Genomic DNA, 56,570 nt, shown 5'->3' with positions numbered 1-56,570 from the left:
GCCGTCACCGGCCGGGCTGGCAGGATGAACCCATGAGCGGCTCCCGGAGCGGCAACGCCGCGGCAACACAGGCCGCTGACGTCACCCTCGTGATCGCGGTGAAACGGCTGTCGGCCGCCAAAACCCGGCTGGCACCCATCTTCTCCGCGGCCACCCGCGAGGCCGTCGTGCTGGCGATGCTCGTCGACACCATCAATGCCGCGTCGACCGTCGCCCCGGTCACCGTGGTCACCCCCGACGAGACGGCGGCGGAGGAAGCGCGGAAACTCGGCGCCGGGGTACTGATGGACCCGACACCGCCCGGTCATCGTGACCCACTCAACAACGCCATCGCCGCCGCTGAGGCCGAGCTCCGCTCTTCGGCACCGAATATCGTTGTCCTCCAAGGGGATCTACCCGCGCTGCAGCCTCAGGAGCTGGCCGAGGCGCTGTCTCTGGCTCGCGGTTATCAACGCAGTTTCGTCGGCGATCGGCACGGCACCGGAACCTCGGCGCTGTTCGCGTTCGGCACTCCCCTGGCTCCGCACTTCGGATCCGATTCGGCTGCGCGCCATCGTCACTCCGGCGCGATCGAACTGACCGGCGCCTGGCCCGGTTTACGCTGCGACATCGACACTCCCGATGATTTGCAGGCGGCACGCCGACTCGGCGTGGGCACCGCCACAGCACGCACCCTCGGCAGGCATGCCGTTAGGTAGCCGGGGACCCGCGCGATAGGGAATGATCGGACAGATGAGCGAAGCCACCGAAGCCGAGCCAGGTACCCGGTCGAACAACTCTCACCGGGACACCGCGGCAGCCGTATCGGGGCAGTCCGACGAGTCGGCGACACCCGAAGCCCCACCGGCGGCCACCTCACCTGCAGTGGACGACGCGCTGCCCGAGGACCGCTACCTCAACCGCGAGCTGAGCTGGCTGGACTTCAACGCCCGGGTCCTGGCCCTGGCGGCCGACACCTCGCTCCCACTGCTCGAGCGGGCGAAGTTCCTGGCAATCTTCGCGTCCAATCTCGACGAGTTCTACATGGTCCGGGTGGCCGGCCTCAAACGCCGCGACGAGATGGGACTTTCGGTGCGCTCGGCCGACGGCCTGTCCCCGCGCGAACAGTTGCGTCGCATCAACGAACGCACCCAGCAGATCGCCAACCGGCACGCCAAGGTGTTTCTCAGCTCGGTCCGCCCGGCGCTGGCCGAAGAGGGCATCGTCATCGTCAACTGGGCCCAGCTCGACGAGTACGAACGCGCAAAGCTCTCCACGTACTTCCACGAACAGGTGTTCCCGGTCCTCACCCCGTTGGCGGTGGACCCGGCCCACCCGTTCCCGTTCGTGAGCGGGCTCAGCCTGAACCTGGCCATCACCGTCAAGCACCCCGACGACGGCGGACAACACTTCGCCAGGATCAAGGTGCCTGACAACGTCGGTCGCTTCGTGGAATTGGCCGCACCGGCCGATGGATCGACAGTGGTGCGGTTCCTGCCGATGGAAGAGCTCATCGCGGCGTTCCTGCCGGTCCTGTTCCCCGGCCTGGAGATCGTCGAGCACCACGCGTTCCGGATCACCCGCAATGCCGACTTCGAGGTCGAAGAGGATCGCGACGAGGATCTGCTGCAGGCACTGGAACGCGAACTGGCTCGACGACGGTTCGGGTCGCCGGTCCGGTTGGAAGTCTCCGACGACATGACCGAGAGCATGCTCGAATTACTGTTGCGGGAACTCGATGTGGCCCCCGGCGACGTGATCGAGGTGCCCGGGCTGCTGGATCTCTCGGCGCTGTGGCAGATCTACGACGTGGACCGGCCCGCACTCAAGGACCGGCCGTTCGTGCCTGCCACCCCACCGGCTTTCGGCGAACGCGAGACACCGAAGAGCATTTTCTCGACGCTGCGCGACGGGGATGTACTGGTACATCACCCGTATGACTCGTTCTCCACCACGGTGCAGCGCTTCATCGAGCAGGCCGCCGCCGACCCCAACGTGCTGGCCATCAAGCAGACCCTCTACCGCACCTCCGGTGACTCACCGATCGTCAACGCCCTGATCGACGCGGCCGAGGCCGGCAAGCAGGTGGTGGCGCTCGTCGAGATCAAGGCCCGCTTCGACGAACAGGCCAACATCAAGTGGGCCAGAGCGCTTGAGCAGGCCGGCGTACACGTGGTCTACGGGTTGATCGGACTCAAGACCCATTGCAAGACCTGCCTTGTGGTGCGGCGCGAGGGGTCGACGATCCGGCGCTACTGCCACATCGGCACCGGCAACTACAACCCGAAAACCGCGCGACTGTACGAGGACGTCGGCTTGCTGAGCGCCGATCCCGACATCGGCGCCGATCTCACCGATCTGTTCAATTCGCTGACCGGCTATTCACGCAAGGACGCCTACCGCAATCTGCTGGTGGCTCCGCGTGGCGTGCGTAAGGGCATCATCGAACGCATCGACCGCGAAATCGCCGCTCATCACGAGGGAGCGACGACCGGAATCCGGTTGAAGGCCAACGCCCTGGTCGACGAGCAGGTGATCGATGCGCTGTACCGGGCGTCGCAGGCCGGGATTCCGGTCGAGATCGTCGTGCGGGGCATCTGCGCGCTACGCCCCGGCGTGGCCGGCTATTCCGACAACATCACGGTGCGTTCGATCCTGGGCCGCTTCCTGGAGCACTCGCGAATTATTCACTTCCGCGCCATCAACGAGTTCTGGATCGGCAGTGCCGACATGATGCATCGTAATCTCGACCGCCGTGTCGAAGTGATGGCTCAGGTCAAGGACCCCAGGCTGACCGCACAACTCAACGAGGTGTTCGAGTCCGCGATGGATCCGGCCACCCGGTGCTGGGAGTTACGACACGACGGCCACTGGACTGCGCTGCCCCAGGAAGGGCAGACAGTCCGCGACCACCAGGTGTCGCTGATGGAACGTCACCGGCACCCCTGATCCCCACACGGCCCGGGCCCATTGCCCGGACCGGTGAATGACCTGCAGGAGTTGAGGTGTCCGACGACAGCACGAAGGCGGCCAAACCGGGCACCAAGCTGGTGCCCGCGGCGGGCGCCGTGTTGTGGCGCGGCGGCCAGGACGCCGCAGGCGCGGCCGTCACCGAGGTAGCCGTGATCCATCGTCCGCGATACGACGATTGGTCCCTTCCCAAGGGCAAGGTCGAGCTCGGCGAGACCGAACCCGTCGCCGCGGTACGTGAGGTTCACGAGGAGACCGGGTACACCGCACAGCTCGGCCGCCGGCTCGGTTCGATCTCGTACGAGATTCCGCAGGGGACCAAACGGGTCTGGTACTGGGCGGCCCGTGCGACGGGTGGCGACTTCACCCCCAACGACGAGGTGGACAAACTCATCTGGCTGCCGGTGCATGCGGCCATGGATCAGGTTGTCTATCCCCATGATCGAAAAGTGTTGCGCCGCTTCGAAAAACACCCACCGGACACGAAGACTGTGATTGTGGTGCGGCATGGATCTGCCGGGCGGCGGTCTCGCTTCAAAGGCGACGACCGATGTCGACCGCTGGACAAGAAGGGCCGGGCGCAGGCCGAGGCAATGGTCGCCCACCTACTGGCATTCGGTGCCACAACGCTTTACGCGGCCGATCGGTTGCGCTGCCATCAGACCTTGGAACCTCTGGGGCAGGAACTCGGGGTGGACATCCACAATGAGCCGGCACTGACCGAAGAGGCCTACGCCGACGATCACAAGGCCGCTCGCCATCGATTGCTCGATATCGCCGCGCGCGCAGGTACACCGGTCATCTGCTCACAAGGCAAGGTGATCCCCGGGTTGATCTCCTGGTGGTGTGACCGGGACCGCGTACGACCCGCCACGACTGGGAATCGCAAGGGCAGTGCGTGGGTGTTGTCGATCGCGGACGGTCGACTACTGGCCGCCGACCATATGTGCAGTCCGTTGTCCAAGCCGCAGTAGACCCACACAGGAAAGGCACGTCGTGAGCTCATCTAAGGCTCACGACGTGCCTTTACCGTAATTACTTGCGGCCCTTCTTGGCCGGTGCCTTCTTGACTGCGGCCTTCTTGGCGGGCGCCTTGGTCGCGGCCTTCTTGGCAGGAGCCTTGGTCGCGGCCTTCTTGGCCGGGGCCTTCTTGACAGCCGCCTTCTTGGCGGGCGCCTTGGTCGCGGCCTTCTTGGCCGGGGCCTTCTTGACAGCCGCCTTCTTGGCCGGTGCCTTCTTGACTGCGGCCTTCTTGGCGGGCGCCTTGGTCGCGGCCTTCTTGGCAGGAGCCTTGGTCGCGGCCTTCTTCGCCGGGGCCTTCTTGGCGGCGGTCTTCTTGGCGGCAGTGCGCTTGGCAGGGCCTGCGGTGACGCCACGCTTGACGGCGGGGCCGTCAGCCGGGAGACGCTGCGCCCCAGCGACAACCGCCTTGAACTGTGCACCCGGCCGGAAAGCCGGCACCGAAGTGGGCTTGACCTTCACGGTCTCGCCGGTGCGCGGGTTACGGGCCACCCGGGCAGCGCGACGGCGCTGCTCGAAAACACCGAAGCCGGTGATCGTGACGCTGTCACCCTTGTGCACCGCGCGGACGATGGTGTCCACGACGTTCTCGACCGCGGCGGTAGCCTGCCGACGATCGGTGCCCAGTTTGGTTGTGAGTACGTCGATGAGCTCCGCTTTGTTCATCCAAAACCTCCGAAACCAGTGGTCCTCTTTGGACCGACTAGAGGACACGGTAAACCCTGTGACCACTGATTTCCAAGAGCCACGCGCAATTTCAGGCGTAGCTAGCGAACAATCCGGCAATCCGCTTGCCCCACTTGGACTCCGCCGGGATGGGTCCAGAACCGGTTTGGCAGGCGGCGAATTCGGGCGCTGAAGCGCCCTCTGGAGGCCTAGATCAGGCCGGCAGAGTACGCGGCTTCCAGCTCGGCCTGCGCTTCTCGTAATCCTCGATCGAAGACAGTTTCCGCAGCGTAAGGCCTATATCGTCGAGCCCTTCGAGCAGCCGCCAGGCCGTGTAGTCGTCAATTCTGAACGGCAACACAACCGTTCCGGCGACGATATTTCGATCTTGAAGATTCACAGTGATTTCCAGGCCGGGATTCTGCTCGATGAGCTTCCATAACAGCTCGACATCGTCTTGGGCGACCTCGGCGGCCAATAGCCCGGCCTTGCCGGCGTTGCCGCGGAAAATATCGGCGAATCGGGATGAGATAACCACCCGGAAGCCATAGTCCATGAGTGCCCAGACGGCGTGTTCGCGAGAAGATCCGGTGCCGAAATCGGGTCCGGCGACCAACACGGAGCCTTTGTCGAATGGCGGGAGATTCAGAATGAACGACGGATCCGTGCGCCAGGCGGCGAACAATCCGTCCTCGAAACCTGTTCGGGTAACCCGCTTCAAATAGACCGCGGGGATGATCTGGTCGGTGTCGACATTGGACCGCCGCAGCGGGACGCCGATTCCGGTGTGGGTACTGAAAGCGTCCATCACGCTTCTCCTTCTGGCTTTTTAGCGGGTCGCGGCGGGCAGATCGGCAGGCGAGGCGAGTTTTCCGCGCACGGCGGTGGCAGCCGCGACAGCCGGTGACACCAGGTGGGTACGGCCGCCCTTGCCCTGTCGGCCTTCGAAATTCCGGTTGGATGTGGAGGCGCAGCGCTGCCCCGGGGACAGTTGATCGGGGTTCATGCCCAGACACATCGAGCAGCCGGCCTGCCGCCATTCGGCGCCTGCGGCGGTGAATATCTGGTCGAGACCTTCCGATTCGGCCTGGGCGCGCACCCGCATCGAGCCCGGCACGACCAGCATCCGCACCCCGTCGGCCACCTTACGATCGCGCAGCACGTCGGCAACCACTCGGAGGTCCTCGATGCGACCATTGGTGCAGGACCCGACGAAGACGGTGTCCACGGCGATGTCACGCATGGCCATCCCGGGCCGCAGATCCATGTAGGCCAAAGCCTTCTCCGCCGACTGACGCTCGCCGTCGTCGCCCATCAACTCAGGATCCGGGACCGACGCGGACAGCGGGACCCCCTGCCCCGGGTTGGTGCCCCACGTCACGAACGGGCTCAACGCGGCGGCATCCAGGTAGACCTCGGTGTCGAATTCGGCACCCTCGTCAGTGCGCAACTGGCTCCACGCGGCAATGGCGGCGTCCCAGTCCGCTCCCTTGGGAGCGTTCGGACGGCCCTTGAGGAACTCATAGGTGGTCTCGTCGGGAGCCACCATCCCGGCCCGCGCCCCGGCCTCGATGCTCATGTTGCAGATCGTCATCCGGCCTTCCATGGACAGCGCCTCGATGGCACTGCCCCGGTATTCGATGACGTGGCCCTGGCCGCCGCCGGTACCGATCTTGGCGATGACGGCCAGGATGATGTCCTTGGCGCTCACCCCGGGCGGCAGCACGCCGTCGACATTGACCGCCATGGTCTTGAACGGCTTGAGCGGCAGTGTCTGCGTGGCCATCACATGCTCGACCTCGGATGTGCCGATACCCATTGCGATGGCACCGAATGCGCCATGGGTCGAGGTGTGGCTGTCTCCACACACCACCGTCATACCCGGCTGCGTCAGTCCGAGCTGCGGTCCGATGATGTGCACGATGCCCTGCTCGACGTCACCCATCGGGTGCAGCCGGATGCCGAATTCCTCGCAGTTGCGCCGCAATGTCTCGACCTGCGTACGCGAGACCGGGTCTGCGATCGGCTTGTCGATGTCGACCGTGGGCACGTTGTGGTCCTCGGTGGCGATCGTCAGGTCGGGCCGTCGCACCGGCCGGCCCGCCATGCGCAGACCGTCGAACGCCTGCGGGCTGGTGACCTCGTGCACGAGATGCAGGTCGATGTAGATCAGGTCGGGCTCGCGGGCCGCGCCCTCTCCCTCACCGCGCGCCACGACGTGGTCTTCCCAAACCTTTTCGGCCAGGGTGCGCGGCTTCACGGATGTCTGTGTCGATTGGTCCATCGCTACTTCTCGATTCGATTAACGGCAAATGCGGGCTTGCATCAAGAGTCCGCCAGGGCTGGGCGGTACTGTCGTCATCTCGCCTGTCATCTCACAATGCGAGACGCTAGTATCTCTCTGTGAGAAATGATAGCGGCATCGGCGTTCTCGACAAAGCGGTGGGTGTGCTGCACACCGTGGCCGAGTCACCTTGCGGGCTGGCCGAACTCTGCGAGCGGACCGGCCTCCCCCGAGCGACCGCGCACCGGCTGGCCGCGGGACTCGAAACCCACCGGCTGCTGGCCCGCGACGGCGACGGCCGCTGGCGTCTCGGCCCGGCCCTGACCGAATTGGCCTCCCACGTCAACGATCCGCTGCTGGCCGCGGGGGCCGCGGTACTGCCCCGCCTACGCGAGATCACCGGCGAGAGCGTCCAGCTGTACCGGCGCGAGGGCCAATCACGGGTCTGCGTGGTGGCGTTGGAGCCCCCGGCCGGACTTCGCGACACCGTGCCGGTGGGCACCCACCTCCCGATGACCGCGGGCTCTGGAGCCAAAGTGCTACTGGCCTACGCCGACCCGGCCACCCAGCAGGCCGTGCTTCCGGCAGCGAAGTTCACCGATCGCGCGCTGGCCGAGGTCCGCAAGCGCGGCTGGGCCCAGAGTGCCGCCGAACGCGAGCCAGGAGTGGCCAGTGTCTCGGCGCCGGTGCGTGACGGGCGCGGCGCCGTGATCGCGGCAGTGTCGGTGTCCGGACCGATCGACCGCATGGGCCGCCGGCCGGGGGCCCGTTGGGCAGCCGATCTCCTCGCCGCGGCCGACGCCCTGACCCGGCGACTGTGAGGCGAATCTGTGAGGCGAATCTCAGTAGCCCGGTTTGTCACGCCAGAGTGGCCGTCGAGCGTCAGCGCCACTCTGGCGTAACAGACCAGGCGGCCCACCGCCGCCGACGCCACCAAGTCTCACCGAGCGTCACACCAGAGTGACCTTCGACACCCAGAGCCACTCTGGCGTGACAAAGCTGGCGGGAGGCAGCGCAAGGCGGGAGGCAGCGCAAACCGGGCGGGCGAACCCACACAACGCAAAAGCGCCCAGTTCCTGGGAACTGGGCGCTTTTACTTCTGTACCCCCGATGGGATTCGAACCCACGCTACCGCCGTGAGAGGGCGGCGTCCTAGGCCGCTAGACGACGGGGGCTAGAACTTCCGGATGGTCAGCATAGCTCAGGCAGTGGTGCTCGCCTAATCCGGCTGAACCGCTCCGGATGGCTGGGGTACCAGGACTCGAACCTAGAATGGCGGTACCAGAAACCGCTGTGTTGCCAATTACACCATACCCCATTAATTGCCTATCACCGCAGGTGGCAGGCAATTTCGATCCGATCGGCTCAGCGGGGGCTTCCCCGTTTTGCTTTTCGGGCCGACGAGCAGACTACCAAAGATTTTCGGCGCTTTTTACCAAGCCCCGTCGCCCCGGCGCTCACAGCCGGGCCCGGGCGGACCGCAACCGCGTCAGGCTGCGATCGGCTCCCAGCAGTTCCATGGATTCGAACAGCGGCGGGCTGATCGTGGCGCCCGTGACGGCGACGCGGATCGGTCCGAACGCCTTCCGTGGCTTGAGCTCCAGACCGTCCAGAAGGGCCTCCTTGAGCGCCGCCTCGATGTTGGCGGTGTTCCATTCCCCGAGCCCCTCCAGGGCGCTCAGAGCGGCATCCAGGACCGGTGCGGCCTCCTCGCGCAGTTCCTTGGCAGCGGCCTTCTCGTCGATCTCGTAGGAGCCGTCGTCGAAGAACTTCAGCAGGCCCCACGCATCGCCGAGCACGACGATGCGGGTCTGGACCAGCGCGGCGGCTTCGGCGAATGCGGCGTCGTCCAAACCTGTGTCGTGACCATGGGCTTCGAGGTACGCGCGCAGCCGGGCCGTGAAGTCCTCGACCGTCAGCAGCCGGATGTGCTCGGCGTTGATCGCGTCGGCCTTCTTCTGGTCGAACCGCGCCGGGTTGGAGTTGACGTTGACGACGTCGAACGCGGCCACCATCTCCTCGAGGCTGAACACGTCGTGATCGTCGGCGATGCCCCAGCCCAGCAGCGCCAGGTAGTTCAGCAGCCCCTCCGGCAGGAAGCCGCGGTCGCGGTGCAGGAACAGGTTGGACTGCGGATCCCGCTTGGACAACTTCTTGTTGCCCTCGCCGAGAACACTTGGCAAATGAGCGAATTCAGGCACCCGCTCAGCCACGCCGATCCGCATCAGCGCCCGGTACAGCGCGATCTGACGCGGCGTCGAGGGCATGATGTCCTCGCCGCGCAGCACGTGGGTGATCTTCATCATCGCGTCGTCGACCGGGTTGACCAACGTGTACAACGGATCTCCGTTGGCGCGGGTGATCGCGAAATCGGGCACCGAACCCGCCGGGAAGCTCACCGGCCCGCGCACCAGATCGGTCCAGCCGAGGTCCTCGTCGGGCATGCGCAGGCGCAGCACGGGCTTGCGGCCCTCGTCGACGAATACCTTGCGCTGCTCGTCGGTCAGGTCCCGGTCGTAGTTGTCGTACCCGAGTTTGGGATTGCGCCCGGCCGCCACGTGCCGCGCCTCGACCTCTTCCGGCGTCGAATATGCCGCGTAGACCTCGCCGGCCTCGAGCAGGCGGTTGATCACGTCACGGTAGATCTCGCTGCGCTGCGACTGCCGGTACGGCTCGTACGGGCCGCCGACCTCCGGGCCCTCGTCCCAGTCCAGGCCGAGCCAGCGCAGCGCGTCGAGGATCGCGGCGTAGCTCTCGGCACTGTCACGCGCGGCGTCGGTGTCCTCGATGCGGAAGACGAACGTTCCACCGGTGTGCCGGGCGTAGGCCCAGTTGAACAGCGCGGTACGCACCAACCCGACGTGCGGGGTGCCGGTCGGTGACGGACAGAACCTCACCCGGACCGGACGAGAGGGAGATGTCATCACTTGCCTCTATTTCTGCTTACGCACAACGGGATTGGTAAGGGTGCCGATACCTTCGACGGTGACGCTCACGGTGTCCCCGTCTTCGATCGGACCGACCCCCTCCGGGGTTCCGGTCAGGATCAGATCACCGGGTAGCAGCGTCATCACGGCCGAGACCCACTCAACGATGGCGCCGATGTCGTGAATCATCAGCGAGGTTCGGCTGCGCTGCCGCACTACACCGTTCACTTCGGTGCGAATCTCCAGATCGGACGGATCGAGGTCGTTGACGATCCACGGGCCCACCGGACAGAAGGTGTCGTGACCCTTGGCGCGCATCCACTGACCGTCCTTGGCCTGCTGGTCGCGTGCCGAGATGTCGTTGGCAATGGTGTAGCCGAGGATGTTCTCGGCGGCGCGCGCGGCGGGGACATCCTTGCACGGCCGCCCGATCACGATCGCCAGCTCGCCCTCGTGGTGAACGGGGTTGGCATCGGCCGGCAACTGGATCGGCACATTCGGGCCGATGATCGCGGTGTTGGGCTTGAGGAAGATCACCGGATCCTCGGGAGCCGCACCGCCCATCTCCTCGGCGTGGGCCTCGTAGTTCTTGCCCATGCAGATGACCTTGCTGGCCAGGATGGGCGCCAGCAGGCGGACGTCGGCCAGCGGCCAGCTCCGCCCGGTGAAGTTGGGGTTGCCGAACGGATGCTCGGCGATCTCTTTGCAGACGGCATCTGCACCGTCGCCTTCGACACTGACGAAAGCGACGCCGTCGGGACTGGCGATTCGACCTAAGCGCATTTTGACCAGGGTAGTGCGCAGTGTCTTACGACCAGCGCTGACGCCTCCGGTCGGTTTCCGTCAGCGCCCGTCGAACAGCGCGGCGAGGAAAGGCGTGGAGTCCGGAACGGAGGCCAGCACGGTGCCCGAGTGATCCTCGTCGGGATAGACCTTGAGGGTGACGTCCTGGCCGTTGGCGCGTAGCTGATCGGCAAGCTGCTGCGACATGTTCGGCGGAACATCGCGGTCCAGGAGCCCGACGCCGAGGAAGATCGGCCGGTCGTAGCCGCTGGTCGGTGTCCCCATGTAGGCGTCGAGAGCTTCCGGGAGGCCGGGCCGGGTCGCCAACGGCGCGCTGAAGTACGCCGTCGGTGTCATGCCGGCCAGCTGCTGATCGAGGTCCGGCTTGCACAGCGTCTCGGCCTTGTTGACCGCGTCCAGTCCGGCGGGGGTGAGCACGCTGTCGATGTCGAGATCGGGCCGCGCCTCGCGCAGTCCGGCGAGGATGTAGCCGGTGTAGCTGTTGGCCGCGGGTCCCAGATTCGGCGGCAGCAACATATCGGGGCCGGACTGTTCGACAATGCTCTGGACGTTGAACGGTGTCCCGGTCGCCACCACGCCGCGGTAGTCCAGACCGGTCCCCCGGCTGAATTCGGTGGCCCAGCGCGCACTGTTGACCGCAGCGCCGCCGCCCTGCGACTGACCGACGATGGCCCACTTCGGCGACAACGGCAGGTCCATGTGATGCATCGCGATCACCGAGTCGACGACGCTGTGGGCGGTGGCCACGCTGTTGAGATAGCTCATCAGCCCGGGGGTGCCCAGGCCGGCGTAGTCAGAGCCGACGATGGCGTAGCCCTGGTCGAGCCAGTGCGTCAGGTATTCGGCATCCCGTGCGCTGCGGGGCTGCGCCGACGGCGCGCAATCGTCACCGAGTCCCACCGTGCCGTGAGCCCACGCGATGGTCGGCCAGCCGCCGTCGGGTGCCTGGCCGTGCGGGATGAAGACCACAGCGGTACTAAGTGCGGCCGCATCATGCTGATCGACAGTCGAATACAAGATGCGGTAGGCACTCGCCGCCCCTGGCACCGACAGCGCCGGGTCGAGCGGAACCGTCTCGATCAGGGTGCCTGCCACCGGAATCGGTGCCTCATAGTGCCGGGCATCCAGGCCCGACCAGTTCGGTGCGACCGCCGCCACCGCCGTCGGCGCTGTCAGGAATCCACACGTCAGCAGGGCGGTGACCGCAAACCACATCTTCACGGTCACAGCCTAGGACAGGCTCGACGTTTCTCATATATTGGGATATCAGTTCAATATTTTGGGACATCCGTGGAACGATGCAGACATGCCGGTTTCGTCGATCAGCACGTTTCGCCGTTGGTCGATGTTGGTGATCGCGTTGACTGCGACCACATGTGCCAACGTGTTCATCAACGGCGCGGCATTTCTCATCCCCACCCTGCACGCCGAGCGCGGCCTGGATCTGGCGCAGGCGGGCCTGCTGTCGTCGATGCCGAGCTTCGGTCTGGTGGTCACGCTGATCGCCTGGGGCTACATCGTCGACCGGGTCGGTGAACGGATCGTGCTGACGGTGGGCTCGGCCCTGACCGCCGCCGCGGCGTTCGGAGCGTCCGCCGCGCATTCCCTGGTGGCCGTCGGTGTGTTCCTGCTACTGGGCGGAATGGCCGCAGCCAGCAGCAATTCGGCGAGCGGGCGGGTCGTGGTCGGCTGGTTCCCGCCCGACCAGCGTGGGCTCGCCATGGGAATCCGCCAGACGGCAACGCCTCTGGGTGTCGGACTGGGCGCGTTGGTCATCCCACGCCTGGCCGAATCCCACGGTGTGGCAACCGCATTGCTGTTTCCGGCGATCGTGTGTGTGCTGTCGGCGGTGATCTGTGCTGTGGGAGTGCTGGATCCGCCACGGCCGCCCCGTCACGAAGCACCGGCCGAACACCTGGCCAACCCGTACCGCGGCTCAAACGTGTTGTGGCGCATCCACGCAGTGTCGGTCCTACTGGTCGTGCCCCAGGGCCTGGTCTGGACCTTCACCCTGGTGTGGCTGATGAGCGATCGGGGTTGGTCTGCGGCCTCGGCGGGCACGCTGGTGACCCTCGCCCAATTACTCGGCGCGGCAGGCCGAATCGCCGCGGGCCGCTGGTCCGACGTGATCGGACAGCGGCTGCGACCCATCCGCACCATCGCGTTGGCGGCGGCAGCCACGATGGGGCTGCTGGCGCTCACCGACTGGCTGGGCTCCCCGATCAGTGTCGCCCTGATCGTGATCGCCTCGGTGATCACGGTGTCCGACAACGGTTTGGCGTTCACCGCAATCGCGGAGATCGCCGGCCCGTTCTGGAGTGGGCGCGCGCTGGGTACCCAGAACACCAGCCAGCATCTGGCCACCGCCAGCTCTGCGCCGTTGTTCGGTGCGCTGATCGGTGTGGCCGGATATCCCGTGGCGTTCGCAGTGTGCGCATTGTTGCCGTTGTTGGCGGTGCCGTTGGTTCCGGCCGATGAGCGCTCGCGCGAAGAGCATTAGGCCCGGGATCCGGTGCGCAAAGAACCGTAAGGCAGGGGGTCTCGGCCGACATACGCTGCACTGATGAGATCGGGCATCCCCAGTCGAGTAGGTGCGGCGAGCCGGCCGGGCAGAACCGGTCGTGTCGTATCCGCACTCTTGGCGCTCGTGCTGGCCACAAACGCATGTCAGGTGCACGACCAGCCGTCGAGCCCGCCGTCTCCAACCGCCCTGCCAGGGCGTCACGGCCCGCTGATCGCCTACACCGTGCCGAGAGCCACCCCATGGTTCGACTCGGGAGACGTGGGTTTCGTGCTGGCAGAAGGCTCGAATCCCATTGCCAACTGGAAAAAACAAGTTGGTGCGTCCAGGTTCGTGAGCTTGAGCAGGCCGGGCTTCACCACCGATACGAAGTACGCATTCACGCGGTACGCCGACGAACAGTTCGGGCGCTATCCCTACGACGGCGGCGATATGCACGCCGAGCTGGTGTGGATAGATGTGGCAAGCGGTCAAACTCACGAGGTGGCCATTCCAGCCCAGTCCCGCACCGACTCTCAACGGCCGAGTCGACCCGGCGCCCCGTATCCCTTGCAGGGCAGCACAATCGTCTGGCAGGCCCCGCGGGCAGCGGACGCTCCCGACGGTCAGGTAACCCTGATGCAGCTGGACCTCAGCCGGCCGAGCCCGATGCCCAGTGTGTTGCGCACTGTCCAATTACCGCCACGAACGCCCGAGCAACAGGCGGTACCGGCCGAAACCCAGGACTTCACCGGAAACGTGATCGGAACCGGCCATGGACGGGTGGCCATCGTCAAGAAGTACGGCTCAGACAGATTCACCCAGGCCGATCGCCTGTTCGTCGTCGATGCCGACGGCACCGTCCGCGATGTCGTGCACCAACCGACCAGGCAATGGGTGTCGGCGGTCTTCAGCCCCGACGGCACCCGATTCGCCTACGAAACCGGTGCCATCGACAAGACCGGCTCCTGCGACCGGCACCAGGTCACGGTGTTCGACTCGGCCACCGGCCACCAAGTTGCCGGGTTTCCACAGGGTCCCTTCGATGCGACCCCCAGGCCCTTCTTTTATGGCAATCAGAGCGGCGCGGTGTGGTGGACATCCGACGGGAGGTTGCGGGCCACCGCGGGTGCCGAGCAGTGCCCGACGAATCGGTCCGAGCCCACACCGGACGGCGGCGTGTGGGAGCTGGACGGCGGGCATTGGACACAAGTCGCGCCGTCGGGAACCTACCGCGACTACCCCCTGCCCAACGGGGACGCGGCGATCATCGCGAAGGTGCCCCGACCGTCCGATCAGCAGCAGCCCAACCAACCATCCACCGTCACAAGCTTGTTCATGCGCGAAGGCGATCAGCGCGTCCACATCGCCGATGTCGACGCCACCAGCGTCGCCGTGGCACCGGCCCAGCCCTGACAGCGCACGACCGAGCTCATTGACCCGGCGCGCTCATGTCCCCTGTCCCCGGGATTCCGTCGGCAAGTCCGTACCGCAGATGCACGATGCCGTTCGGGCTGGCGACCGGCGGTTGCAGCAGTGTGACGTTGGTGGGCACCGCGCCACCGTCGAATACTTTCTTCCCCGCCCCCAGCATGATCGGGTGCACCCACAGGTCGAGGCGATCAAAGAGCTTCTCGCGCAAGAGCGTCTGGACCAGGTTCAGGCTGCCGACGACCTTCACCTGCTCGTGCCGGTCCCGGATCTCGCGCACGGCGGCACCCAGATCCGGGCCGAGCTGAGAGGAGCCGGCCCACGACAGGTCAGGCTCGCCCCGGGAGGCGACGTACTTGGGGATGCTGTTGAACAGCGTGCCGAAGTCGTCCGTCTGGTGCGGCCAGTAAGCGGCGAAGATGTCGTACGTCCGGCGCCCGAGCAGGAGGGCATCGGTGCCCTCGTATGCAGCGCCGACCTGGGCGCCCGAAACGTCGTCGATCAGTGGCGCCTGCCAGCCGCCGAATGAGAACCCCTCGGGGTCCTCGTCAGGGCCGCCGGGCGCCTGCGCGACGAGGTCCAGGGTCGCGAATAGTTCGATGTCGATGAGTCCCATGCCCATATAGACCGACCGGCGCCGAAAGACTCATCGCCTCGATGATCGACTCTGCAGCCAGGACACCAAAGTGCGAGTGACGCGCACCCTCAGCGCAGAGTTGGTGCCGTCGACCGACGGGGACGCAGCATCAACGCCGCGGCCAGAAAACACAACGCACCGATGAAGGTGCCGAAATTGGCGAGCCGCTCGTCGACCGTCACGCCGGTCTTGCGGACGAATGCGGCGAGCGCGGAGACCCCGAATGCCACACAGCCCATCATGTTTACCCACGCGGCCTGCCAGCCAACGGATTTCGGCGACCACGCACCGACCGCCAGCACTGCCAGCACGCCGCTGAGCAGGAAGGCCAGTGAGCCGGTCGCATCGGGGGCCCAGACGAACCGGCGCTCGGCCAGTACCGCGTGGGCCCAGACCGACACGCCGGTGCTGAGGTTGAACAGGAGGGTCCCGGCGAATTGTGTGGCCGCCGACCACCAGTCGAGTCCGCGTCCGGCGAGCACTAGCTGGATGCCCGCGGCCGTGGTGAAAAACCACGAGCCGATGAAGCACAGCGTGTTCGTCACGCCGGCACCGGCCAGCGCCGGAAAGCCCGGCACGGTGGCGGCCGCGAAGAACGACGATCCGATGGCGAACAGCCAACACTGCCGCGTCAGGGTGGCGAAGCGGGCAGTCACCGCCGACTCAGCGCCGAACCACCGGCTACAGCAGCGACAGGATCCGCTCGCCGACCTCGCTGGTCGAGAGCTTCGCGTCGCCGCGGGTGGCCAGGTGCTCGCTGACGGCCTTGTCGACCCGCGCCGCCGCGTCGGTCTCGCCGAGGTGGGTCAGCAGCAGTGCCACGCTCATCACCGCGGCCGTCGGATCGGCGATCCCCTGCCCGGCGATGTCGGGTGCACTGCCGTGCACCGGCTCGAACATCGACGGGTTCGTGCCCGTCGCATCGATATTGCCCGAGGCGGCCAGGCCGATACCGCCGGAAACTGCGGCCGCCAGGTCGGTGATGATGTCGCCGAACAGGTTGTCGGTGACGATCACGTCGAACCGGCCGGGATCGGTGACCATGTGGATGGTGGCGGCATCGATGTGCTGGTAAGCCGTCTCGACGTCCGGGTATTCCGTACCGACCTCGTCGACGGTGCGCTTCCACAGCGAGCCGGCGAACGCCAGCACGTTGTTCTTGTGCACCAGAGTCAGGTGTTTGCGTCGCGCGCGGGCTTTCTCGAACGCATAACGCACCACGCGCTCCACGCCGAACCGGGTGTTGGTGGACACCTCGGTGGCAACCTCGTGCGGGGTGCCCACCCGGATCGCGCCGCCGGTGCCGGTGTAGGGACCTTCGGTGCCCTCGCGCACCACCACGAAGTCGATCTCCGGGTTGCCGGCCAAGGGACTGGAAACCCCGGCGAACAACTTCGACGGCCGCAGGTTCACGTGGTGGTCCAACGCAAACCGCATGTTGAGCAGCAACCCGCGTTCGAGCACACCACTGGGGACCGACGGATCGCCGATGGCGCCCAACAGGATTGCGTCATAGCCCTTGAGCTCCTCGACGAATCCCTCGGGCAGGGTCTCCCCCGTCGCGTGGTAACGCCGCGCGCCCAGGTCGTATTCAGTCCGGTCCACGCCGGGCAGCACCGCGTCGAGCACCTTCAGCGCCTCGGCGATGACCTCCGGACCGATGCCGTCACCGGCGATTACAGCGAGTTTCATGACAGGTCGACCACTTCCAGCGTCGTGGCGTCAACGGCAGCGGCAAGCGCCGAACGCACATCCTCTGGCACGTCGGTGTCCAGCCGCAGCATCACGATGGCACTGTCGCCATCGACGTCCTGGCTCAGCTGCGCGGCCAGGATGTTGACGTCCGCCCCACCCAGCAGGGTGCCGATCTTGCCGAGGGCGCCCGGCTGATCGTTGTAGTGGACGATGAGGTTGTAGCCCTCGGCGCGCAGGTCGAAGTTGCGGCCGTTGATCTGGACGATTTTCTCTACCAGCTGCGGCCCCGACAGGGTGCCCGCGACGTTCACCGCGCTGCCGTCGGCGTGCACGACGCGCACGTCGACCACGCTGCGGTGGTTGGGACTCTCGGTGGCGGTGCTGATCTCGGAGGCCACGCCACGGTCGGCGGCCAGCGTCGGAGCGTTGACGAACGTCACCTGCTCGTCGACCACCGCGGAGAACAGCCCGCGCAGCGCCGACAGCCGCAGGATCTCGACGTCTTCGGACGCCAGCTCGCCGCGTGCCTGGACGGTGAGCGACACCGGGGCCGCATCGGACAGGGCACCGGCCAGCAGACCGAGCTTGCGCACCAGGTCCAGCCAGGGCGCCACCTCTTCGCCGACGGCGCCGCCGACGTTGACGGCGTCCGGCACGAATTCGCCGGCCAGGGCGAGCTTCACGCTGGCGGCAACATCGGTACCGGCCCGGTCCTGCGCCTCTGCGGTCGAGGCACCCAGGTGCGGGGTCACGACGACCTGCGGCAGCTCGAACAGCGGGCTGTCGGTGCACGGTTCGGTCGAGAACACGTCCAGACCGGCGGCACGCACATGGCCGCTCGTGATGGCGTCGGCCAGGGCCTGCTCATCGATCAGACCACCGCGGGCGGCGTTGACGATGATGACGCCCGGCTTGGTCTTGGCCAGGTTCTCCTTGCCGAGCAGGCCGGCGGTCTCCTTGGTCTTCGGCAGGTGCACCGAGATGAAGTCGGCACGGCCGAGCAGCTCCTCCAGCGGCAGCAACTCGATACCGAGCTGGGCGGCGCGGGCCTGCGAGACGTAGGGGTCGTACGCCACGATGTGGGCGCCGAAGGCGGCCAGGCGCTGGGCGACCAGCTGACCGATGCGGCCCAGACCGACGACACCGACGGTCTTGTCGAAGATCTCGACACCCGAGAACGACGACCGCTTCCAGGTGTGGTCGCGCAGGGTCGCGTCGGCGGCGGGGATCTGCCGCGCCGTGGACAGCAGCAGGGCCAGGGCGTGCTCGGCCGCACTGTGGATGTTGGAGGTCGGCGCGTTGACGACGAGCACCCCGCGGGCGGTCGCGGCGTCGACGTCGACGTTGTCCAGGCCGACACCCGCGCGGGCGACGATCTTGAGTTTGGGGGCCGCGGCGATGACCTCGGCGTCCACCGTGGTGGCGGAACGCACCAGCAGCGCGTCGGCTTCCGGCACCGCAGCGAGCAGCTTCTCGCGGTCCGGACCGTCGACCCACCTGACCTCTACCTGGTCGCCGAGGGCGGCGACGGTCGATTCCGCGAGCTTGTCGGCAATCAAAACAACGGGGAGACTCACGCGGACAGCCTAGTGTGTGCGCCCTACCACAGCCGAACCGCGTGCGGTGTACTGATGGGCGTGGACGTCACAATCGTCGGCAGCGGCCCCAACGGCCTGTCCGCCGCGGTCATCTGTGCCCGGGCCGGACTGGCCGTACGCGTCATCGAAGCGCAACCCACCGCAGGCGGCGGGGCACGCACCCTGCCCGACCCGGAATATCCCGGAGTCAGCCACGACATCTGTTCAGCGGTGCACCCACTGGCGTTGGCGTCGCCGTTCTTCGCCGCCTACGACCTGACTGCCCGTGGGGTGCAACTGGCGGTCCCCGAGATCTCCTACGCCAGCCCGTTGCAGCACCGCCCGGCGGCGATCGGTTACCGCGACATCGAGCGCACGTGCTCCGAACTGGACCACGGAGATTCCTGGCGACGGCTGCTCGGTCCGCTGGCTGCCGAGTGCGATGACGTGGTCGGCCTGATCCTCGGCGACAAGAGGTCGCTACCACCGTCGCTGACCGCGGCGGCCCGTGTCGCGCCCCGATTACTCACCCAAGGCACCCCGCTGTGGCGCACCCTGGCAGGCGAAGACGCCCGCGCGCTATTCAGTGGTGTTGCAGCACACACGATTTCGACGATGCCGTCGCTGGTTTCCGGCGGGGCCGGTCTGATGCTGGCGACGCTGGGGCATGCGGTCGGATGGCCGATCCCGATCGGTGGATCCCAGGCCATCCCGGACGCGCTGATCGCCGATCTCACTGCGCACGGCGGCGAACTCGTCCTCGGACACGAGGTCACTGAACCGCCGTCGGGCGTGGTCATCTACGACACCGCACCGACCGCCCTGCTGTCGATCTACGGCAAGGCCCTGCCGCCTCGCTACGCGCGGGCGTTGAGCCGCTACCGCTACGGGCCCGGAGTGGCGAAGGTCGATTTCGTACTGAACGGCGAGATCCCTTGGCGTGACCCGCGTCTGGCCCAGGCGCCGACACTGCACCTGGGTGGCAGCCGGGCACAGATGGCACTGGCCGAGTCCGAGATCGCCGCGGGCCGTCACGCCGAGTGGCCGATGGTGCTGGGCGCGCTCCCCCACATCGCCGACGCATCCCGCATCGATGACGCCGGCCGCCGCCCGCTGTGGACCTATGTCCACGTACCCAACAATTCGACGCGGGACATGGCCACGGCGGTCACCGACATCTTCGAACGATTCGCCCCGGGCTTCCGCGATCTGGTGGTCGGGGTCCGCAGCGTGCCCGCGTCCCGGATGGACGAGCACAACGCCAACCTGGTCGGCGGCGATATCGGTGTGGGCGGCAACAACATGACCAGCGCACTGCTGGGCCCCACTCCACGGTTCGACCCCTGGACCACACCGATCCCCAAGGCCTACCTGTGCTCGTCGGCCACTCCGCCGGGTGGTGGCGTGCACGGGATGGCCGGGTTCTACGCCGCCCGCACCGTGCTCAAACGCGAGTTCGGTATGCGGGATCTGCCTAAGCTGGCACCATGACCACTCCTGCACCCAAGGTCGCCGTCATCTACTACTCCGCGACCGGACACGGCACGCACATGGCCCAGCGCGTCACCGCCACCGCCGAGGCCGCAGGCGCCGAGGTGCGGTTGCGGCCCGTCGCCGAGACCGCCGATCCGGAGTCTTTCGCCCACAATCCGGCCTGGACCGCGAATTACGGAGCCACCAAGGATCTTCCGACTGCCACCGGTGACGACATCGTCTGGGCGGACGCCGTGATCTTCGGCTCCCCCACCCGATTCGGTTCTGTCGCTTCGCAATTGCGCGCGTTCCTCGATTCGCTCGGCGGCCTGTGGTCACAGGGCAAGCTCGCCGACAAGGTCTACGCCGGGTTCACCTCGACCAACACCGCGCACGGCGGGCAGGAGACCACGCTGCTGACGCTCTACGTGACGCTGATGCACTGGGGCGGCATCATCGTGCCGCCGGGCTACACCGATCCACTCAAGTTCGCCGACGGCAACCCGTACGGCGCGAGCCTGCTGGCCAACCACGACAACATCAGCGAGTTCGACGACACCACCTACGACGCGCTGGATCACCTGGCCCGGCGAGTCGTCAGCGTGGCGGCGCGGCTGGGTTCGTAGCCGCCGACGGCCGGCCGATTTCGCCCAACAGGGCGGACACCCGGGGCCGGCGCTCTACAGTCGACTTGGTCAGACCTTTGCATTCAACTCGAGGGGGCGACGAGGTGTCGACTCGATACGTGCAGCGAGTGGCGACCGCCTGCGGCGCAGCCATCATGTTGGCCGCGGTGGTGTCGTGCGGCTCGGAAAAACCGATCCAGAAGATCGAAGAAGACGTCACCATTCCGCAGATGACGATCGGCGAGACGATAACGGGTCAGCCGGAAGCACCGGCCGGTGACACGGAGACGCCGACGGCGCCACCGACGGTTCCCGAGACGCCGAAGGCCACCCCGCCGATCACCACCCCGCCGCAGGTCGCCGTCCCGCACTGACGGTGATTTCGCGGCGGGAAAACTGCTGCACTGCAATACTGCCGAGGCCGCTTAGATTTGATGCGTGAACTTTGGGGGCGTCGCACGGTTGGTGGGATCCGTCCCACACCTGGATCCGGTCATGAAGTTGTTCGCAGTGGGCGACCTGGAGCTCTATCACGTGAGCCCACCGCTACACGGGTACAACGTCGTCGCCGCCGCGCAGACGATGTGGGCCATGCGAGCGCAGTGCATCTACCCGGACGGCCGCATCGAGCCGGCCGAGCCCGACGATCCGGTGTCGACCGAACTCTACGGCGTGGTCGGTGAAGGGCTGCAGATCGACAGCACCGAGAAGCTTCCCGGCAGCGCCGAAGGGAGAAATGTGGCCCGCACGCTTGCGGCGATCGGCTACCGAATTGCCTAGAAATGCCGAAAGGCCAGTTATCGCACGCGTTTTTGTGAAACGCGTGCAATAACTGGCCAGTGAACGCAGCAGTTAGGCCGTTTCGGTGATCGGCCGGTCGACCCAGCTCATCAGGTCGCGCAGCTTCTTGCCGGTGACCTCGATCGGGTGCTCGGCGTTGGCCTTGCGCAGCGCCTCGAGCTCCTTGTTGCCGCCCTCGACGTTGGCGACCAGGCGCTTGACGAAGGTGCCGTCCTGGATGTCGGTCAGGATGTCCTTCATGCGCTTCTTGGTGTCGGCGTCGATGACCCGCGGGCCCGACAGGTAGCCGCCGAACTCCGCGGTGTCGGACACCGAGTAGTTCATCCGGGCGATGCCGCCCTCGTACATCAGGTCGACGATGAGCTTGAGCTCGTGCAGCACCTCGAAGTAGGCCATCTCCGGGGCGTAGCCCGCCTCGACCATGACCTCGAAGCCGGCCTTGACCAGCTCTTCGGTGCCACCGCAGAGCACGGCCTGCTCACCGAACAGGTCGGTCTCGGTCTCTTCCTTGAAGGTGGTCTTGATGACACCGGCGCGGGCACCACCGATGGCGGCGGCGTACGACAGTGCCAGGGCCTGGCCCTCGCCCTTCGGATCCTGGTCGACGGCGATCAGGCAGGGCACACCCTTGCCGTCGACGAACTGGCGACGCACCAGGTGGCCGGGCCCCTTGGGAGCGACCATGCCGACGGTGACGTTGGCCGGAGCCTTGATCAGACCGAAGTGGATGTTGAGGCCGTGGCCGAAAAACAGCGCGTTGCCGTCCTGCAGGTTGGGCTCGATGTCGTTCTTGAAGATCTCGGCCTGCGCGGTGTCAGGCGCGAGCACCATGATCACGTCGGCCCACTTGGCGACCTCGGCCGGGGTGTCGACCTCGAGACCCTGCTCTTCAACCTTGACGCGGGACTTCGAGCCCTCTTTCAGGCCGACCTTGACCTGCACGCCCGAGTCGCGCAGCGACAGCGAATGCGCGTGCCCCTGGCTGCCGTAGCCGATGACGGCGACCTTGCGACCCTGGATGATCGACAGGTCCGCGTCGGCGTCGTAAAACATCTCAACTGCCATGCGAAATTTTCCTTCTCTTTCTAGCTCTACAGCCGACTAACGCTACTTGACGTGCTTACTTCACTGCGCTGATACCACGGGGTCCGCGCGAGACCGACACCATGCCGGACTGTGCGATCTCACGGATACCGTAGGGCTCCAGGACCCGCAGCAGGGCCTCCAGCTTTTCCGAGGTCCCGGTGGCCTCGACGGTCAGGGACTCGGTCGAAACGTCAACCACCTTGGCGCGGAACAGGTTCACCGCTTCGATGACCTGACCGCGGTTGCTCGCGTCGGCGCGCACCTTGATCAGGGCGAGTTCGCGGGAGACCGAGCTGTCGTCCTCCTGCTCGACGATCTTGATCACATTGACCAGCTTGTTGAGCTGCTTGGTGATCTGCTCCAGCGGCGATTCCTCGACGCTGACGACGATCGTCATCCGCGACATGTGCTTCTGCTCGGTGGCACCGACAGCCAGGGACTGGATGTTGTAGCCACGACGGGAGAACAGCGTGGCGACCCGGGCGAGAACGCCAGGTTTGTCCTCGACCAGCACCGAAAGCGTGTGGGTGGGCGTGGTGTTGCTCATCAGGCGTGCCCCTCGGCGTCGTTTTCGTCGAACAGCGGCCGGATGTCCCGAGCTGCCATGATCTCGTCGTTGCTGGTGCCGGCCGCGACCATCGGCCACACCTGCGCATCCGCACCGACGATGAAGTCGATGACCACCGGGCGGTCGTTGATGGCCCGGGCCTGGTTGATGACGTCCTCGACGTCCTCGGCCCGCTCGCAGCGCAGCCCGACGCAGCCCAGCGCCTCGGCCAGCTTGACGAAGTCCGGGATCCGACGCGAGTGCGTGGCCAGATCGGTCTGGCTGTAGCGCTGGTCGTAGAACAGCGTCTGCCACTGCCGCACCATGCCCAGGTTGCCGTTGTTGATCAATGCCACCTTGATCGGCGCGCCTTCGATGGCACAGGTGGCCAGCTCCTGGTTGGTCATCTGGAAGCAGCCGTCACCGTCGATGGCCCACACCTCGGCCTCGGGGCGGGCGAACTTGGCACCCATGGCCGCCGGGACGGCGAAGCCCATGGTGCCGAGGCCACCGGAGTTCAGCCACGTCTTGGGGTTCTCGTACTTGACGAACTGCGCGGCCCACATCTGGTGCTGGCCGACCCCGGCGACATAGACCGCCTCGGGTCCGGCGATCTGACCCAGCTTCTCGATGACGTACTCGGGGCTCAGGCTGCCGTCGCTCTGCGGGCCGTAGCTCAGCGGGTAGGTCGTCTTGAGGCCGGACAGGTACTCCCACCAGGCGTCCAGTTTCAGTGCGGCACTGGTCGTTCCATCGCGGCGCAGCACCTCGATCAGATCGGTGATGACGGCCTTCACGTCACCCACGATGGGCACGTCGGCGTGCCGGTTCTTGCCGATCTCGGCGGGGTCGATGTCGGCGTGGATCACCTTGGCCTCAGGGGCGAACGAGGACAGCTGACCGGTGACGCGGTCGTCGAACCGGGTGCCGAGGGCGATCAGCAGGTCGCTCTTCTGCAACGCGCCCACCGCGGCCACGGTGCCGTGCATGCCCGGCATCCCCAGGTGCTGCGGGTGGCTGTCCGGGAACGCGCCGCGGGCCATGAGCGTGGTGACGACCGGGATACCGGTCAGCTCAGCCAGCTCGAGCAGTTCGGCACTGGCCTCACCACGGATCACACCACCACCGACGTAGAGGACCGGCTTGTGCGCGGCGGCGATCAGCTTGGCGGCCTCGCGCACCTGACGGCTGTGCGGCTTGGTGTTGGGCTTGTACCCGGGCAGGTCCATCTGCGGAGGCCAGGAGAAAATGCACTGGGCCTGCAGGATGTCCTTGGGAACATCGACGAGCACCGCGCCCGGGCGCCCCGAGCTGGCGATGTAGAAGGCCTCGGCCATCACCTGGGCGATGTCGTCACCGTTGCGCACCAGGAAGTTGTGCTTGGTGATCGGCATGGTCATGCCGGTGATGTCGGCTTCCTGGAAGGCGTCGGTGCCGATCAGGCTGCGACCCACCTGCCCGGTGATGGCCACCACGGGGATGGAGTCCATCTGGGCGTCGGCCAGCGGGGTGATCAGGTTGGTCGCGCCGGGGCCGGAGGTGGCCATCATCACGCCGACCTTGCCCGTCGCGTGGGCATAGCCGCTGGCGGCGTGGCCGGCGCCCTGCTCATGGCGGACCAGCACGTGGCGCAGCTTCTGCGAGTCGAACAGCGGATCGTAGACCGGCAGCACGGCGCCACCGGGGATCCCGAAGACGACGTCGACGCCGAGCTCTTCCAACGACCGGACGACCGCCTGGGCGCCGGTGAGCTGCTGCGGTGCAACCCGGTTGGGCTGACCCGTTTCTGATTTGGCGGTGCTTGCGCCGTTGGCAGGCGCGGTTCCCGACCGGGCTGGCGGTCGCGTTGTCGGTGCGCTCACGATGTCCTCTTCACGGTCTGCTTCACATTCCTCTTCAGGAAGTTCAATTTTTCATTGATTCCGGCGCGCTTGTGGGCAAATAAAAAACCCCCGTCAGCCGGTAGCTGTACGAGGGTGGCGCGTCGATGCGGTTTGCTATGCCCGGCAGAGGGCTAGCGCGGCATCAACGCGCCAACCAATTACTACGAGCAATCCGGGGTTCTGCATAGCACCCGACGGTAGCTGCCGTACAGGTTAAAGGTCAAATTGGTTCCGCCGAGGTCCGGTTGCCCGGTGACGCCGGCGGGCCGCCCGCCGGGTGGTGCAAGGATGAACCTGTGAGCGCACGATCGGCAACCGCCCCTGTCGTCATCCGGATATCGCCCATGGCGCACCTGGCAGTCGGATTCCTGACGCTCGGCCTGCTGACGCTGGTCCTGAGCAATCCGACCTGGTTCTCGGTGCTACTGGTGATCCCGATTGCGTTGTCGGCGGCCATCATCCGGTACCGCACGACCGCCGATGCCGACACCGTCACCGCGCGGTCGCTGACGCGCAGCCGCACGGTGTCGTGGACGGAGATCAAGGGGTTGCGGTTCGACCGGTCATCTTGGGCGATCGCAGATTTGAGCGACGGGACGGACCTGCGCCTGCCCGCCGTGACGTTCGCAACACTGCCGTTGCTCACCGAGGTGAGCGGCGGCCGCGTACCGAATCCGTACGCCTAACGGTTCAAACGACCTTCAGCGCCGTCTTAACCCAGCGGGTTGCCGCCGTTGAGCAGCACCCAGATGGCGATGCCGCCGGCCACGCCGAGCACCAGGGCCACGAACGAACCCACGAAGGGGCGCCGGGCCCAGCCGCGGCCGGCGTCGAATCCGTAGCGACCCGGCCCGGTCAGGATGATCGCGGCCGCGGCGACGACGACGATCAACCGGTATTCGGTGCCGTCGGTGATGACTTCCGCGAGGCGGGCCTGCTCATGCGCCGCCATCGCCGTGGCCAGCACCCCGTTGATCAGGTAGGCCAGCGCGCCGGCCGCCGCGATCGGGGTGAACAACCCGAGGACCAGCAGTACGCCGGCGGCGATCTGCCCGCCGGTGGCGGCGTAGGTCAGGATGTCGGCGTTCTTGAAGCCCATCTCGTCCAGCGACGAGTTGAACCCGTCCAACCCGGGGCCGCCCCACCAGCCGAAGGCCTTCTGCAGGCCGTGGATGATCATCAGCCCGCCCAGCGCGACGCGCAGGATCAGCAGGCCGAGGTCCTGGGTGCCGCGTCGACCGGCTGCCCGGACCCGGTCGTCGATGAACTCGTCACGCTCGATCTCCGCAGGTTCGGCCGCGAAGGGGCCCATGGGGGCGGGCCCTCCGGCTTGCACGTACGGCAGTGGCTCCGGGTCGGAGACCAGGCTGAATGCGGACTGGTCGCCCGATTTCGAGTCGTAGCGGGGAATGGCGGTGGTCTCGAAGTCGCCGCCGTAGTTCTCCGACGGCAGGTCGTCTTCGGGGTCGACCAGGCTGGCCCCGGCCGGCCTGGCGGAATCGTCCGAGTAACCCGGTCGTTGCCAGGCTTGTGGGTCCTGTGGGTGGCTGGTCACAGCTGCCAGGGTAAGTGCAAGTTCGGTCCGATCCGGGTATTTACCCCGGCGCTTCCGCCTGGTATCGACCTGCTACGGATACGACGGGCGGTCCCGACGTGGCGCGCACTGCCGAGCGATCCGTAATCTGGCGGCATGAAATCGCGCCGGCTGATGGGGGTGGCCGCCGTTCTGTGTGCCGCGATGCTTGTCGGGTCGGGCTGTGCCCGGTTCGACGCGGCCCAGTCCGAACCTTTCACCACCGAGCCCAAGATGGCACCGGGGCCGACCACGACACCCCCGCCGCCGCCACCGCTGCCGGCCAAGCCGTTCCCCAAGGAATGCAAGGCGACAGGGGTCATGCAGGGCTGCCTGGACAGCACCAGCGGTCTGATCATGCTGCCCGACAGCCAGTCCGCACTGGTCGCCGAGAGGCTCACCGGCGCGGTCAAGCAGGTGTCGGTGAAGGCCGAGCCGAAGGTCAAGGTGACGATCCCGGTCGATCCGTCCGGTGACGGCGGCCTGATGGACATCGTGCTGTCGCCGACCTACGGCCAGGACCGGCTGATGTACGCCTATGTCAGCACTCCGACAGACAACCGCGTGATCCGCATCGCCGACGGCGACGTGCCGAAGCCCATCCTCACCGGCATCCCGAAGGGCGCCACCGGCAACATGGGGGCGCTGACGTTCACCAGCAAGACCACCCTGCTGGTGCAGACGGGCGATGCCGGCGACCCGGTATTGGCCGCCGACCCCGCATCGCTGGCAGGCAAGGTGCTGCGCATCGAGCAGCCCACCACCGTCAACCAGGCCCCAATCACCACGGCGCTCAGCGGCCTGGGTGGCGCGGGCGGCATGTGCGTCGATTCGTCGGACGGCTCGCTCTACGTCACCGACCGCACGCCGAGCGCCGACCGACTGCAGCGCATCACGAAGGATTCCAAGATCTCCACGGTGTGGACCTGGCCGGACCGGCCCGGCGTCGCCGGGTGCGCCGCCCTGGAGGGCACGGTGTTGGTGAACCTGGTCAGCGTCAAGAAGACCGTCGCCGTACGCCTCGCACCCGATACCGGCGCGGTCACCGGTGACCCGGAGGTGGTCCGGGAGAACGTGCGCGGTCATGCGTGGGCGTTGCAGCTCTCCCCCGACGGCAACGTGTGGGGTGCGACCGTGAACCGGACCGCCGGCGATGCCGAGAACTTCGACGACGTCGTCTTCCCGCTGTTCCCGCAGGGCGGCGGCTTCCCGCGCAGCAATGCCGACAACACCTAGGGCACAAGACATTTCGGCCTAGATCGACTCTCCGGACCTGACCGGACCCGGCAGCGTCAATCGGTCGATATGAATACAACGCACACAATGTGCCCTTAGAAATGGTTCGTCTATCACGTACCATTACCCGGGTGCCTGACCGCCAGCGCCGCAGATATGCACCGCGGCTACCGCGTGAAGAGCGGCGCGAGCAACTGCTGGACGCAGCTTTGACGGTGCTCCACGATTGCCCCCTGCACGAGCTGACCATGGAGGGCGTCGCCGAGGCCGGCGGCGTCGGCAAACCCGTTCTCTATACCGCGTTTCGGACCCGCACCGAACTGGTGGCTGCGTTGCTCGTCCGCGAGCATCAGCGGGGCCTGAGCCAGGTCCTGACCACCCTGCCCGAGAATCTGTCGGTAACCGGACCGGCAGATGCCTACACGGCGACGGTCACCGGTTTCCTGCGCTGCGTGTTAGAGAATCCGGCCCGCTGGCGGCTCATCCTCACCGAACCCGACACCGCGCCGCGGGATGTCCACGCAGCGGTCCGCAACGCCCGCAACCAGATCCTCGCGGAGCTCGAGCAAATGGCGAAGGCGGGCATAGCGGTGGATCCCCGGCTTTCCGCACTGGATCCCGAGCTTCTCGGCCACACCTTGCTGTCGTTCGCGGAGATGCTCGGCCGTCTGGCTGTGCACGACCCCGCCAGCTACCCGCGCGAACGGCTCGAACAATATGCCGCCGCTGCGATGACGATGTTCGCCGGCTCGGTCAAGTAGCCGCGGCTACCCGTTCTGACCGCAGGCCGCCAGCACCAGCTCGCGAACCCGGGCTGCGTCGGCCGAGCCCTTGGTTGCCTTCATCACCGCACCGACGATCGCCCCGGCGGCCTGGACCTTGCCACCGCGGATCTTGTCCGCGACATCGGGCTGAGCCTCGAGCGCTTTATCAATGGCAGCCTGGATCACCGAGTCGTCACGCACGAGCGCGAGCCCGCGGTCGGCCATCACCTGTTCGGGTTCGCCCTCGCCGGCCAGGACTCCTTCGATGACCTGGCGGGCCAGCTTGTTGGACAGCTTGCCGTCGTCGACGAGTTTGACCACGGCGGCGACCTGGGCCGGGGTGATCGGCAGTGCCTCGAGTTCGACCTCGGACTCGTTCGCCTTCTGCACCAGGAAGTTGCCCCACCAGGCGCGGGCGGCCTCACTGGAGGCACCGTGGGAGACAGTGGCGGCCACCAACTCCACCGCACCGGCGTTGACCAGGTCACGCATCACCTCGTCGGAGATGCCCCAGTCCTCCTGAATCCGCTTGCGCGCCAACCACGGCAGCTCAGGGATGGTCTGGCGCAGGCGTTCGACGAGCTCCGCGTCGGGGGCGACAGGCTCGAGATCGGGCTCGGGAAAGTACCGGTAGTCCTGCGCGGTCTCCTTGCTGCGACCCGGCGAGGTGTAGCCGTCCTCGTGGAAATGCCGTGTCTCCTGGGTGACCGTGCCACCGGAATTGAGAACCGCTGCCTGGCGGCGCATCTCATACCGGACGGCAACCTCGACGCTCTTGAGCGAGTTCACGTTCTTGGTCTCGGTGCGGGTGCCGAACTCGCTGGCTCCGACCGGCTTGAGTGACAGGTTCGAGTCGCACCGCATCGACCCCTGGTCCATCCGGACATCCGATACACCCAAGCCACGCAACAGGTCTCGCAGCGCGGTCACATAAGCACGGGCGATCTCGGGTGCCCGCGCCCCGGTGCCCTCGATAGGCCTGGTGACAATCTCGATCAGCGGAACACCGGCACGGTTGAAATCAGCGAGCGAGGTCGTCGCCCCCGCGATACGGCCGGTGTCGCTGCCAAGGTGGGTCAGCTTGCCGGTGTCCTCCTCCATGTGCGCACGCTCGATCTCGACGCGGAAGGTGGTGCCATCGTCGAGCGGCACGTCGAGGTATCCGTCGATCGCGATCGGCTCGTCGTACTGCGAGATCTGGTAGTTCTTCGGCTGGTCCGGGTAGAAGTAGTTCTTCCGGGCGAACCGGCCCCACGGCGCGATATCGCAGTTGAGTGCGAGGCCGATGCGGATCGCCGACTCGACCGCCGCCTCGTTGAGCACCGGCAGCGAACCGGGCAGCCCCAGGCACACCGGGCAGACCAGGGTGTTGGGCTCGGCACCGAACCGGTTGGCGCAGCCGCAGAACATCTTGGTGGCCGTGGACAGCTCGACGTGTACCTCCATGCCCATCACGGGCTCATAGGTGGCGATGACGTCGTCGTAGTCAACGAGTTCAGCGGTAGCGACAGACATGCCGTCGATCCTAGTGGGGCGGCGTTTCAGGCCAGTCCGGGGTGGACGCCGGGGATCAGGCCGGCCGCGGCCGACAACCGGCGCAGCAGGTGGCGCAGCGCGGTGCGCTCCTCGTCGGACAGCGACGCGGTCACCTCATCCTCGAGCGCACGGCCGGCGGAGTCGAGAGCCGGGACCAGTTCCCGTGCCCGCCCGGTCAGAGATACGGCGAATGCCCGCCGGTCATCTGGATGCGGCCGGCGTTCGACGAGGCCCTCGGCCTCCAGCGTGTCGATCAGCGCGACCATCACATTGCGGTGCAGCCCGAGGCGTTCGCAGAGCTCGCGTTGCGACTGCCCGTCGACTCCGGCCAGCGCCAGCAGAACCGCGGTGGCCCTGGGATGCAGCCCCAACGGCTCCAGCTTGGCCCTGAAGCCATCGGCCACATACGCGCCGAGCTGGGACAGCAGGAACGGGATGCGCTCGTCGAGAGCGGACACACCGGTCGGTTCCTCAGCCATGCCGCCAACACTAGCACCGTTGATGATTGTCATATAGCGTGATTGTCACTATTAGTGACTAATTGGGAGGCAACATGCGAATCGTCATCTTCGGCGCCAACGGGGCAACCGGACGTCTGCTCACCCGCCGGGCCCTCGACGCCGGGCACAGCGTCGTGGCAGTCACCCGCCACCCCGAGGCGTTCCCCGTTACCGGCGCCGCACTCACCGTGGCCGAGGCCGACGTGCGGGACGCGGACGCGGTCACCGCCGCCGTCGACGGCGCCGACGCGGTGCTGTCCACCCTCGGCGTCACGTTCACGATGGATCCCGTCGACACCTACTCGGCCGGCGTGGGCAACATCGTCACGGCGATGCGCCGGACCGGGGTCGAGAGGTTGGCCGTCGTGAGTTCCACCGCCGTCGCCGACTATCCCGGCCGCACCGATACGCCATTCGCGCTGCGTCTGGTCCAGCCCGTAATCAGCCGCATCTTCGGCAGGACCCTCTACGCCGACATGCGCCGCATGGAGGACGTCGTGGCCGCCAGTGGACTGAACTGGACGATCGTGCGGCCGTCGGGCCTGTTCGACCTGCCGAACGTCACCGACTACATTGCCGGCCAGTGCGACCCGGTGGGCGCGTTCACCTCACGCACCGACCTTGCCGACTACCTGCTGAAGCTGGCCGATTCACCGGAAACCGGTGCGACCGTGACGGTTTCGACGACAGCCGACACCCCGTCCATGTGGCAGCTGCTACGCCGCGAGGCGCTCAAGAGCGCATGAATATCGCCCGCGGACCCAGGCCTAGCCGAAGAACTCGGCGGCGTCGTCGTAACGGGACTGCGGTACCAGTTTGAGGTGGCGGGTCGCATCGGCCAGCGATACCCGGCCGATGTCCTGCCCCTGCAACGACACCATCATCCCGAACTCACCGGCATGCGCGGCGTCGGCCGCGTTCACACCGAACCGAGTGGCCAGTACGCGGTCATAAGCCGTCGGGGTACCGCCACGCTGCACGTGGCCGAGGACCGTGACGCGCACATCCTTTTTGATCCGCTTCTCCACCTCGAGCGCCAATTGCTGTGCCACACCGGTGAATTTCTCATGCCCGAACTCGTCCATGCCGCCCTGACGTAGTTGCATGGTGCCCTCGGCCGGCTTCGCCCCCTCTGCCACCACGCAGATGAAGTGTGACGATCCGTGCTGGAACCGCTTCTTGACCAGCCGGCACACTTCCTCGACGTCGAAGGGCTGCTCGGGGATCAGGGTCATGTGCGCGCCCGACGCCAGCCCGGCGTTGAGTGCGATCCAGCCGGCATGCCGGCCCATCACCTCGACCAGCATGACGCGCTGGTGCGATTCCGCGGTGCTGTGCAACCGGTCGATGGCCTCGGTCGCCACCTGCAGGGCCGTGTCGTGGCCGAAAGTCACATCCGTGCAGTCGATGTCGTTGTCGATGGTCTTGGGCACGCCGACCACCGGGACATTCTCCTCGGACAACCAGTGCGCGGCGGTCAATGTGCCTTCACCGCCGATCGGGATCAACACGTCGATCCCGTTGTCTTCGAGTGTCTGTTTGATCTGATCCAGGCCCGCCCGCAGCTTGTCCGGGTTGACCCGCGCGGTGCCCAACATGGTTCCGCCCTTGGCCAACAACCGATCATTGCGATCATCGTTGGCCAACTGGATGCGGCGATCCTCCAACAACCCTCGCCAGCCGTCGAGAAATCCGACCACCGACGAGCCGTAGCGCTGGTCGCAGGTACGCACCACCGCCCGGATCACCGCGTTCAGGCCAGGACAATCACCGCCGCCGGTGAGAACTCCGATGCGCATGGGCACCATCTTGCCCCGCCCGGCACGACCGTGCCGGGCATAAGGGCGTGCTGCCTACAACGCGCTGGGCAACGGGCCGCGGGCGGCCTCGTAGGCCGCGCCGACGCGGTACAGCCGGTCATCGGCCAGGGCCGGCGCCATGATCTGCAGACCGACCGGCAGGCCGTCGTCGGGCGACAGACCCGACGGCACCGACATGCCGCAGTGGCCGGCCAGGTTCAACGGCAACGTGCACAGGTCGAACAGGTACATGGCCAACGGATCGTCGACCTTCTCCCCCAGCCGGAATGCAGTGGTCGGGGTCGCCGGGGACACCAGGACGTCCACGTTCTGGTAGGCCTGCTCCAGGTCGCGGGCGATCAGGGTCCGCACCTTCTGCGCCTGGTTGTAGTAAGCGTCGTAGTAGCCCGCCGACAACGCGTAGGTACCGATCATGATCCGGCGCTTGACCTCGGGCCCGAACCCGGCGGCCCGGGTCAACGCCATGACCTCCTCGGCGCTGTGCGTGCCATCATCACCCACCCGTAGCCCGAATCGCATCGCGTCGAACCGTGCCAGGTTGCTCGACACTTCCGACGGCAGGATGAGGTAGTAGGCGTCCATCGCGTGGTCGAAGTGCGGGCAGTCGACCTCGGTGACCTCGGCGCCGAGCGCGGTCAGCTGGGCCACTGCGGCATTGAACGACTCCAGCACGCCGGGCTGGTAACCCTCGCCCCGCAGCTGCTTGACGACACCGACGCGCACGCCCTTGAGATCGCCTGCTGCTCCGGCCCGGGCGGCACCGACCACGTCGGGCACCGGGGCGTCGACGGAGGTGGAGTCGCGGGGATCGTGGCCGGCGATCACCTGGTGCAGCAGCGCGGTGTCGAGCACCGTGCGCGCACACGGCCCGCCCTGATCCAACGAGGACGCGCAGGCGATCAGGCCGTAGCGCGAGACCGTGCCGTACGTCGGCTTGACACCCACGGTCGCGGTCAGCGCGGCGGGCTGACGGATCGATCCGCCGGTATCGGTGCCGATCGCCAGCGGAGCCTGATAGGCGGCCAGCGCCGCAGCGCTACCGCCGCCCGACCCACCGGGCACCCGCTCGGTGTTCCACGGGTTACGGGTCGGTCCGTAGGCCGAATTCTCGGTCGACGATCCCATGGCGAATTCGTCCATGTTGGTCTTGCCGAGGATCGGGATACCTGCGGCGCGCAGCTTGGCGGTCACGGTCGCGTCGTACGGTGCGCGCCAGCCTTCGAGGATCTTGGATCCCGCGGTGGTCGGCATGTCGGTGGCGGTGAAGACGTCCTTGAGCGCCAACGGAACCCCGGCCAGCGGCGAGGGCAGCGTCTCGCCCGCGGCGACGGCCGCGTCGATCCGGGCCGCCTCGGCCAGCGCCGAATCGGCAGCCACGTGCAGGAAGGCGTTGAAGCGCTCGTCGGTCTCGGCGATCTGGTCCAGGTGGGCCCGGGTCACCTCGGTCGAGGAGACCTCCTTGGCCGCGATCTGGGCACCCAGGGTCGCCGCATCGCTACGGATCAGCTCACTCATGCTCGTCATTCACCCTCTCCGAGAATCCGCGGCACGGCGAAGCGGCCGTCTTCGGCGCGCGGCGCCGCAGCCAGCGCCTCCTCCTGCGTCAGGCACGGCACGACGACGTCAGGGCGGCTGACATTCACGTCCTTCAGCGGGTTGCCCGTCGCCTCCACGCCGGTGACGTCGACGGACTGGATCTGGCTGACATGGCCGAGGATGGCATCCAGCTGGCCGGCGAAACTGTCCAGTTCGTCGTCGGTCAACGCCAGACGCGCCAGACGCGCCAGATGGGCAACCTCGTCTCGGGAGATCTTCGACACGACAAAGCAGCCTAGTCAAAGCAGTAGAACTGCCACACAGCGGCAGCACACCCAGCCATGCACCGGCATGCCCCGAGACTCCCCCTGTGCAACAGTTATACGTGTGCCTTCGTATCTGCTCCGGGTCCAGCTAGAGGACCGACCAGGCAGCCTCGGCTCGCTCGCCGTGGCGCTCGGGTCGGTCGGCGCCGACATCCTGTCCCTCGACGTCGTCGAGCGCGGAACCGGCTACGCCATCGATGATCTGGTCGTCGACCTGCCGCAGGGCTCGATGCCCGACAGCTTGATCACCGCTGCCGAAAACCTGTCCGGCGTCTATGTCGACAGCATCCGGCCCCATACCGGACTGTTGGAGGCGCACCGCGAACTCGAGTTGATCGATCACGTCGCGGCGGCCCGCTCGAAGGCACAACGGCTGCAGGTGCTCGCCGAAGAAGCACCACGAGTTCTGCGGGTCGGCTGGTGCACGGTGGTCCGGTCCACCGGTGACGGAGTGGAACGGGTCGCCGCGAGCCACGGCGCACCCGAGACCCAGGCACAGTCGGCGCCGTGGCTGCCGTTGGAACGGGCTTCGACGCTCAACGGCACCGAGCCATGGGTGCCGCAGGTCTGGAGTGACATGGACACCACGCTGGCCGCCGCACCACTGGGCGACCACAACACCGCGATCCTGCTGGGCCGCCCCGGCGGTCCAGGGTTCCGGCCGTCGGAGGTGGCGCGGTTGGGTTACCTGGCCGGGATCGTCGCGACGATCCTGCGTTGAATTGGACTAGCCTTCGTCGGCCGTAGCCTCATCGGCGGCCGGGGGGCCCTCGGCAAGCAGCGTGCGGAACCCGTCCTCGTCCAGGATCGGGACCCCGAGTTCGACGGCTTTGTCGTACTTGGATCCGGGCGCATCCCCGGCCACCACGTACGCGGTCTTCTTCGACACCGAGCTGGCGGCCTTGCCGCCGCGGCTGATGATGGCCTCCTTGGCCTCATCGCGGGAGAACCCGGGCAGTGAGCCGGTCACCACGATCGACAGACCTTCCAGCGTGCGCTCGATGCTCGCGTCGCGCTCGTCGGCCATCCGGACCCCGGCGGCCCGCCACTTGTCCACGATGGCGCGGTGCCAGTCGACGGTGAACCAGTCGATAACCGCGGCGGCGATGGTCGGGCCCACGCCTTCCACCGCGGCGAGCTGTTCTTCGGAGGCCGCGACGATGGCGTCCAGGCTGGCGAACTCCGTGGCCAAGGCACGTGCCGCGGTGGGCCCGACATGGCGGATCGACAAGGCCACCAGGACCCGCCACAGCGGTTGGGCCTTGGCCTTGTCGAGATTGGCCAGCAGGCGCTTGCCGTTGGCCGACAGTTCGCCGGCCTTGGTGGTGAACAGCTCGGTGCGCAGCAACTGGTCGGCGGTCAGGGTGAACAGATCGCCCTCGTCGGCGATCACCCCGGCCTGCAGCAGCGCAGTGGCAGCCTCGTAACCGAGCCCCTCGATATCGAACGCGCCGCGACCCGCGACGTGAAACACCCTCTCCCGCAACTGCGCCGGGCAACTGCGGGTGTTCGGGCAGCGGATGTCGGCGTCACCCTCCTTGGCTGGGGCCAAGACGGTGCCGCACTCGGGGCAGTTGGTCGGCATGACGAATGCGTGCTCGGATCCGTCGCGGAGATCGACCACCGGGCCGAGCACCTCGGGGATGACGTCGCCGGCCTTGCGGATCACCACGGTGTCGCCGATCAGCACCCCCTTGCGCTGAACTTCGGTCGCGTTGTGCAGCGTGGCCAGGCCGACGGTCGAGCCGGCCACCTTGACCGGTTCCATGTAGGCGAACGGGGTGACCCGGCCGGTCCGTCCCACGCTCACCCGGATGTCGAGCAGCTTCGTGGTGGCCTCTTCCGGTGGGTACTTGTAGGCCACTGCCCAGCGGGGTGCGCGTGAGGTCGAGCCGAGCCGACGTTGCAGTGCCACCTCGTCAACCTTGACGACCAGGCCGTCGATCTCGTGGTCGACGTCATGGCGGTGCTCACCCCAGTAGGCGATCCGCTCGGCGACCGCGGCGACGCCGGACACCTTGGCCGTGTGTTCGGACACCGGCAGGCCCCACTGGTCCAGCGCCCGGTAGGCGTCATGCAACGATTTGAACGGGAAACCTGCAGCGCTTTCTATGTGGCCGAGCCCGTGACAGATCATCCGCAACCGGCGACGCGCGGTGACCGCAGGATTCTTCTGGCGCAGCGAGCCCGCCGCGCTGTTCCGTGGGTTGGCGAAGGGCGGCTTACCCTCGGCGACCAATCCTGCGTTGAGCTCCTCGAAGTCGGCGACCCGGAAGAACACCTCGCCACGTACTTCCAGTACCGCGGGCACCGGGAACTCGTCAGACGCGGTCAGCTGCTCGGGGATGTCGGAGATGGTGCGGGCGTTGAGTGTCACGTCCTCACCGCTGCGTCCGTCGCCGCGGGTTGCGGCCCGAACCAGCCGCCCGTCGCGGTAGACCAGTGCGAGCGCGACGCCGTCGATCTTGAGCTCGCACAGATAATGTGCGGCATCGCCCGTCTCCCCGCTGATCCGGGCTGCCCAGGCCGACAGCTCATCGGAATCGAACACGTTGTCCAGGGACAGCATCCGTTCGAGATGCTCGGCCGGGGCGAATTCGGTGGCGAACCCGGCGCCACCGACCAGTTGGGTCGGGGAATCGGGTGTCCGCAGGTCGGGGTGCTCCTCCTCGAGCGCCTGCAATTCGCGCAGCAGCACATCGAAATCGGCATCCGAGATGACCGGTGCGTCTTTGACGTAGTAGCGGAACTGGTGCCCCCGCACCTCGTCCGCGAGTTCCTGCCAACGTCGCCGCACGTCGGCATCGGCCTGTTCAGGCAGCACGGCGTCGGCAGGTCCGGTCGGCTCATCGCTCACCCTGGCAGGCTATCGGAGCCATCTGACGCCCCCATTAACCTTGGGGCATGCCGCACCCGATCATGTTCAGCGACGACGACTTGGGCCTGGCCGAACTTCGCACCGTTGCCCTGGGGTTTCCCGGGGCATTCGAGAAGGTTTCGTGGGGCAGGCCGGTTTTCTGCGCGCCGAAGATGTTCGCCATGTACGGCGGGAACGTCAAACCCGAGAGCCGCGGCGAGATGGTGCCCTATCCACATTCGCTGTTGATCAAGGTCGACGAGAGCGACCGCCGCGCGCTCGAACAGGACAGCCGCTTCTTCTTTCCGGCCTACATGGGCCCCTTCGGCTGGCTCGGTCTGGACTTCACTGCGGCGAAGGTGGATTGGACCGAGGTCCACGAACTCATCGACGCCTCGTTCCGCCTGGTCGCCTCACGGCGGCTCATCAAACAACTCGACGAGAACTGATCGGAAACAGCCATGAGTTTTGCCAGCCCTTTCCCCGACGTCGACCTGCCGACTGTCAGCGTCTACGACTACCTGTTCGCCGACATGTCCCCGGCCGACGCGGACCGGATCGCCTTGGTGGACGCCAAGTCCGGTACCGAAACCAGCTACGGCGATCTGGTCAGCCGAATCGACGCGTTCGCCGGCGGGTTGGCGGCCCGCGGGATTGGTGTCGGTGACGTGGTGGCACTGCTGTCCCCCAACAGTTCGGGTTTCGCGATCGCGTTCCACGGCATCCTGCGCGCCGGCGCCACCGCCACCACCGTCAACGCGCTGTTCACCGCGCGGGACATCACCAAGCAGCTCAAGGATTCGAAGGCCCGCCTGCTGGTCACGGTGAGCGCGCTGCTGCCCCAGGCATTGGAAGGAGCCGCCGCCGCGGGCTTGGATACCGAGGACGAGGTGGTGGTGCTCGACGGCGCCGGACTCGGCGCCGTCGGCCCGGCGCCCGAGGTGAGCTTCGATCCGGCCACCCATCTGGCGGCGCTCCCCTACAGCTCGGGCACCACGGCCAACCCCAAGGGTGTCATGCTCACCCACGCCAACCTGACCGCCAACGTCGCCCAGATCCGCCCGTTGCAGGGCTTGACCGCCGATGACCGGCTGTTGGCCGTGCTGCCGTTCTTCCACATCTACGGCATGACGGTGCTGCTCAACGCCGCCCTGCATGCGCGCGCCCAACTGGTCATCATGCCGTCGTTCGATCTCGGTGAATTCCTGGGCAACATCGCGGACCGCCGGTGCACGTTCGTCTACATCGCCCCGCCGGTGGCCGTCGCGCTGGCCAAGCACCCGCTGGTCGATTCCTATGACCTGTCCTCATTGCGGGCCGTCCTCTCCGGTGCGGCCTCCCTCGACGCCGATCTGGGTCGCGCGGTGGCAGATCGATTGAGCTGCACGGTTTCTCAGGGATACGGCATGAGCGAGTTGAGCCCGGTCAGCCACATCACCCCGCACGACGGCGGACTGGCATCGGTGGGCACGGTCGCACCGCTGGACTCCTGCGGGTGGACTGTCCCCAACGGCGTGAGCAAGCTGGTCGACCCCGACACCGGCAAGGAAATCGAGATCCCGGCAGAGGGTTTGAGCGAAACCGGCGAACTCTGGTTCAAGGGCCCCAACGTGATGGCCGGCTACCTCAACAACGAGGCGGCCACGCAGGAGACCGTCGACGCCGAAGGCTTCCTGCACACCGGAGATCTGGCGCAGGTCGATTCCAACGGCTGCGTCTACGTCGTCGACCGGCTGAAGGAACTCATCAAATACAAGGGCTACCAAGTGCCGCCGGCCGAGCTGGAGGCCGTCCTGCTGGGCCACCCCGGCATCGCCGATGCCGCGGTGATCGGGGTACAGGACAAGGAATCCGGCGAGGAAGTGCCGAAAGCCTTTGTGGTCAAACAGCCTTCATCAGAGTTGAGCGCCGACGAGGTGATGACCTTCGTGGCCGGCCTGGTGGCGCCCTACAAGAAGGTGCGCCAGGTCGAATTCATCGACGCGATCCCCAAGTCGTCGGCCGGCAAGATCCTGCGCCGGGAACTGCGCGGCGGCTAGACCACTTTGTCACGCCAGAGTGACACTCGGCGTCGACAGCCACGCTGGCGTGACAATGGGCGAACGAGTCGTTCGCTACTCCTCGACGTAGGCCCGCAGTCGGTCGATTGCACTGTCCCAGCGCTGCGACAGCGCTGTCAGGTAGTCGCTGGCCTGCACCAGCGGCTCGGGCTGGATCCGCCAGATGCGTTCGCGGCCCTTGCGGTCGCTGGTCACCAATCCCACCGCCTCCAGTAGCAGTAAGTGCTTGGTCGCGGCCTGACGGGTCACCGAGATCACCTGCGTCAGTTGCACTGTCGAGCACGGCCCGCCCTCGCACAGTCGGGTGACGATGCGCAGCCGGTTGGGATCGCCGAGCGCATTGAAGAACGGGGACAGTGGTTCCGCCGAACCGACCGAGGTGCTCACACCGGCTCGCCGAGGGCAAGGTACTTGCGGACCATCTCGGTCTGGTGGGCCCAACCCTCACTGTTGGCCTCGAACGCCGACCTCCGCCGCGCCTCGGGAATCGCATCGAACCCGGATTCGACGATGCGCAACAGCACGCCGCCCTCGGATTCGGTCAAGGTGAACTCCACGAGCGTCGTGGGCGCCTCGGGCTCGCGGGCGCCCGGTTCGACGGCGTAGGGATGCCAGCGGTAGGCCAACCGGTGCGGCGCCTCCACCGCGACGATGTGCCAGGCGTCGGCCTCCCCGGCGTAGGGCTCCTGCATCGCGGCGACCTCCTCGTCGACCTCGGTCGGGGTCATCACCCCGTTGACCGATTTCCCGGCGACGAACGGCCCGTCGAAGCGCACACCGAACCAGCGGCCGAACTCCTCCGAATTGCTGATGGCCCGCCACACCCGGTCCAGCGGCGCCTTGAGCAGAACTTCTTTTTCGATCCGGTCGGTACTCATATGCAACCTTTCAGTTGCTTCTCAGCGTAGGAGCCTCCGCAATCAAGCGCAACCTTTTAGTTGCTTTTTTCAGATGGCGTCCGGATCTTCGGCGAAGGCGTCGGCGGCCTTCTGCGTGAGTTCCACCGCGGTGCGCGCCCACTTCGCGGTGGCGCCGGCCAGCCCACAGGCCGGCGTGATGCCGATCCGGTCACGAAGGACCGCCCTGCCGAAACCGAGTCGGTCCGTCAACGCCGCGGCCGCCTTGGCAACCTCTTCGGCCGAGGGCCTGCCCTCAGGAGCCGTCGAGGGCACCACGCCGAGCAACACCGTCCGGCCCGAGTCGACGAACTCCCCGATTCCGTCCAGATCAGCGGGTGTCAAGGTCGAAACATCGACCGAGACGGCGTGAACAGCACTGCGCAACAACGCTTTCCACGGCAGATCGGGCGCACAGCTGTGCAGCGCGACCTCCGACCCGGTCGCAGCCACGCACGCGTCGAGCAGGTTCATCGCCAGAGGCTCGTCCACCGGATGCACCGGGGTGAAACTCGTGACCCCGGACAGCCGCCCCGCCAGTGCAGCGGGCAGCGACGGCTCGTCCAGCTGGACCACCACCGGGGTCTCCAACCGCCGGGCCACCTCCGCCCGGTGAACCGCCAACCCCTCGGCGAGGGAGGCCGAAAGATCCCGCAGCGCACCGTGATCGGTGATGGCGCGATGACCGTTGGGCAGCTCCAGCTGGGCCGCCAGCGTGATCGGACCCGGAGCCTGCACCTTCACCGCACGACCGCTACCCCGCAGGCCGGCGCGCTCCCACGCCTCCTCCAGCGCGTCGATGTCCTCACCGAGCAGGCTCACCGCCCGGCGAAGCGCAGCGCTACGCCCCGGGGCGATGCGGTACCCGCGCGGCACGGTGTCGATACCGATGTCGACCAGCAGGGCCCCGGCCCGGCCGATCAGATCGGCACCGATCCCCCTGGCCGGAAGCTCCACGAGGTGTGACAGGGTGTGCAGCTCACCTACGACGACTTCTGCGGCAGTCCGCGGCTCTGTCCCCGGCCAGGACCCGATACCGGTGGCCGTCGAGAAAACACTCATGCGAAAACACTCACGCGCGTGCGATGGTCGCGCTGGCGATGACCTCGTCGCCCTCGGCATCGGGCCGGTACAGCACCACGGTCTGCCCGGGAGCGACCCCGCGCAGCGGCGCCCGCAGGGACAGCACCAACCTGCCGTCGCACAGCTCGGCCACCGCGTCGGTGATGCCGCCGTGTGCGCGCACCTGAATCTGGCATTCCACCGGTCCGTCGATCGGGGTCCCGCTGGTGAATACCGGCTTGTCGCCGAACAACTCCCGCACCTCGAGATCCTCGGCAGGCCCGACCCGCACGGTGCCCGTCTCGGCGTCGATCGCGGTGACATACCGCGGCCGGCCATCGGCTCCCGGTCCCGGAATACCCAGGCCCTTGCGCTGCCCGATCGTGAAACCGTGCACGCCTTCGTGCTCGGCGAGCACCGTGCCGTCGTTGTCGAGCACCGCTCCGGGCCTGATACCGATGCGGGCGCCCAGGAACGCCTGGGTGTCCCCCGACGGAATGAAGCAGATGTCATGACTGTCCGGCTTTTTCGCGACCGCCAGACCACGCTCGGCGGCCTCGGCCCGGATCTGGGGCTTGGGCGTGTCACCGATCGGGAAGATCGCATGTGCCAACTGCTCGGCCGTCAGCACACCCAGCACGTAGGACTGGTCCTTGTCGGCATCGACGGCGCGCCGCAACCTGCCGTCGGCCAACCGCGCGTAGTGACCGGTGGCCACCGCGTCGAAACCGAGCGCCAGGGCCCGCGCCGCCAGCGCGGAGAACTTGATCCGCTCATTGCACCGCACACAGGGGTTGGGAGTCTCGCCGCGGGCGTAGGACTCGACGAAGTCGTCGATCACGTCGTCCTTGAACCGGTCGGCGAAATCCCACACATAGAACGGGATGTCGAGGATGTCGGCCACCCGGCGGGCATCGCCCGCGTCTTCCTTGGAGCAGCAACCCCGCGATCCGGTGCGCAACGTGCCGGGCGCCGACGAGAGCGCCATGTGCACTCCGACGACATCGTGACCGGCGTCGACCATACGGGCAGCGGCCACCGAGGAATCCACGCCGCCGCTCATCGCGACCAGGACTCTCATGAGAAGGCCCTCCCCGCACTGGCCAGTGCCGCCTGCCGGGCCCGCTCGACCGCCGCGGGCAGCACGTCCAGCACCGCGTCGACATCAGCGTCGGTGCTGGTGTGCCCCAACGAGAATCGCAGAGATCCCCGGGCAGTGACCGGATCGGCACCCATCGCGATCAGAACATGTGACGGCTGCGCCACGCCGGCCGTACACGCCGACCCGGTGGAGCACTCGACACCCTTGGCGTCGAGCAGCATCAGCAGCGAATCGCCTTCGCAGCCACGGAAAGTGAAGTGTGTGTTGGCGGGCAGCCGGCCGGCTCCACGAGGCCCGTTCAGGTAGGTGTCCTCGATCATGGACAGCACGCCCTCGATCAGCCTGTCCCGCAACGCCTGCACCCGCGAGCTGTGGTCGGCCAGCCCGCCGATGGCCACCTCGGCCGCCGCGGCCATCGCCACGGCACCGGCCACATCCGGGGTGCCAGAGCGTACGTCGCGCTCCTGGCCGCCGCCGTGCAGCAGGGGCACGCAGGCGGTGTCCCGACGCAGGACCAGCGCGCCGACGCCCATCGGGCCGCCGAACTTGTGGGCGGCCACGCTCATCGCCGCCAGTCCGGTCTCGCCGAAATCGACGGGGACCTGGCCGACGGCCTGAATGGCGTCGCTGTGCATCGGGATGTCGAGCTCGGCCGCGACGGAAGCCAGTTCGGCGATCGGCATGATCGTGCCGACCTCGTTGTTGGCCCACATGATGCTGACCAGGGCAACGTCGGCGGGTCCGTCGCCGGCCTCGAGCGCCGAGCGCAGTGACTCGGGTGTGACGACGCCCTCGGCGTCGACCGGGAGCCAGGTCACCTCGGCGTCCTCATGGTCGACGAGCCACTGCACGGCATCGAGAACGGCGTGATGCTCGACGGCGGTCGTGATGATGCGGCGCCGCTTCGGCTCGGCGTCGCGGCGGGCCCAGTAGATGCCCTTGACGGCGAGGTTGTCGCTCTCGGTGCCACCGGCGGTGAAGATCACCTCCGACGGCCGGCAGCCCAGCAGGCGCGCCAGCGTCTCGCGGGCCTCCTCCATCCGGCGCCGTGCCAGGCGCCCCGAACCGTGCAGCGAGGAGGCGTTGCCCACATTCGCCAGCGCAGCCGTCATCGCTTCAATGGCGGCTGGGTGCATCGGGGTGGTGGCGGCGTGATCGAGATAGACCGGCCTGCCCGCGGAGGAGCTCATAACCTCTCCAGGATAGCCGCTGGCAGGCGACCCGCCCGCCGGCCGCCTCAGGCGACCAGAATGTGCGCGGGAGTCCCAGGAAGCTCCTGGTGGCCCCGCACCACTGCCTCGCAGCGTCCGGCCAGCGCCCGACGGTCCTCCCCGGGCAGTTGCAGCGACCCGACGTGGACGTGACACACCGTGCGACGCGCGGTGATGACCCGCCGCACCGACCGCAACAGGGTGTCCTCGCTCACAAAGGCCGGAATCGTCGACGGGCGGCCGTCGCGGTGGCGGTAGTCCAGCCGCAGTGGCTGCACCGGCCGGGCCGCATCGATCGCGGCCTGGAACATCGCCGGCCGGAACGGTCCGTACGCCAACCCGCACCAGGTCGTGCCCTCCGGGAAGGCCACCACGGTGTGTCCGGCCCGCAGACGTTCGGCCACGGTGTTGACCACCGCGGGCAGTCGGCGCAGGCTGCCCCGGTCGATCGGGATCACCTTCATCACCCGGGCCAGCCGGCCCAGCGCGGGCCACTCCACCAGATCCGCCCGGGCCACGAAGGAGCCGGGCAGCACCGCCCCGACCGTGAAGATATCCAGCCACGACACGTGGCCGGTAACCACGAGCACCCCTTGCAGATTGCGAATAGGGCCGCCCGACAATGCGATTCGCACCCCGAAGCAGCGCAGCATCAGCCGGCAGTAGAACCGCTGCAGGTGCCAGCGGCCCGGCATCGGCACTGCCAGCAGCACCGCCCCCGGGAACAGGACGATCGCCATGACGACGCGCACCGTGGTGCGCACCCACACCACCGGCCGCCTGCCGGCGTCCGCACCGTCTACGTGCACACAGCTGGAGTCACACGACGCCCTGGGCAGCCACGGGTGCTGGAAGGTCGCGGTGGTCACGACGCGTCCCCGGCCACCCCGCCGGCCATGTCGGCGGCCGCCGAGACCGAGCGCAGGCGCTTGAGGTAGCGAACGTCCGCGCGGCGTTTGTCCAGCAGGGCCGGGAAATCCCCCACCCCGAAGTCGGGGTCGTGGGCGGGTTCCCCGCACACCTGCGCACCGAGGCGCAGATAGCCGCGCATCAGGGGCGGGACCGTCGTCCGCGACGGCGGGTCGATGTCGTCGAGCCCTCTGCCGTCGAGCACCACCGGCCGGTACGGGTACACGGTGTGCTCGGCGGGTGCCGCGTGGCGGCGCCGCACGAAGTCGCGGACCCCGCGGATCTGGGTTCCGGGCGGCCCGTCGGCATTGCCTGCGACCGGAACCGATACGCAACCGGTCACGTAGTCGTACCCGGAACGGTCGAGGTAGGCCAGAATGCCTGCCCACATCAGCAGGACGACGGCTCCGTTGCGGTGATCGGTCCGCACCACCGCGCGGCCCATCTCGACCAGGGACGGCCGCAGCGCGTCGAGACCGCGTACGTCGAACTCGGTGGCGGTGTACAGCCCGCCTGCGGCGATGGCGCCCGGTGGTGGCAGCATCCGGTAGCAACCCACCAGCTCACCGGTGCGGTCCTCCCGGACCAGCAGGTGGTCGCAGTGCTCGTCGAATCGGTCGGCGTCACGTCCATCGGTGGTCCCGGCCAGAGTGAATCCGGGTTCGGAGGTGAACACGTCGTGCCGGAGCCGCTGGGCGGCTTCGATGAGGTCGGGGTCGGCGGACAACAGCAGGGTGTAGCGCGGCGCATCGGGCGTCGCACTGTCGGTGTGATCAGCGGCGATGAGTACAGATGCAGTGCTCATACCGAGCACGGTCGCCCAGTCGGGTCTCCAGACGGCATCGGCCGTATGACATGTCTGTGAGCGCCAGGTGACGTTTTGTGCTGCCGATCAGGCGTCGAGGAACACCACGTTCTCGGTGATCGGATCGCGCGGCGTGTCCAGGTGGTTGGCCGGAAAGTCCGGGTCGGCATACCCGATCGACACCCCGCACAGGACCGTCAGCTCGTCGGGGATGCCGAGTTGTTCACGCAGCACGTCCGGATAGAACGAGATCGACACCTGCACGCAACTGCCGATTCCCCGTTCGTTCAACGCCAACAGCAGGGTCTGCAGGAACATGCCGACGCCCAGCGCGTCGACGTTCGTGAAATCGCGATGCATGCAGACCACCGCGGCGACCGATAGCACGGTAGAACGGCGCTCTCCGCTGGGCTGCCCAGCGCCCCTCGGCGTCGTCGCGGGCGATCCCCATGGCTCCGTAGACCAGGGCGCCGCTTTCCCTGCGCCGGTGGGCGAACTGGGGCGGTAGGCCCGCGGAGCCGATCGCCGGCGGGGCCGCATCGACGGCGGTGAGCAGCGCGTCGACCAATCGGACGCGCTGCTCACCGGTGGCGAAGAAGACGTGCCACGGCTGCGTGTTGGAGTTCGACGGTGCCCGCATCGCCAGCGCGAGTGCCTCGTCGAGCAGTTCTCGCGGAACGGGCTTGTCCGGCAAGAACATCCGCGATGACCGCCGCGTCCGGACGACGTCTCCGAACTCGGCCATCAGCGCACTCGCCGGTCCTTGCGGGCCTCGAGCTCGTCGTCCTCGACGATGACGAGCATCGGTTCGCCGGGCACACACAGCATGTTGACGAGGAATCGCAGTGGAACGTCGTCGCGGTTGTTGGCATCCGAGTAGTGGATGACGTCACCGCCCGGCTCCCAGAAGGCCTCCCCCGCCTTGACCACGCGCGGTGCCTCACCCTCCAATTCGAAGAGCATCTCGCCCTCGAGGACGTAACCGAAGGCGGGTCCGGCCGGGTGCCGGTGTGGCGGCGCACCGGGTGAACCCGCCGGCCACTCGATGATCGTCGTCATCACCTCGGCGTTCGGCGGGATGAACGGCGGTGTCACGCTGGCGATCACGGTCATCGCATCGTGGAGAGCCTTTTCCTGCTCCGCTGTCACAGGCATGTCAGTGAGCCTCGCTCCATGCGGCCCAACGGGTTTCACCGAGAATCCCGTCGTCACCGGTCACCAGGCTGTTGTCGTCGACCGCGGTACCGAAGTACTTTGCCTGCGGATCGATCACGACCGGCTTGTCGTCGCCCTGCTCGGCAAGCACCGCACGGGCCATGTCGGCGAACGAGACTTTGTCGGGCCCACCGATGTTGACGATCCCGTTGAGCGGAGCGCCCTGGGCCACCTTGGCGACCTCATCGGCGACGTCGTCGACCGAGATCAGCTGGATCCGCGCGTCAGGAACCCGCACCTCGTCACCCACCACCAGCGATCCCGTGATGGCCTCGGCGAACTCCTGGAACTGCGTGGCCCGCACGATCGAGTACGGCAGGCCGGATTCGGTGATGTTCTTCTCCTGGGCCACCTTGGCCCGCATGTAGCCGCTGTCCGGGAGTCCGTCGGTCCCCACGATCGACAGCGCCACGTAGTGCCCGACACCGGTCTCCTTCGCGGCGGCCACCAGGTTGCGCGAGGACGTGGTGAAGAAGTCCAGCACGGGGCCGTCCTCGAACGAAGGCGAGTTGACCACGTCGACCAGCGCATCGGCGCCGCTGAGAGCCTCAGCCAGGCCCTCGCCGGTGAGGACGTTGGCGCCCGTCGAAAGGGAGGCCGCGACCACGTCGTGTCCGGCTTCGGTGAGCAACCGCACCACCCGCGAGCCGATCTGCCCGCTGGCGCCTATGACTGTGATTTTCATTGTGCGAATCCTTTTCTCTGGCGTGCTGACAGAACCAACACTGGCACCGCATGCCGAGATCCAAACCCTGGAAAGTCCGTAGTCGGGTCGCCTGGCCCACCGCCGCCTTGTCACGCGAGAGTGGCTCTCGGGCTCGAGCGCCACTCCAGCGTGACACTCGGCAGGCGTTGTGGGCTTCGATTGCCCCACACAGCACAAAACCCCGGCGCACCAGGTGCACCGGGGTTCTGCGTTGACAGCTTGGGGGAACTAGCCCTTACGCGCCTTGACCGCCTCGGTCAGCTGCGGGCTGACCTTGAACAGGTCACCGACGATGCCGAGGTCGGCGATCTCGAAGATCGGAGCTTCCTCGTCCTTGTTCACCGCGATGATCGTCTTCGACGTCTGCATGCCGGCCCGGTGCTGGATCGCACCGGAGATGCCCAGCGCGATGTACAGCTGCGGCGACACGGTCTTACCGGTCTGGCCGACCTGGAACTGGCCCGGGTAGTAACCCGAGTCGACCGCGGCACGAGAGGCACCGACGGCACCGCCCAGCGAGTCGGCCAGCTCCTCGACCACCGAGAAGCTCTCGGCGCTGCCGACACCACGGCCACCGGCGACCACGACGCTGGCCTCGGTGAGCTCCGGGCGGTCACCGGCGACGACGGGCTCACGCTTGGTGATCTTGGTCGCGTTCTCGGCCTGGGCCGGGACCTCGACGTTGACGACCTCGCCGGCACCGTCGGCCGGGGCGGCCTCGACGGCACCCGGGCGCACCGTGATCACCGGGGTGTCACTGGTGACCTGGGCCTCGACGGTGAAGGCGCCACCGAAGATGCTGTGGACGCCCACTGCACCTTCGCGGACCTCGACGACGTCGACGAGCAGGCCCGAGCCGATACGCGCGGCCAGACGGGCGGCAATCTCCTTGCCGTCTGCGGTGGCGGCGACGATCACGCCGGCGGGGGCAGCCGACTCGGCCAACCCGGCGAGCACGTCGACGACGGGGGTGATCAGGTAGCTCTCCGCGTCATCAGACTCGGCGACGTAGATCTTGGCCGCGCCGGCGGCCTTCAGACCGTCGACCAGCGGAGCAGCGGTGCCGGGCTTGCCCACCACGACAGCGGCAGGCTCACCCAGCGCGCGGGCGGCGGTGATGAGCTCGGCGCTGACCTTCTTCAATGCACCTTCGGAGTGCTCAGCGAGCACAAGTACTTCAGCCATGAGTTCTCGTTATGTCTTTCGTTCGAATCGAATCAGCTGCTAGATCAATTTCTGAGCGACCAGGTACTCGGCGATCTTGGTGCCGCCTTCGCCTTCGTCGGTCACCTTTTCACCGGCAGTCTTCGGCGGCTTCGGGGTCGAAGACAGCACCTTGGAACCGGCATTGGCAACGCCGACCTCATCGGCTTCCACGCCGATCTCGGCGAGGGTGAGCACGGTGACTTCCTTCTTCTTCGCGGCCATGATGCCCTTGAAGGAGGGGAAGCGCGGCTCGTTGATCTTCTCGTTGACGCTGACCACGGCCGGCAGCGAGGCCTCGAGGCTGAAGACGCCCTCGTCGGTCTCACGCTCGGCGGTGACCTTGCCGCCCTCGACGGTCAGCTTGCGCACGTGGGTGAGCTGCGGCAGGCCGAGGTACTCGGCGATCACGGCCGGGACTGCGCCGCCGACACCGTCGGTGGCCTCGTTACCGGCGATGACCAGCTCGGTGCCCTCGATGGTGCCCAGCGCGCGGGCCAGGGCCCAGCCCGTCTGGATCACGTCGGAGCCGTGCAGGCCGTCGTCCTTGAGGTGCACGGCCTTGTCGGCACCCATGGACAGCGCCTTGCGGATCGCCTCGGTGGCACGCTCCGGACCGGCGGTCAGCACGGTGACGGTGCTGTCTCCACCCTCACGCTCCTTGATCAACAGCGCCTCTTCCACGGCGCGCTCGTTGATCTCGTCGAGCACGGCGTCGGCAGCCTCGCGATCGAGGGTGAAATCGCCGTCGGACAGCTTCCGCTCCGACCAAGTGTCTGGGACCTGTTTGATCAGGACCACGATGTTCGTCATGACTCTGGTTCGTCCTCCTCGATGAGACCGGTGGCCCGGGCTCATATCACGTTCTAAGCAACTAGCACCATGTTACCGGTCGGTAACTTATAGTGGTTCGCAGGAACACCATAGCTGGTCGGAGTTTGTATTCCGGCCTCCCCTACCACACCTCTGGGGTAAGGGAACCGTTGGTCGAATCGCTACCGACCCTTCAACCTGGGTAAGCCTGGGTTAGCCTGCCTTCCAATGAGCGCATTCGTTGGCGATCCGGATCACGCCCTACCCCTGACCGGCGAGCGGACCATCCCCGGCCTGGCCGAGGAGAACTACTGGTTTCGCCGACATGAGGTGGTGTATCAGCGATTGGCCGGGCGGTGCGTCGATCGCGAGGTCCTCGAGGCGGGCTGCGGCGAGGGCTACGGCGCCGATCTGATCGCCGATGTGGCCCGCCGGGTCGTGGCACTGGATTACGACGAGGCGACGGTGGCACACGTGCGGGCCCGCTACCCCCGGGTCGAGATCCAGCACGGCAACCTCGCCGAGCTGCCGCTGGCCGACGAGTCGGTGGACGTCGTCGTGAACTTCCAGGTGATCGAGCACCTCTGGGACCAGGCGCAGTTCGTCTCCGAATGCTTCCGGGTGCTGCGCCCGGGCGGTGTTTTCCTGGTGTCCACCCCCAATCGCATCACCTTCTCCCCCGGCCGCGACACCCCGCTCAACCCGTTCCACACCCGTGAACTCAACGGCGCCGAGCTGACCGAGCTACTGCAGGACGCCGGATTCACGGTCGAGTCGATGCTCGGGGTCTTTCACGGTGCCGGGCTCGCCGAGCTCGACGCCCGGCACGGTGGCTCGATCATCGAGGCGCAGGTACAGCGCGCGGTGGCCGACGCGGAGTGGCCCGAGCAACTGCTCGCCGACGTCGCGGCGGTGAGCATCGACGACTTCGACCTGACCTCCGCCGACGAGCGCGACATTGACGACAGCCTCGATCTGGTGGCGATCGCGGTGCGGCCGTGACCTCGAATCCCGACCCCGAACCGGTACCCGGTTTATTCACGCTCGTCCTACACACCCACCTGCCCTGGCTCGCCCATCACGGGCGCTGGCCGGTCGGCGAGGAGTGGCTCTACCAGTCCTGGGCGGCGGCATACCTTCCGTTGATGCGGGTACTGCGCGGCCTCGCCGCCGAGGATCGCAGCCACCTGATCACCCTCGGTATGACGCCGGTGGTCACCGCCCAGCTCGATGACCCGTACTGCCTCACCGGGATGCACCACTGGCTGTCCAACTGGCAGCTGCGCGCCCAGGAGGCGACGACGCTTCGCGAGCCAGACGGTTTGCGGCAGTTCGGGATTCGCGAGTACGCCGAGGCCGGCGCGGCCATCGAGGAGTTCGCCACCCACTGGCGTCACGGCGCCAGCGGGCTGTTGCGCCAACTGATCGACGCCGAGACCATCGAGCTGCTCGGCGGCCCGCTCTCGCACCCGTTCCAGCCTCTGCTCAACCCGCGGCTGCGCGAGTTCGCGCTACGCGAAGGCCTGGCCGATGCGCAGCAGCGGTTCGGGCACACCCCCGTCGGCATCTGGGCGCCGGAGTGTGCGTACGCGCCCGGCATGGAAACCGGTTACGCCGCGGCCGGTGTCGGCCATTTCATGGTCGACGGTCCGTCCCTGCACGGCGACACGGCGCTGGGCCGGCCCGTCGGTGAGTCCGACGTGGTGGCCTTCGGCCGCGACCTGCAGGTCAGTTACCGGGTGTGGTCGCCCAAGTCGGGGTATCCCGGTCACGCCGCCTACCGCGATTTCCACACCTACGACCACACCACGGGCCTCAAACCCTCCCGGGTGACCGGTCGCAACGTCCCGTCCGAGGAGAAGGCGCCCTACGATCCGCAGCGCGCCGACCGGGCGATCGACGAGCACGTCGCCGACTTCGTCGGGGTGGTCCGTCGCCGCCTGATCAGCGAGAGCGAACGGCTCGGCCGGCCGACTCACGTGGTGGCCGCGTTCGACACCGAGCTGTTCGGGCACTGGTGGTACGAGGGACCGGAGTGGCTGGGCCGGGTACTTCGGGCGCTGCCCGAGGCCGGGGTGCGGGTGGGCACCCTCGCAGACGCCAAGGCCCAGGGTTTCGTCGGCGCCCCGGTCGAATTGCCGCCTAGCTCTTGGGGTTCGGGCAAGAACTGGCAGGTGTGGAACGGCGAGAAGGTGGCCGATCTGGTGCAGCTCAACAGCGAGGTGGTCGACGGCGCCCTGAGCACCGTCTACAAGGCGCTCACCCAGCACGCCGCAGTCGGTGCACCCACCGCGCGCGACCGGGTGGCCGATCAGATCCTGCGGGAGACCCTGTTGACGGTCTCCAGCGACTGGCCGTTCATGGTGAGCAAGGATTCGGCGGCCGAGTACGCGCGCTACCGCGCTCACCTACACGCCCACGCGACCCGCGAGATCTCGGACGCTCTGGCCTCGGGTCGTCGCGACCATGCCGAGCGCCTCGCCGACGGCTGGAACAAGGCCGACGGCCTGTTCGGCGCCCTCGACGCCCGGCGTCTGCCAAAATGACCACCAGCGCGAGCGTGCGTGTCTGCCGCTCGACACCCCGCCAAACCTCAGCATTGTGCGCACGCTCGCACCGGCACGAAGGCACGCAGTCATGAAGATCCTGATGGTGTCATGGGAATACCCGCCCGTCGTCGTCGGCGGTCTGGGCCGGCATGTGCACCACCTGGCGACCGCACTGGCCGAAGCCGGTCACGAGGTCGTGGTGCTCAGCCGCAGGCCCACCGACACCGACCCGAGCACCCACCCGTCGACCGACGAGCTCAGTGAGGGCGTGCGGGTGGTCGCTGCCGCACAGGACCCGCACGAGTTCGAGTTCGGTACGGACATGATGGCCTGGACCCTGGCCATGGGGCATGCGATGGTGCGCACCGGCCTTGCCGTCAAAGACTATTCGGGTGACCGCTGGGTACCCGATCTCGTACACGCCCACGACTGGCTGGTCGCCCATCCTGCCATCGCTCTGGCCGAATATTTCGACGTACCACTGGTTTCCACCATCCACGCCACCGAGGCCGGCCGGCATTCCGGGTGGGTTTCCGGGCCGATCAGCCGTCAGGTGCACGCCGTGGAATCCTGGCTGGTGCGCGAATCCGATTCGCTGATCACATGTTCGGCGTCGATGAGCGACGAGATCTCCGAGCTGTTCGGTCCCGAGCTGTCCGAGATCCGGGTGATCCGCAACGGGATCGACGCCGACCTCTGGCCGTTTGCGCCACGCCGGCCCCGTCAGGGTCCGCCCGAGCTGCTCTACCTCGGCCGCCTGGAATACGAGAAGGGCGTGCACGACGCGATTGCCGCCCTCCCCCGCATCCGCCGCGCACATCCGGGCACCACGCTGACCATCGCCGGTGACGGCACCCAGCAGCAGTGGCTCGTCGAACAGGCCCGAAAGCACAAGGTGCTCAAGGCAACCCGCTTCGTCGGACGGCTCGGCCACGAGGAATTGCTGCAGGCCCTGCAGGCGGCCGACGCCGCCGTGCTGCCCAGCCACTACGAGCCGTTCGGCATAGTGGCGCTGGAGGCCGCGGCCACCGGCACCCCGCTGGTGACCTCCAACGTCGGCGGGCTGGGCGAAGCGGTGATCGACGGTCAAACCGGAATGTCCTTCGCGCCACGGGATGTGGTGGGGTTGGCCGCAGCGGTCCGCGCGGTACTCGACGATCCCGAGGCCGCGCAGCACCGGGCGATCGCCGCGCGTGAGCGCCTCAGCGCCGACTTCGACTGGCACACCGTGGCCGCCGAGACCAGCCAGGTCTATCTGGCCGCCAAACGCGCCGAACGCGAACCGCATCCGCGTCGGCCGATCGTCGAGCACGCGCTGCCCGACCGCTGATTCGACCGGCATCGAATCAATCCGCACCTAGCGTGCGGATATGGCACCACAACGATCTGCCGTCCTCACGCTGATCGCGGCGTATCTCGGGCTGTTCATCGGCCTGGTCGACGCAAACGCGGTCAACCTGGCGCTGCCCGCCATCGGCGGTGACCTGGGCGGCGAGGTGACCGGCGCGCAATGGACCATCGACGCCTACAACGTGACGTTCGCGGCGTTCCTGCTCACCGCGGGTTCCCTCGGTGACCGGTTCAGCCGGCGCCGGATGCTCCGCATCGGACTGGTCACCTTCGCCACAGCCTCGGCCGCCTGCGCGCTGGCGCCGGCACTGACGTGGCTCCTGGTGGCACGGGCGGCACAGGGAGCCGGTGCGGCCATGATGCTGCCGCAGGGCCTGGCCATCGCCGCCGCGGCGTTTCCGGACTCCCGCGGCCGGGCCCGCGCCACTGCGGCGTGGGCGATGGCCGCGGCGAGCAGCACGGCGCTGGGTCCACTGCTGGGCGGAGCGCTGGCCGAAACCGTGGGCTGGCGCTGGATCTTCTGGGTCAACGTGCCGGTCTGTGCGCTGGCGTTGGCCGCCAGCGTCACGCATCTGCCCGATTCACGTGATCCGGACGCCGCGCGCATCGATCTGCTGGGCCAGCTCCTGGCCGTGCTGGCACTCGGGTCGGCCACCCTGGTGCTGGTCGAAGGACATGACTGGCGCTGGCCGCAGACCGTCGCGGTCGGCGCGATCGCCCTGGCCGCGGTCGGCGGTTTCCTGGCCAGCCAGCGGCGCAACCCGCACCCGATGCTCCCGCTGGACCTGTTCGCCGGCCGGCGACTGGTGGGCGCCCTGCTGGCGACCTTCACCATGACCTTCGGCATCTACGGGCTGCTGCTGGTGAACAGCTTTGCCTTCCAACAACTCCGGGGTTTCAGTGCGTTGCAGACCGCAGCGTGGTTCCTGCCGATGGCGATCGTCTACCTGGCGCTGATTCCCGCGGCCAACGCACTGGCCCGCCGCACCGGCCCACGTCTGCCGATGGCGGCCGGACTGGTGTTGATGGCGGCGGGCTCACTGCTGTACGCCGCGGTGGGGCCGCACGCCGCGATCGGATGGCTCGAACTGTCCTTCGTGCTGGCCGGTGCCGGGCTGGCCCTCAACACCGGCCCGGCGGTGACACTGGCCATGGCCGCGATCCCGGTGCGGCGGGCAGGTCTGGCGGCGGGCGTGGTGAATCTGTCCCGGCTGCTGGGTATCACTGTCGGGGTCGCGGTGTTGGGTAGTGCCATGACCGTCGTCGGCGGCGCCGCGGGTGTGCGCACCGCGCTGTTGCTCGGTGCGTTATGCCAGTTGGCGGGTGCGGTGCTGGCACTGCGGCTGACCCGGCACACTCCGGCGCCCACGGTCACCATCGGGAAGGAGTCCTGCCATGCGTGAGGCCCAGGAGCTGGCCGCGGCAACCGAGGTGGACATCGCTGCGGTGGCCGCACTGCTGGCCGACCCGGCCCGCTGCAAGGTGCTGCTCGCGCTCGACGACGGTCGTGCTCTTCCGGCCGGTGTGCTGGCCGAGGAAGCTGGCATCAGCCGTCCCACTGCCAGCAGTCATCTCGCGAAGTTGACCGACGCCGGCCTGCTGACCGTCCACACCCAGGGGCGGCACCGGTACTACCGGCTGGCCGGTCCCGAGGTCGGCGCGCTGATCGAGCAACTCGGCCGGCTGGCACCGCCCCGTCCGGTCACCTCACCGCGGGAGGGCACCCGCGCGGCGCGGCTACGCTCGGCCCGCACCTGTTACGACCACATCGCCGGCCGGCTCGGTGTGCAGCTCATGGGCAGTCTGTTGGAGCGGGGGGTGCTCACCGGAGGAGACGGGTGGTTTCACCCCGGCGGCACCGACCGGCTGAGCAGCCCCGGCCACGACGTCGATTACCGGCTCACCGACGGCGGCCGTGACCTGCTGCGCCAGATGGGCGTCGAACTTCCCACCGGTCCAAGGCCATTGGTGCGTTACTGCGTCGACTGGACCGAACAGCGTCACCATGTCGCCGGCGGGCTGGGCCGGGCGCTTCTCGATCATTTCCTGGCCGCGGACTGGCTGCGTCGCACACCCCGTCACCGCGCGCTCACCGTGACCGGTCCCGGCCGCGTCGCCCTGAGCAAACGATTCGACATCGACTGGACCGGTTGACGCACGCGTTCGAGAATCGCCGAACCGCTGTCGGTCGCGATGTCCACCAAGCACAATCGAGCCGTGACCCGCACCCGGAGACACCTACGCAAGGCTTGCGCTGCACTCGTCGGTGCAGCTCTCTCACTCGGCCTGGCGGCCCCGGCAGCCGGCGAACCCAGCGGCGCCACCCCCAGCTTGCCCGCCTTCGTGCCCCATCCCTCGGACTGGGCGCCGAACTACACGGTGTTCCCGTACAACCTGTGGCAGGTCCGCGTAACTCCCGAGCAGATCGACGCCCAGCGCGAGTCCTGCCAGTGGTTCAATGCCCAGTACGGCACGTTGATGACCCAGATCGTGGGTTTCCAGAATTTCCTGGGCGGCCAGCACGACTATTGGACCGCGCCCGGTGTGCAGGCCGCCGGCAACGCCGTGAAGGCCAACGTCGATCAGTCGGCGGCGTTCCTGGATCCCCGCGCCCACACCCTGTACATCACCAATTACCCCGACCAGAGCCAGTATTCACCGCTGTACAACGGTGACTCGATCTATCACCTCTGGTACCAGCTGACCCAGATCAGCGACAAGATCGCCAAGCAGCAGCCGTCCGGCGTCATCAACGCCAACGTCGCCACGGCCAATGTCTACGGGAACGTGATCCGCGACTCCGGGGTATGCAACGGGGCGTGAGCCTTCTCAGTTGCTGTTGGCGGCCTTCTTGCGCTCGATGTCGGCCAGTGCGGCGGCGAGTTCGGCACGCTCGGCGGCCGACGTCTCCCAGTCAAGCTTGCGGTTCTTGACCACCTTGGCCGGGGCACCCACGGCGATCGAGAAATCCGGGATCTCGCCCTTGACCACGGCGTGGGCCCCCAGCACGCAGCCGCGGCCGACCGAGGTGTTGCGAAGGACGGTGACCTTGGCCGCGATCCAGGTGTCCGGGCCGATCCGCACCGGGCCCTTGACGATGCCCTGATCCTTGATCGGCATCTCGATGCTGTCCATCTTGTGGTCGAAGTCGCACACGTAGCACCAGTCGGCCATCAGGGCGGAATCGCCGAGCTCGATGTCGAGGTAGGTGTTGATCACGTTGTCGCGGCCGAGCACCACCTTGTCGCCGATGCGCAGCGAACCTTCGTGGCAGCGGATCGTGTTCTTGTCGCCGATGTGGACCCAGCGGCCGATCTCCATCTGCGCGAGTTCCGGGGTGCACTGGATCTCCACACCCTTGCCGAGGAAAACCATGCCGCGGGTGATGATGTGCGGGTTGGCCAGCTTGAACTTCAGCAGCCGCCAGTACCGCACCAGGTACCACGGCGTGTACGCGCGGTTGTCGATGACCCATTTCAGCGACGCTCTCGTCAGGAAATCGGCCTGGCGCGGATCACGTAGCCGGGAGCCCCGCCAGCGTTTGTGAATCGGGGCGCCCCACATCGTCGTCATGGCCGGACAGCCTACTGGAGCACTTCCGACGGCTTCCGGGTCCTGCGCCGCAACGCGGTCGC

General features: G+C 67.3%; 55 protein-coding genes, 2 tRNA genes and 1 pseudogene. 23 read left to right on the top strand and 35 right to left on the bottom strand.

What is annotated here, in order from left to right:
* Positions 1–32 precede the first annotated feature (32 nt).
* The 3 genes from cofC to mutT1 are packed head-to-tail and all read left to right on the top strand — an operon-like array spanning position 33 to position 3,923.
* The gene (cofC, locus tag AC4LGL_RS10255) at positions 33–698 is read left to right on the top strand and encodes a 2-phospho-L-lactate guanylyltransferase (protein WP_491838608.1); all 666 of its coding nucleotides are present in this window, start codon (positions 33–35) and stop codon (positions 696–698) included.
* A 22-nt stretch (positions 699–720) separates the two neighbouring features.
* On the top strand, positions 721–2,928 hold the full coding sequence (locus AC4LGL_RS10250; protein WP_491838607.1) for an RNA degradosome polyphosphate kinase: 2,208 nt from the start codon (positions 721–723) through the stop codon (positions 2,926–2,928).
* 56 nt (positions 2,929–2,984) lie between these two features.
* Positions 2,985–3,923, top strand: coding sequence for an 8-oxo-(d)GTP phosphatase MutT1 (mutT1, locus tag AC4LGL_RS10245; RefSeq protein ID WP_491838606.1), 939 nt, complete (start codon positions 2,985–2,987; stop codon positions 3,921–3,923).
* A gap of 61 nt (positions 3,924–3,984) precedes the next feature.
* Here mutT1 and AC4LGL_RS10240 read toward each other — a convergent pair whose 3' ends face one another.
* The 3 genes from AC4LGL_RS10240 to leuC form a co-directional block, all read right to left on the bottom strand.
* Positions 3,985–4,635 carry an HU family DNA-binding protein gene (locus tag AC4LGL_RS10240; protein WP_491838605.1) on the bottom strand — a complete coding sequence of 217 codons (651 nt, stop codon included), beginning with the start codon at positions 4,633–4,635 and terminating at the stop codon, positions 3,985–3,987.
* A gap of 214 nt (positions 4,636–4,849) precedes the next feature.
* A complete protein-coding gene (gene leuD / locus AC4LGL_RS10235; protein WP_064881882.1) occupies positions 4,850–5,443 on the bottom strand; it encodes a 3-isopropylmalate dehydratase small subunit in 594 nt (197 codons plus the stop codon).
* A 21-nt stretch (positions 5,444–5,464) separates the two neighbouring features.
* On the bottom strand, positions 5,465–6,919 hold the full coding sequence (gene leuC / locus AC4LGL_RS10230) for a 3-isopropylmalate dehydratase large subunit (RefSeq protein WP_491838604.1): 1,455 nt from the start codon (positions 6,917–6,919) through the stop codon (positions 5,465–5,467).
* A 119-nt stretch (positions 6,920–7,038) separates the two neighbouring features.
* Here leuC and AC4LGL_RS10225 point away from each other — a divergent pair, with 119 nt between their 5' ends.
* Positions 7,039–7,740: an IclR family transcriptional regulator gene (locus AC4LGL_RS10225; RefSeq protein ID WP_055112748.1), complete on the top strand. Its 702-nt coding sequence runs from the start codon at positions 7,039–7,041 to the stop codon at positions 7,738–7,740.
* Between the two features lie 281 nt (positions 7,741–8,021).
* On the opposite strand, the gene AC4LGL_RS10220 is transcribed toward AC4LGL_RS10225, so the two are convergent.
* The 5 genes from AC4LGL_RS10220 to AC4LGL_RS10200 form a co-directional block, all read right to left on the bottom strand.
* Positions 8,022–8,094 (bottom strand) — tRNA-Glu (locus AC4LGL_RS10220).
* A 68-nt stretch (positions 8,095–8,162) separates the two neighbouring features.
* Positions 8,163–8,237 (bottom strand) — tRNA-Gln (locus AC4LGL_RS10215).
* A gap of 139 nt (positions 8,238–8,376) precedes the next feature.
* Positions 8,377–9,843, bottom strand: a complete 1,467-nt coding sequence (gene gltX, locus AC4LGL_RS10210) for a glutamate--tRNA ligase (protein ID WP_491838603.1) — start codon at positions 9,841–9,843, stop codon at positions 8,377–8,379.
* Positions 9,844–9,852: 9 nt separating this feature from the next.
* Positions 9,853–10,629 (bottom strand): fumarylacetoacetate hydrolase family protein, encoded by a 777-nt coding sequence (locus tag AC4LGL_RS10205; RefSeq protein WP_055112741.1) that lies wholly within the window; start codon positions 10,627–10,629, stop codon positions 9,853–9,855.
* A 60-nt stretch (positions 10,630–10,689) separates the two neighbouring features.
* Entirely contained in the window at positions 10,690–11,865 is a 1,176-nt protein-coding gene (locus AC4LGL_RS10200) for an alpha/beta hydrolase family protein (protein WP_491839320.1), read from the bottom strand.
* A gap of 91 nt (positions 11,866–11,956) precedes the next feature.
* Here AC4LGL_RS10200 and AC4LGL_RS10195 point away from each other — a divergent pair, with 91 nt between their 5' ends.
* Together AC4LGL_RS10195 and AC4LGL_RS10190 are read left to right on the top strand one after the other, a co-directional pair.
* Positions 11,957–13,150 carry an MFS transporter gene (locus AC4LGL_RS10195; RefSeq protein WP_491838602.1) on the top strand — a complete coding sequence of 398 codons (1,194 nt, stop codon included), beginning with the start codon at positions 11,957–11,959 and terminating at the stop codon, positions 13,148–13,150.
* Between the two features lie 354 nt (positions 13,151–13,504).
* Positions 13,505–14,566: a hypothetical protein gene (locus AC4LGL_RS10190; RefSeq protein WP_491838601.1), complete on the top strand. Its 1,062-nt coding sequence runs from the start codon at positions 13,505–13,507 to the stop codon at positions 14,564–14,566.
* A gap of 16 nt (positions 14,567–14,582) precedes the next feature.
* Here the strand turns inward: AC4LGL_RS10190 and AC4LGL_RS10185 are convergent, their stop codons facing one another.
* The 4 genes from AC4LGL_RS10185 to serA form a co-directional block, all read right to left on the bottom strand.
* Complete coding sequence (locus tag AC4LGL_RS10185) at positions 14,583–15,197, bottom strand: dihydrofolate reductase family protein (protein WP_491838600.1); 615 nt, start codon at positions 15,195–15,197, stop codon at positions 14,583–14,585.
* Positions 15,198–15,286: 89 nt separating this feature from the next.
* Positions 15,287–15,874 (bottom strand): hypothetical protein, encoded by a 588-nt coding sequence (locus AC4LGL_RS10180; RefSeq protein WP_491838599.1) that lies wholly within the window; start codon positions 15,872–15,874, stop codon positions 15,287–15,289.
* A 25-nt stretch (positions 15,875–15,899) separates the two neighbouring features.
* On the bottom strand, positions 15,900–16,910 hold the full coding sequence (locus AC4LGL_RS10175; RefSeq protein ID WP_491838598.1) for a 3-isopropylmalate dehydrogenase: 1,011 nt from the start codon (positions 16,908–16,910) through the stop codon (positions 15,900–15,902).
* Positions 16,907–18,490: a phosphoglycerate dehydrogenase gene (gene serA, locus AC4LGL_RS10170; protein ID WP_491838597.1), complete on the bottom strand. Its 1,584-nt coding sequence runs from the start codon at positions 18,488–18,490 to the stop codon at positions 16,907–16,909. The genes AC4LGL_RS10175 and serA overlap by 4 nt, the downstream gene beginning before the upstream one ends.
* Before the next feature lie 60 nt (positions 18,491–18,550).
* Here serA and AC4LGL_RS10165 point away from each other — a divergent pair, with 60 nt between their 5' ends.
* The 4 genes from AC4LGL_RS10165 to AC4LGL_RS10150 all read left to right on the top strand — a co-directional run bounded on the left by AC4LGL_RS10165 (position 18,551) and on the right by AC4LGL_RS10150 (position 21,369).
* Complete coding sequence (locus tag AC4LGL_RS10165) at positions 18,551–19,981, top strand: phytoene desaturase family protein (RefSeq protein ID WP_491839319.1); 1,431 nt, start codon at positions 18,551–18,553, stop codon at positions 19,979–19,981.
* Entirely contained in the window at positions 19,978–20,589 is a 612-nt protein-coding gene (gene wrbA / locus AC4LGL_RS10160) for an NAD(P)H:quinone oxidoreductase (protein ID WP_491838596.1), read from the top strand. Before AC4LGL_RS10165 ends, wrbA begins: the two co-directional genes overlap by 4 nt.
* A gap of 104 nt (positions 20,590–20,693) precedes the next feature.
* On the top strand, positions 20,694–20,963 hold the full coding sequence (locus AC4LGL_RS10155; RefSeq protein ID WP_491838595.1) for a hypothetical protein: 270 nt from the start codon (positions 20,694–20,696) through the stop codon (positions 20,961–20,963).
* Between the two features lie 64 nt (positions 20,964–21,027).
* Positions 21,028–21,369, top strand: a complete 342-nt coding sequence (locus tag AC4LGL_RS10150; RefSeq protein ID WP_491838594.1) for a hypothetical protein — start codon at positions 21,028–21,030, stop codon at positions 21,367–21,369.
* A gap of 72 nt (positions 21,370–21,441) precedes the next feature.
* Here AC4LGL_RS10150 and ilvC read toward each other — a convergent pair whose 3' ends face one another.
* Genes ilvC through AC4LGL_RS10135 form a run of 3 tightly spaced genes read right to left on the bottom strand, consistent with a single transcriptional unit; the run spans position 21,442 to position 24,885 of the window.
* Positions 21,442–22,455, bottom strand: a complete 1,014-nt coding sequence (gene ilvC / locus AC4LGL_RS10145; RefSeq protein ID WP_448492473.1) for a ketol-acid reductoisomerase — start codon at positions 22,453–22,455, stop codon at positions 21,442–21,444.
* Between the two features lie 55 nt (positions 22,456–22,510).
* The gene (ilvN, locus tag AC4LGL_RS10140) at positions 22,511–23,023 is read right to left on the bottom strand and encodes an acetolactate synthase small subunit (RefSeq protein WP_055112725.1); all 513 of its coding nucleotides are present in this window, start codon (positions 23,021–23,023) and stop codon (positions 22,511–22,513) included.
* Entirely contained in the window at positions 23,023–24,885 is a 1,863-nt protein-coding gene (locus AC4LGL_RS10135) for an acetolactate synthase large subunit (protein WP_491838593.1), read from the bottom strand. The genes ilvN and AC4LGL_RS10135 overlap by 1 nt, the downstream gene beginning before the upstream one ends.
* Before the next feature lie 365 nt (positions 24,886–25,250).
* On the opposite strand from AC4LGL_RS10135, the gene AC4LGL_RS10130 reads away from it, so the two are divergent.
* Positions 25,251–25,592, top strand: a complete 342-nt coding sequence (locus tag AC4LGL_RS10130) for a PH domain-containing protein (RefSeq protein WP_064881916.1) — start codon at positions 25,251–25,253, stop codon at positions 25,590–25,592.
* 26 nt (positions 25,593–25,618) lie between these two features.
* On the opposite strand, the gene AC4LGL_RS10125 is transcribed toward AC4LGL_RS10130, so the two are convergent.
* A complete protein-coding gene (locus AC4LGL_RS10125; protein ID WP_491838592.1) occupies positions 25,619–26,461 on the bottom strand; it encodes a DoxX family protein in 843 nt (280 codons plus the stop codon).
* 135 nt (positions 26,462–26,596) lie between these two features.
* Here AC4LGL_RS10125 and AC4LGL_RS10120 point away from each other — a divergent pair, with 135 nt between their 5' ends.
* Together AC4LGL_RS10120 and AC4LGL_RS10115 are read left to right on the top strand one after the other, a co-directional pair.
* Complete coding sequence (locus AC4LGL_RS10120) at positions 26,597–27,715, top strand: PQQ-dependent sugar dehydrogenase (RefSeq protein WP_491838591.1); 1,119 nt, start codon at positions 26,597–26,599, stop codon at positions 27,713–27,715.
* Positions 27,716–27,816: 101 nt separating this feature from the next.
* A complete protein-coding gene (locus AC4LGL_RS10115; protein ID WP_491838590.1) occupies positions 27,817–28,476 on the top strand; it encodes a TetR/AcrR family transcriptional regulator in 660 nt (219 codons plus the stop codon).
* Positions 28,477–28,482: 6 nt separating this feature from the next.
* Here AC4LGL_RS10115 and gatB read toward each other — a convergent pair whose 3' ends face one another.
* Both gatB and AC4LGL_RS10105 read right to left on the bottom strand, forming a co-directional pair.
* A complete protein-coding gene (gene gatB / locus AC4LGL_RS10110) occupies positions 28,483–29,994 on the bottom strand; it encodes an Asp-tRNA(Asn)/Glu-tRNA(Gln) amidotransferase subunit GatB (protein WP_491838589.1) in 1,512 nt (503 codons plus the stop codon).
* A 26-nt stretch (positions 29,995–30,020) separates the two neighbouring features.
* A complete protein-coding gene (locus AC4LGL_RS10105; protein WP_491838588.1) occupies positions 30,021–30,494 on the bottom strand; it encodes a MarR family winged helix-turn-helix transcriptional regulator in 474 nt (157 codons plus the stop codon).
* Between the two features lie 74 nt (positions 30,495–30,568).
* On the opposite strand from AC4LGL_RS10105, the gene AC4LGL_RS10100 reads away from it, so the two are divergent.
* Positions 30,569–31,261, top strand: a complete 693-nt coding sequence (locus AC4LGL_RS10100) for an NAD(P)-dependent oxidoreductase (protein WP_491838587.1) — start codon at positions 30,569–30,571, stop codon at positions 31,259–31,261.
* Positions 31,262–31,282: 21 nt separating this feature from the next.
* Here AC4LGL_RS10100 and AC4LGL_RS10095 read toward each other — a convergent pair whose 3' ends face one another.
* Genes AC4LGL_RS10095 through gatC form a run of 3 tightly spaced genes read right to left on the bottom strand, consistent with a single transcriptional unit; the run spans position 31,283 to position 34,155 of the window.
* Positions 31,283–32,314, bottom strand: a complete 1,032-nt coding sequence (locus AC4LGL_RS10095) for an ATP-dependent 6-phosphofructokinase (RefSeq protein WP_019343140.1) — start codon at positions 32,312–32,314, stop codon at positions 31,283–31,285.
* Positions 32,315–32,368: 54 nt separating this feature from the next.
* Entirely contained in the window at positions 32,369–33,850 is a 1,482-nt protein-coding gene (gene gatA / locus AC4LGL_RS10090) for an Asp-tRNA(Asn)/Glu-tRNA(Gln) amidotransferase subunit GatA (RefSeq protein ID WP_491838586.1), read from the bottom strand.
* Between the two features lie 5 nt (positions 33,851–33,855).
* Positions 33,856–34,155, bottom strand: a complete 300-nt coding sequence (gatC, locus tag AC4LGL_RS10085) for an Asp-tRNA(Asn)/Glu-tRNA(Gln) amidotransferase subunit GatC (RefSeq protein ID WP_064931354.1) — start codon at positions 34,153–34,155, stop codon at positions 33,856–33,858.
* Between the two features lie 67 nt (positions 34,156–34,222).
* On the opposite strand from gatC, the gene AC4LGL_RS10080 reads away from it, so the two are divergent.
* Positions 34,223–34,918 carry an ACT domain-containing protein gene (locus AC4LGL_RS10080; protein WP_491838585.1) on the top strand — a complete coding sequence of 232 codons (696 nt, stop codon included), beginning with the start codon at positions 34,223–34,225 and terminating at the stop codon, positions 34,916–34,918.
* A gap of 6 nt (positions 34,919–34,924) precedes the next feature.
* On the opposite strand, the gene ligA is transcribed toward AC4LGL_RS10080, so the two are convergent.
* Positions 34,925–37,021, bottom strand: coding sequence for an NAD-dependent DNA ligase LigA (gene ligA, locus AC4LGL_RS10075; RefSeq protein WP_491839318.1), 2,097 nt, complete (start codon positions 37,019–37,021; stop codon positions 34,925–34,927).
* A gap of 80 nt (positions 37,022–37,101) precedes the next feature.
* Here ligA and AC4LGL_RS10070 point away from each other — a divergent pair, with 80 nt between their 5' ends.
* Positions 37,102–37,503, top strand: a complete 402-nt coding sequence (locus AC4LGL_RS10070) for an MmcQ/YjbR family DNA-binding protein (RefSeq protein ID WP_491838584.1) — start codon at positions 37,102–37,104, stop codon at positions 37,501–37,503.
* A 12-nt stretch (positions 37,504–37,515) separates the two neighbouring features.
* Positions 37,516–39,093, top strand: a complete 1,578-nt coding sequence (locus AC4LGL_RS10065) for a 4-coumarate--CoA ligase family protein (protein WP_491838583.1) — start codon at positions 37,516–37,518, stop codon at positions 39,091–39,093.
* 75 nt (positions 39,094–39,168) lie between these two features.
* Here the strand turns inward: AC4LGL_RS10065 and AC4LGL_RS10060 are convergent, their stop codons facing one another.
* The 12 genes and pseudogenes from AC4LGL_RS10060 to AC4LGL_RS10005 form a co-directional block, all read right to left on the bottom strand.
* Entirely contained in the window at positions 39,169–39,501 is a 333-nt protein-coding gene (locus AC4LGL_RS10060) for an ArsR/SmtB family transcription factor (protein ID WP_491838582.1), read from the bottom strand.
* The gene (locus AC4LGL_RS10055) at positions 39,498–39,992 is read right to left on the bottom strand and encodes an SRPBCC family protein (protein ID WP_491838581.1); all 495 of its coding nucleotides are present in this window, start codon (positions 39,990–39,992) and stop codon (positions 39,498–39,500) included. The genes AC4LGL_RS10060 and AC4LGL_RS10055 overlap by 4 nt, the downstream gene beginning before the upstream one ends.
* Positions 39,993–40,061: 69 nt before the next feature.
* A complete protein-coding gene (locus AC4LGL_RS10050) occupies positions 40,062–41,072 on the bottom strand; it encodes a uroporphyrinogen decarboxylase/cobalamine-independent methonine synthase family protein (protein WP_491838580.1) in 1,011 nt (336 codons plus the stop codon).
* Positions 41,073–41,082: 10 nt separating this feature from the next.
* Positions 41,083–42,153 (bottom strand): tRNA 2-thiouridine(34) synthase MnmA, encoded by a 1,071-nt coding sequence (gene mnmA / locus AC4LGL_RS10045; RefSeq protein ID WP_491838579.1) that lies wholly within the window; start codon positions 42,151–42,153, stop codon positions 41,083–41,085.
* Complete coding sequence (locus AC4LGL_RS10040; RefSeq protein WP_491838578.1) at positions 42,150–43,364, bottom strand: cysteine desulfurase family protein; 1,215 nt, start codon at positions 43,362–43,364, stop codon at positions 42,150–42,152. The genes mnmA and AC4LGL_RS10040 overlap by 4 nt, the downstream gene beginning before the upstream one ends.
* Before the next feature lie 47 nt (positions 43,365–43,411).
* Positions 43,412–44,254 carry a lysophospholipid acyltransferase family protein gene (locus AC4LGL_RS10035; protein ID WP_491838577.1) on the bottom strand — a complete coding sequence of 281 codons (843 nt, stop codon included), beginning with the start codon at positions 44,252–44,254 and terminating at the stop codon, positions 43,412–43,414.
* Complete coding sequence (locus tag AC4LGL_RS10030) at positions 44,251–45,099, bottom strand: GNAT family N-acetyltransferase (protein ID WP_491838576.1); 849 nt, start codon at positions 45,097–45,099, stop codon at positions 44,251–44,253. The genes AC4LGL_RS10035 and AC4LGL_RS10030 overlap by 4 nt, the downstream gene beginning before the upstream one ends.
* Positions 45,100–45,186: 87 nt before the next feature.
* Positions 45,187–45,844, bottom strand: a pseudogene (locus AC4LGL_RS10025) (nitroreductase).
* Positions 45,844–46,254: a cupin domain-containing protein gene (locus tag AC4LGL_RS10020; protein WP_064881955.1), complete on the bottom strand. Its 411-nt coding sequence runs from the start codon at positions 46,252–46,254 to the stop codon at positions 45,844–45,846. Before AC4LGL_RS10020 ends, AC4LGL_RS10025 begins: the two are co-directional and overlap by 1 nt.
* Before the next feature lies 1 nt (position 46,255).
* The gene (locus AC4LGL_RS10015) at positions 46,256–46,999 is read right to left on the bottom strand and encodes an SDR family oxidoreductase (protein WP_491838575.1); all 744 of its coding nucleotides are present in this window, start codon (positions 46,997–46,999) and stop codon (positions 46,256–46,258) included.
* Between the two features lie 249 nt (positions 47,000–47,248).
* Positions 47,249–48,205 carry an electron transfer flavoprotein subunit alpha/FixB family protein gene (locus AC4LGL_RS10010; RefSeq protein ID WP_491838574.1) on the bottom strand — a complete coding sequence of 319 codons (957 nt, stop codon included), beginning with the start codon at positions 48,203–48,205 and terminating at the stop codon, positions 47,249–47,251.
* Positions 48,206–48,244: 39 nt separating this feature from the next.
* Positions 48,245–49,036 carry an electron transfer flavoprotein subunit beta/FixA family protein gene (locus AC4LGL_RS10005; RefSeq protein WP_055112679.1) on the bottom strand — a complete coding sequence of 264 codons (792 nt, stop codon included), beginning with the start codon at positions 49,034–49,036 and terminating at the stop codon, positions 48,245–48,247.
* Positions 49,037–49,264: 228 nt separating this feature from the next.
* Between AC4LGL_RS10005 and AC4LGL_RS10000 the strand changes: the two genes are divergently transcribed.
* From AC4LGL_RS10000 to AC4LGL_RS09975, 6 genes are all read left to right on the top strand, one after another.
* On the top strand, positions 49,265–50,038 hold the full coding sequence (locus AC4LGL_RS10000) for a class I SAM-dependent methyltransferase (protein WP_491838573.1): 774 nt from the start codon (positions 49,265–49,267) through the stop codon (positions 50,036–50,038).
* Positions 50,035–51,582, top strand: a complete 1,548-nt coding sequence (locus AC4LGL_RS09995) for a 1,4-alpha-glucan branching protein domain-containing protein (protein ID WP_491838572.1) — start codon at positions 50,035–50,037, stop codon at positions 51,580–51,582. The genes AC4LGL_RS10000 and AC4LGL_RS09995 overlap by 4 nt, the downstream gene beginning before the upstream one ends.
* Positions 51,583–51,673: 91 nt before the next feature.
* The gene (locus tag AC4LGL_RS09990; RefSeq protein WP_064881965.1) at positions 51,674–52,915 is read left to right on the top strand and encodes a glycosyltransferase family 4 protein; all 1,242 of its coding nucleotides are present in this window, start codon (positions 51,674–51,676) and stop codon (positions 52,913–52,915) included.
* A gap of 40 nt (positions 52,916–52,955) precedes the next feature.
* Positions 52,956–54,338: an MFS transporter gene (locus tag AC4LGL_RS09985; protein ID WP_491838571.1), complete on the top strand. Its 1,383-nt coding sequence runs from the start codon at positions 52,956–52,958 to the stop codon at positions 54,336–54,338.
* Positions 54,331–55,089, top strand: a complete 759-nt coding sequence (locus AC4LGL_RS09980; RefSeq protein ID WP_491838570.1) for an ArsR/SmtB family transcription factor — start codon at positions 54,331–54,333, stop codon at positions 55,087–55,089. Before AC4LGL_RS09985 ends, AC4LGL_RS09980 begins: the two co-directional genes overlap by 8 nt.
* 63 nt (positions 55,090–55,152) lie before the next feature.
* Complete coding sequence (locus tag AC4LGL_RS09975; RefSeq protein ID WP_491838569.1) at positions 55,153–55,758, top strand: hypothetical protein; 606 nt, start codon at positions 55,153–55,155, stop codon at positions 55,756–55,758.
* Between the two features lie 6 nt (positions 55,759–55,764).
* Here the strand turns inward: AC4LGL_RS09975 and AC4LGL_RS09970 are convergent, their stop codons facing one another.
* The gene (locus AC4LGL_RS09970; RefSeq protein ID WP_491838568.1) at positions 55,765–56,508 is read right to left on the bottom strand and encodes an acyltransferase; all 744 of its coding nucleotides are present in this window, start codon (positions 56,506–56,508) and stop codon (positions 55,765–55,767) included.
* Between the last annotated feature and the right edge of the window lie 62 nt (positions 56,509–56,570).

Source organism: Mycolicibacterium arcueilense, from assembly GCF_058536225.1.
This window is presented reverse-complemented; position numbering and strand designations above follow the sequence as displayed.

Coding starts and splice junctions, on each gene's coding strand:
- AC4LGL_RS09980 (WP_491838570.1), top strand. CDS start 54,331: ATGCGTGAGGCCCAGGAGCTGGCCGCGGCAACCGAGGTGGACATCGCT.
- AC4LGL_RS10115 (WP_491838590.1), top strand. CDS start 27,817: ATGGTTCGTCTATCACGTACCATTACCCGGGTGCCTGACCGCCAGCGC.
- AC4LGL_RS10105 (WP_491838588.1), bottom strand. CDS start 30,494: ATGGCTGAGGAACCGACCGGTGTGTCCGCTCTCGACGAGCGCATCCCG.
- ilvN (WP_055112725.1), bottom strand. CDS start 23,023: ATGAGCAACACCACGCCCACCCACACGCTTTCGGTGCTGGTCGAGGAC.
- leuD (WP_064881882.1), bottom strand. CDS start 5,443: ATGGACGCTTTCAGTACCCACACCGGAATCGGCGTCCCGCTGCGGCGG.
- AC4LGL_RS10040 (WP_491838578.1), bottom strand. CDS start 43,364: ATGAGCTCCTCCGCGGGCAGGCCGGTCTATCTCGATCACGCCGCCACC.
- AC4LGL_RS10030 (WP_491838576.1), bottom strand. CDS start 45,099: ATGAGCACTGCATCTGTACTCATCGCCGCTGATCACACCGACAGTGCG.
- AC4LGL_RS10050 (WP_491838580.1), bottom strand. CDS start 41,072: ATGAGTGTTTTCTCGACGGCCACCGGTATCGGGTCCTGGCCGGGGACA.
- AC4LGL_RS10200 (WP_491839320.1), bottom strand. CDS start 11,865: ATGTGGTTTGCGGTCACCGCCCTGCTGACGTGTGGATTCCTGACAGCG.
- AC4LGL_RS10095 (WP_019343140.1), bottom strand. CDS start 32,314: ATGCGCATCGGAGTTCTCACCGGCGGCGGTGATTGTCCTGGCCTGAAC.
- AC4LGL_RS10065 (WP_491838583.1), top strand. CDS start 37,516: ATGAGTTTTGCCAGCCCTTTCCCCGACGTCGACCTGCCGACTGTCAGC.
- gltX (WP_491838603.1), bottom strand. CDS start 9,843: ATGACATCTCCCTCTCGTCCGGTCCGGGTGAGGTTCTGTCCGTCACCG.
- AC4LGL_RS10100 (WP_491838587.1), top strand. CDS start 30,569: ATGCGAATCGTCATCTTCGGCGCCAACGGGGCAACCGGACGTCTGCTC.
- AC4LGL_RS10005 (WP_055112679.1), bottom strand. CDS start 49,036: ATGACGAACATCGTGGTCCTGATCAAACAGGTCCCAGACACTTGGTCG.
- leuC (WP_491838604.1), bottom strand. CDS start 6,919: ATGGACCAATCGACACAGACATCCGTGAAGCCGCGCACCCTGGCCGAA.
- AC4LGL_RS10070 (WP_491838584.1), top strand. CDS start 37,102: ATGCCGCACCCGATCATGTTCAGCGACGACGACTTGGGCCTGGCCGAA.
- AC4LGL_RS09985 (WP_491838571.1), top strand. CDS start 52,956: ATGGCACCACAACGATCTGCCGTCCTCACGCTGATCGCGGCGTATCTC.
- AC4LGL_RS10195 (WP_491838602.1), top strand. CDS start 11,957: ATGCCGGTTTCGTCGATCAGCACGTTTCGCCGTTGGTCGATGTTGGTG.
- ilvC (WP_448492473.1), bottom strand. CDS start 22,455: ATGGCAGTTGAGATGTTTTACGACGCCGACGCGGACCTGTCGATCATC.
- AC4LGL_RS10010 (WP_491838574.1), bottom strand. CDS start 48,205: ATGGCTGAAGTACTTGTGCTCGCTGAGCACTCCGAAGGTGCATTGAAG.
- AC4LGL_RS10015 (WP_491838575.1), bottom strand. CDS start 46,999: ATGAAAATCACAGTCATAGGCGCCAGCGGGCAGATCGGCTCGCGGGTG.
- gatB (WP_491838589.1), bottom strand. CDS start 29,994: ATGTCTGTCGCTACCGCTGAACTCGTTGACTACGACGACGTCATCGCC.
- AC4LGL_RS10185 (WP_491838600.1), bottom strand. CDS start 15,197: ATGGGACTCATCGACATCGAACTATTCGCGACCCTGGACCTCGTCGCG.
- AC4LGL_RS10000 (WP_491838573.1), top strand. CDS start 49,265: ATGAGCGCATTCGTTGGCGATCCGGATCACGCCCTACCCCTGACCGGC.
- AC4LGL_RS10175 (WP_491838598.1), bottom strand. CDS start 16,910: ATGAAACTCGCTGTAATCGCCGGTGACGGCATCGGTCCGGAGGTCATC.
- AC4LGL_RS10080 (WP_491838585.1), top strand. CDS start 34,223: ATGCCCCGAGACTCCCCCTGTGCAACAGTTATACGTGTGCCTTCGTAT.
- AC4LGL_RS10205 (WP_055112741.1), bottom strand. CDS start 10,629: ATGCGCTTAGGTCGAATCGCCAGTCCCGACGGCGTCGCTTTCGTCAGT.
- mnmA (WP_491838579.1), bottom strand. CDS start 42,153: ATGAGAGTCCTGGTCGCGATGAGCGGCGGCGTGGATTCCTCGGTGGCC.
- AC4LGL_RS10055 (WP_491838581.1), bottom strand. CDS start 39,992: ATGAGTACCGACCGGATCGAAAAAGAAGTTCTGCTCAAGGCGCCGCTG.
- AC4LGL_RS09990 (WP_064881965.1), top strand. CDS start 51,674: ATGAAGATCCTGATGGTGTCATGGGAATACCCGCCCGTCGTCGTCGGC.
- AC4LGL_RS10120 (WP_491838591.1), top strand. CDS start 26,597: ATGAAATCGCGCCGGCTGATGGGGGTGGCCGCCGTTCTGTGTGCCGCG.
- gatA (WP_491838586.1), bottom strand. CDS start 33,850: ATGAGTGAGCTGATCCGTAGCGATGCGGCGACCCTGGGTGCCCAGATC.
- AC4LGL_RS10250 (WP_491838607.1), top strand. CDS start 721: ATGATCGGACAGATGAGCGAAGCCACCGAAGCCGAGCCAGGTACCCGG.
- wrbA (WP_491838596.1), top strand. CDS start 19,978: ATGACCACTCCTGCACCCAAGGTCGCCGTCATCTACTACTCCGCGACC.
- AC4LGL_RS09970 (WP_491838568.1), bottom strand. CDS start 56,508: ATGACGACGATGTGGGGCGCCCCGATTCACAAACGCTGGCGGGGCTCC.
- AC4LGL_RS10020 (WP_064881955.1), bottom strand. CDS start 46,254: ATGCCTGTGACAGCGGAGCAGGAAAAGGCTCTCCACGATGCGATGACC.
- AC4LGL_RS10240 (WP_491838605.1), bottom strand. CDS start 4,635: ATGAACAAAGCGGAGCTCATCGACGTACTCACAACCAAACTGGGCACC.
- AC4LGL_RS10130 (WP_064881916.1), top strand. CDS start 25,251: ATGGCGCACCTGGCAGTCGGATTCCTGACGCTCGGCCTGCTGACGCTG.
- cofC (WP_491838608.1), top strand. CDS start 33: ATGAGCGGCTCCCGGAGCGGCAACGCCGCGGCAACACAGGCCGCTGAC.